The organism is Plantactinospora sp. A48 (assembly GCF_055793945.1).
This window is the reverse complement of sequence record NZ_JBTIXF010000017.1, coordinates 1-57671: the sequence shown is the minus strand read 5'-3', so window position 1 is coordinate 57671 and position 57671 is coordinate 1. Positions and strand designations below refer to the sequence as shown.

The following is a 57671-nucleotide window of genomic DNA, read 5'->3' as shown; positions in this document are numbered from 1 at the left end:
GAAATCGGCGCGTACACCGGTAAGCGGTGGATCAATCTGGATGACGACTCGTTGACCACGCAGTTCGAGATCGAGGCCAGCGGGAAGTGGACGTTGACGGTAGGCACCATAGATCAGCTCGCCACGAAGGCTATGACCGGCAGGGCCAGCGGCCGGGGCGATGACGTGGTCGTGCTCGGCGGGACCGCCGACACGGTTCATATCACCCACTCAAAGGGTCAGGGAAACTTCGCAATCCACGCGTACAACCTGGAGACCGGCGAGGGTGGGCTGCTGGTCAACGAAATCGGCGGCTACTCGGGGACCCGCCCGTTGCCGGCCCCGGCGCTGGTGCAGGTAACGGCCGATGGGATCTGGTCGATCAAACCGGCTTGAGTTCTCCGGTGGCGAAGCCACCCGCACAAATGGCGGGTGACTTCGCCACCGGCACCACCAGGGGTGCTCGCCGTCCCCGGATCAGCCGTTGCGGCCCGATCCCGGCCGTTCGACGCCGCGATCCGAAGGGATGATCATCTGCGTCGGTTCGGCCTCGCTTCCGGTCGGTCCGGCCGGTCGAGGGATCACCATCGTGCGTTCCGCATCGGTCGCGGCCGGGGCGTCCGCGCCAGTCGGGGCGTCCGCCGGGCGGGAGAGCACGGTCGTCTCATCCGCCGACCCGCTCGGGTCCTCGTCCGCGGGCCGGGAAACCACAGCCGTCCGGTCGGCGTCCTCGGACGTCGCCTCCGGGCCGGCCGTTCCGGTCCCGGCCGCCGCCGGCTCGGCGGATGCCGCCGGCTCGGTAGATGCCGCCGGGCCAGCCGGTGCGGTCGAGCCAGCGGGTCCCGGCTCGGTCGATCCGGTGGTCTCGCTGGCCGCGCCGGAGTCCGTCCCGGCTGACCGAGGGAGCACCTGGGTGTGCTCCGCCACCGAGCCGTCAACGGCGTCGCCGACCGGTGCCTCGGAGTGGATGGTGGGTACCCACTGAGCCGGTGGCGCGGAAGCCGGCCCCGGTGTGCTGCCGGCGGACACCGTGGACGGGGCGGAGGTCGGGGCGCCGGGGAACGTGCCGGGCTGTCCGGGTGCCGGCGAGCCCGCCTGGGACCAGCCCTGCTGCGGCCAACCAGCCGCGGGCTGACCGGCCGCGGGCGCGCCGGACTGGGGGTAACCGGGCTGCGGGTAGCCGGGCGCCGGCGCCCCGGACTGCGGGTACCCGGCTCCGGGGTGGCCCGGCTGGGGGTAACCCGGACCGTACGGGGACGGCTGCGGGCGACCGTAGACGCCGGGCTCCCGCCTGGGGCGCGGGGTGTAGTAGTGGGCCCGCCAGACCCGGTACACGGCGAACGCGGCCACCGCGAAGATCGCCAGGAAGGCGATCCGGGTCAGGAACCCGGTGAAGACCCCCCGGAACACACCGTCGGCCAGGCTGCCGATCAGCCAACTGAGGAAGGCGACCACTCCGAAGAAGGCGGAGCAGGCGTACTCGACCACGGCGGCCTGCGTGATCAGCTTCGCCCGACCCACCGGCGGGGTCAGGTGGGTGGCGAGCAGCACCGCGAGCAGCGGCAACACGATCGCGGTGATGCCGACGAAGTCGAAGAATCCGCTGGCCGCCCGGCTGACGTACCGGGGGCCGTTGTCGGCCGGGATGAGCAGGTCGAGCAGGGCGACGAAGAGCAGCACGGCGTTCGCGCCCACCAGCACGAGGGCGGCGAGTTCACGCAGTGGGCTGGTCAGTTGACTGGCCGACGGTGCCGGGTGCGGCCCGGGGCCGGGCTGGCTGGTCAAGGATCCCCCCGGAGGTCGTATAGGCAGTTGGCGACGGTGAGCCTAGTCGTTGGCCGAACGTGCCGCTTCCGGTCCGGGCGCCGCTCGGGCGTGCCTGCCCTGAAAGTTTCATCAATCCGCAGGTAGGACTACTAGTACCTGGCAACGGGACCGCCGGGATCGCGACAATGGGAGCATGGATCGTCGAGCGGAGTTTTCAGACTTTCTCAAGTCCCGTCGCGCCCGCTTGCAGCCAGAACAGGCGGGTCTGCCCGCCACGCCCGGTCGTCGCCGCACTCCCGGGCTGCGGCGCGAGGAGGTGGCCCAGCTGGCGGGCGTGAGCGTGGATTACTACGTCCGGCTGGAGCAGGGTCGCAACGTGCAACCCTCTCCGGCGGTGATCGACGCCCTGGCCCGGGCCCTCCAACTGGATGAGGACGAGCGTCGCCACCTGACCGCGCTGGTTTCGCAGGATCAGACGCCGGCGCGGCGCGGCGCGGAGCGGGCCCGGCCCGGCGTGCTGCGGTTGTTGCAGATGCTCGGCCCCACACCGGCGTTCGTGCTGGGCCGCCGGATGGATGTGCTGGCGTGGAACCCGATGGCCGCGATCCTGCTCGGGGATTTCGAGCGGTTCCCGGTGTCGCGGCGCAACATGCTGTGGTTGCTGTTCATGGACGCGCACAGCCGGGCGTTGTACATGGACTGGACGAAGGTGGCCCGGGAGAGCATCGCCCACCTCCGCGCGTCGAGCGCCCGACATCCCGGGGACGCGGGCATCGCCGCGCTCGTCACGGAACTGAGCGCCAAGAGCGTGGAGTTCCGGCAGTGGTGGTCGCAGCACGACGTGCGGGAGAAGGGGCACGGCCGCAAGAACCTCAACCACCCCGAGGTCGGCCCGTTGTGCCTGGATTACGAGGCACTGCGGCTGCACGACGGCGACGACCAGGTTCTCGTCACGTACACCGCGGAGGCGGGCAGCCCGAGCCAGGCCGCGCTGGATCTGTTGGCGGTGCTGGCCAAGGCCGAGCCGTCCTCGTCCACCTCGGTGGGACACCGTCCGTGATCGGTACCGGGGGGCGCGTACCCGGCCGTACCGATCAGGGACGGCGCCCCCCGGATGTCACGCGGCGGCCGAGAGCGGGGCGCCCAGGGCCCGAAGACTGGACACGAGTCCCTCGGTGCGCTGGTTCAGGTCCTCGGCCCGCAGGACGAGCCGGTGGATCTCCCGCAGCCCGGGCATGGGCTCCAGGCCCAGCTCCTGGTCCAGGGTGTCGCGCAGGCGCTGATACACCGCCAGCGCCTGCGCCCGGCGCCCGGTGTGGTGCAGGGCCAGCATGTACTGAGCGTGCAGGGACTCGTTGAACGGGTGCTGGGCGGTCAGTGCGGCCAGTTCGCCCAGCACCTCGTAGTGACGGCCCAGCAGCAGGTCCGCGGTGATGCGCTGTTCGATGGTGGCGAGGCGCGTCATGTTGAGTTCCTCGATGTGCGCGGCGATCACCTCGCCGGCGACGACATCGGCCAGCACCGGGCCCCGCCACAGTTGCAGCGCTTGGGCGAGCAGCGTGCTGCAGACGCCGGGATCCCCGGCGGCCAGGGCTCGACTACCGCTTCTGGCCAGCCGCTGGAAGTGGGCGAGATCGAAGCACTCCGCAGCGGCCTGGAAGCGGTATCCGCCACGTTCGGTGCACAGGATCGTGCGAGCGACCTCGCGAGACGAGGTGCCGATCGCCGCCGCGATGGCCTTGCGGATGTTCAACACGTATGTCTGGATCGTCGTCGTGGCGCTGAGCGGTAACTGGTCGCCCCAGATCTCGCTGGTAAGGGTCGATACGGACACCGGTTCGGTGGCCCGTAGCAGCAGCACGGCAAGAACCTGCTTGGCCTGCTGACCGCTTGGCACGACGGAACATTGTGTCCCGAATTGTGCGACCAGCGGTCCGAGGATCCGGATGTCCATCCTACCCCCCAAAGACTCGTCGTTACTGAGTGCGTTCCTTTGCTTACCGAATTCCCGGGTAACTATTACCACCGGCGAGACTGGTCCGCACGGCGTGGTGGCCGTGTCGGGGAGTGACCCCGATCGATGACGCGGCGGCGATGCCTCAGTGACTGGCCGCCGGTTGGGTGTCCAGCCGACGCCAGCCGTGGACGGCGGCAGCGGCGAGCAGCTGCGGGTCGTCGCCCACGACGACCGCCTCGCCCACCGCCGCCAGCATCGCCGCGTCGGAGACATGATCGGCATAGGCGACGCAGTCCTGCGACCGCGCTCCGATCTCGGCCGTCACGCGGCGCACCGCCTCGGCCTTGGCCGCGCCGATCACCGGAACGTCCACCGCGCCGGTGTATCGGCCGGCCGACACGCGCGGACGGGTGCACTCGACCCGCGAGACGTCGAGATGCCGTGCGATCGGATCGAGGCAGGCCGGAAAGGATCCGGAGACGAGCACGATGACGTGTCCCGCCCGCTGGTGTCGGCGCAGGACGTCGACCACCTCGGTACGCAGAAAGGCGCCGCCCGCCAGCTCGGTGCGGAACCATTCCTCGCCCAGGCGCCGCACCAGCTCGACCGGTTCGCCCGCGTAGGCCCGGTAGTAGCTGCGGTTGGTCTCCTCGCGTGGGGTTCCCGTCGCCGCCAGCTGCCGCAGCTGGTCGGCGAACCGTTCGTACTCCCCGCCGGGGCGGCCGGTGGCCCGAAGATAGAACTCGAGAAACCGGAACATGCTCTTGACGGTGATGATCGTTTCGTCGACGTCGAAGAACGCCGCTCGCAGCGGACCCGACACCTGAATTCCCTCCGGCTGTGCGATGGATGTACTGCCCCTGGCGAGCACAGCTGGGCGGGCGGTCACGCCACCCGCCCAGCGGACGGTGCTCGGCTGCTCAGTTCTGGCCGAGTTCCCGGTCCCGGATGCCCAGGAACGTGATCACCGCGCCGACCAGGGACAGTGCCGCCACGACCAGCATCAGGATGTGCATCGCCGTGGTGAGGCCCTGCTGCGCGGTGGTGAGAACGGTCTCCCGCAACCCGGTCGGCAGCCCGGAGATGGCGTCGCCGGCCCGGCCCTGGGTCGACTGGATGGCCACCGTTCGCGCCTGCTCGTTGGACAGCCCGAGCCGGTCGCCGGTGAGGTGCGCCAGGGTGACCCCGCCGAGCAGCGCGGCGGCGCCGGCCGTGGCGATGGACTCCCCGGTGATGCGGGTGGTGTTGAACATGCCCGCGGCCATCCCGGCGTCCTCCACCGGCACGGAGCTGACCGCCGCGTTGTCCATCACCCCGAACGCGGAGCCGACGCCCAGCCCGAAGGTCAGCAGCGGGCCGATGACCTGAGCCCAGCCCTGCCCGGGTTCCAGGGTGACCAGCCACACCGACCCCGCTGCGATCAGCAGTGAGCTGATCGTCAGCACCACCCGGGGCGGGACCCCGCCGGCGAACTGACCGATGAGCATCGGCAACACGAACACCGGCACCATGAGCGGCAGCAGCATCAGGCCGGCCGCGCTCGCGGAGTATCCGTCGGCGCCCTGGAAGTACGCGGGCAGGTAGACGACCAGGATCACGAAGCCGAAGACGATGGTGAACGGCTGCGACATCACCGCGAGGAAGGTCGGACGGCGCAGCAGTTCCAGGTTGAAGACCGGTGCGGCCGAGCGGCGCTCGACGACCACGAACGCGACGAGGGCGACCAGGGCGCCCAGAAAAGAGCCGAGCGTCTGCGCACTCGCCCAGCCGGCCGTCTGCCCCTTCACGAAGCCGAGCGTGAGCAGGAACAACGCGCCGCTGAAGGTGGCCAGGCCCGGCCAGTCGACCCGGCTGCCGGCGCTACGGCTCTCCCCCAGCCGTGGGCTGAGCGCCACGACGATCGCGGCGAACGCCACGTTGATGATGAACACGGCACGCCAGCTGACCAGGTCGACCAGCAGGCCCGACACGACGGGGCCGAGGGCGAGGCCGGCACCGAAGGCGGTGCCCAGCACGCCGAAGGCCCGGGCCCGCGCCGGGCCGTCGAAGGTCGCCGCCAGAATCGCCGCACCGCTGGTCAGGATGCCGGCCGAACCGACGCCCTGAATCGCCCGTGCCACGTCGACCGTGAGGATGTTGGTGCTCAGCGCGGTGATCAGCGAGGTGACCGCGTAGATCAACGTGCCGGTGATCAGCACCCGCCGCCGGCCGACGCGGTCGGCCAGACCGCCGGTGGCCAGTAGCGAAGCCGCAAAAGTGATGTTGTACGCGTGCAGTACCCACTGCACGGACTGACCGCTGGCGGACAGATCGATACCCATCCGCGTCAGTGCTACCGCCGGGCCGGTAACGGCCAGCGGCACCATCAGGCTGGCCAAGCCGACAGCGATCAGAGTCGCCGCCGCGCTGACCGATCGTACGCGCTCTCCTTGTCGTTTCTGCAGTGCGTCCGCGGTGATTGCCATCTTCCTTGTCTCCCGACCCGACGAGCCGGACCCAGCCAGTCGCCAGCCAGTTCCGCATTTACGCCAACGAATAGGCTTCAGCGGAAGTCGACTGTCGGCCGCGCAGCTGGTCCGGCCTTGCCCGACTCTTGACGCCCACTATCCTCGATCAACGCCCGGCCTTGATCCAGGGTCGGCTTAACCTGGGTACGCCAATACCACCCTACGGTCCGCAACGGCGCCTCACGCCCCGCCCCGAGCCGACCGCCAAGTGGGGCGCCATGCGTCCACGCACCGGAAACGGCTCCCCTAGCGCCTTTGCCGGGAACCGGGTGGCCCAATTGAGTTCGCACTGAGGACGCACCGATCAGGGTCGGCAATTCTGATTCCCAGACGGACCCATTCCACGGATGTCTGCCATGTGGCGTCCGGCATCCCTCACGCAAGTAGGACCAGTACGATGACCATGATCACTGAAGGTCTGGCCATACCTCGGACCGCTACCGCGTCGGCGGCCGGGCTGCTCGGACTGACGTTCGATCGCACCGTCGACCGCAGTCTGCTGCACCGGTACGCCCTGTCGGAGGTATTCCTCACCGACAGCCGTCGCATAGACGACCGAGATTACATCGCGGCGGCCCAACTCCCCCCGTTCCACGCCCACTACACCGACCATCCCGCTGGCGGCGCCGGTATCGATCCGATGCTGCTGCTGGAGTGCGCCCGCCAGGCCGAGACCTACGGCGGGCACGTGTACTTCGGCGTACCCACCGGAACCCACTTCATCCTTCGCCGCTGGTCGATGCGGATCGACGCGCCGCACGCCCTGCGCCGGCCGGTGGCGCCGACCGAGCTGCGGCTGACCGTGCACACGCACACCGCCCGGGTGGTGGACGATCAACTGCGCGCGTTGACCTACGACGTGGGGTTGGTCCTGGCCGAGCGGCAGGTCGGCACCGTGTCGATTCAGGTCGCCTACCTGGACTCGGCGGCGTACCGACAGCTACGCGGCCGGCGGCGCGGAGACTCCATCGTGCCCACGTCGGCGGACGTGATCGCCGGACGGGTCGGTGTTCCCCGGCCGGAACGCCGACGGGTGACACCGGCCCAGGTCGGCCGGCTCAGCCCCAGCAACGTGGTGCTGCACGAACCGGTGTTCGCCGCCACGGAGGTGAACGCGGCGGTCCGGGTTCCGGTGGACAACCCCAGCATGTTCGACCACCCCCAGGATCACCTGCCGGGGATGGTGATGATGGAGGCCGCCCGGCAGCTGGCGCTGTTGGCGCTGGCCGCCGACCACCGGGTACGCCCCGAGGAAGCGCTCCTCGTCGGGCTGCGGGCCGAGTTCGCCAACTACGCCGAACTGGACCGGATCACCACGCTACGGCTGTCCCGGTCGTCCGGGCCGGTTCCGCCCAGGGGCGACACACCGACGATGGCGGTGGCATTCGAGCAGTACGGCGATGTGGTGGCCCGAGCCGAACTCGACTTCCGGGTCGAGCGCACCGGACAGTACGGGGTGCGGCGATGAGAACCGCGGGCATGCTCAGCATCGAAGCCGCCGCGACCTGGCTGCCACCGCGTACCGTGCCGCTGCGGCAGGCGGTGGCCGAGGAGCGGTTGACCGCCGATGACCTGCGAACCAGTGGCTACGAGCGGGTGCCGGTCGCCGAGGACGTGCCCGCCCCGCAACTGGCGGTGCACGCCGCGCAGCGTGCGCTCCGGACGGCCGACCGCGACGCGGACACCCTCGGTCTGCTGATACACGGTTGGACCTACCACCAGGGACACGAGTTCTGGTCCCCGGCGCACTACGTCGCCGACCGGCTGGGCGCGCGCGCCGCCATCCCGCTCGGCATCGCGCAGATGTGCAACGGCGGCGGTGCCGCCCTGGAGTTGGCCGCCACCCGCCTGCTCGCCGATCCGGGCACCAGCGCCTGTCTGGTCACCACCGCCGACTGTTTCGGCGATCCCGGCTTCGACCGGTGGCGCGGGGACTACGGGGTGATCTACGGAGACGGCGCCACCGCGGCGGTACTCACCCGTGGGGATGCCGGCCCGAGGGGTCTGGACCTGCTCGCGATCTCCAGCTTCGCCCGGGCGGACCTGGAGGTCATGCACCGGGGTGAGCAGCCGTTCTCGACGGCGCCGCGACAGTACGGCCAGGTCATCGACGTACGCGCGGCGAAGAAGGCGTACCTGGCGACCACCGGCAAGGAGGCCTTCGTCGAGGCGCTCACCCACGGCATCCGGACCGCGGTCGGCGCGGCGCTGGCCGACGCGCGACTCGCCCCCGACGATCCCCGGCTGCGCTGGGTGCTGCTGCCCCGGCTCGGGCGTACCGCCCAGGAAACCATCTACGGCCCGGCCGTCGCCGCGGTCACCTCCGCCCCCTGTGTCGACCTTGGCGAGCACACCGGGCATCTCGGCGCCGGTGACGCCCTGGCCAATCTCGCCGCCCTGACCGGCGAGCACCGCCTCGCCCCGGGTGAGGCAGCGGAGCACCGCCTCGCCCCGGGTGAGGCAGCGGTGGTGCTCAGCGCGGGCGCCGGCTTCACCTGGACCGGCATCGTCGTCGCCGCGCCGGCGACCACACCGACCCGTCCCGGCCGCACCCCGGACCGGTACCCGGGCCCCGACAAGGAAGAGGTGTCGCAGTGACCGCGACTGGATCCCACCACCCGACCGTGCTGATCGTCGGCGCCGGACCGGTCGGGCTCGCCCTCGCCGCCGACCTGACCGGCCAGGGCATCGACGTCCGCGTCGTCACCAACACGGTCCAGGAAAGCCCGCACTCCCGGGCGATCGTGATGTGGCCACGCAGCCTGGAACTCCTGCGCCGGATCTCGGTCAGCGAGGCCCTCATCGCGGCCGGGCACCGGATCGACGCCGTCCGGTTCTATGCCGACGGCCGGCACCTCGCCGCCGCCGAGATGTGCCGGCTGTCCGACACGCCCTACCCGTTCGGCCTGATGATCCCGCAGAACCGGACCGAGGCGGTGCTGCGGGCCCGGCTCACCGAGCTCGGCGTCCAGGTCGAGACCGGAGTCAGCCTGATCGGGCTGGACAACACCGGCGAACGGCCGGTGGCCGTACTGCGCCACCCGGACGGCGACCAGGAACAGGTCGAGTGCGACTGGCTGGTGGGCGCCGATGGCGCGCACAGCACCACCCGATCGCTGCTCGGCGTGGCGTTCCCGGCCGAAGGCAACGAGGTGCTCTTCGCCATCGGCGACGGCACCGTCACCGACACCGTCGGCTCCTCCGCGCTGGTCTACGCGTACGCGGCGCACGGCGCACTCGGGCTGGCGCCGCTGGGCGGCGACCGGTTCCGGATCGCGTTCGCCGTACCGCGCTGGGACCAGCCGGACGGACCGTCGGCGGGGGTGTTCCAGGAGATGATCGACCGGCTCTCCCCGGCCGGCGGGACGGTGCGGGACCTGGACTGGTCCACCGTCTTCCGGGCCCGCCGGCACACCGCGGCGCGGTTCCGGGTCGGGCGCTGCTTCCTGGCCGGGGACGCGGCCCACGTGTTCAGCGCCGCGGGCGCCCAGGGCATGAACACCGGTCTCCAGGACGCGGTCAACCTCGGTTGGAAACTCGGCGGGGTGATCCGGTCCCGGCTCGACCCGGCCGTCCTCGACAGCTACGACGCCGAACGCCGGGCCGACGTCGCCCGGGTCTCGCTGAACACCGCCCGGCAGACCGAGTGGGGTCTGCTGCGTGATCCCGGCAGGGTGCTGCTGCGCAACACCCTGGTCCGGGCGGCCGCGTACACCGGGCTCATGCAACGGCTCGGCGCTCCGCTGATGAGCCAGACCGACGTGCGGTACGGGCCGGCCGCGGGGCTGCTCGACCGCACGGGGCTACGCCGGCGGCTACGCCGGCGGCTGCGCCCCGGCATGCGGATGGCCGCGTTCGTACCCACACCCGACCCGGCCGATCCCGCCCGGGCCTTTCCCGAACTCTCCCCGGACGCCCACACCGTGCTGCTGTGGCCCGGTCCGCGCCAGGACTCCCGCTGGCGGCACGCCTGCCGGGCCATCCACGAGGCGGTGCCCGCTCCGGTCAGGGTCGACGAGATCACCTCCGGCAGCCCGCTGCGGAGCGTGCTCGGCGACCGGCCGCTGGCCGTCGTGGTACGCCCCGACGGTCACGTCGCCGCCGTCCAGCCGTACCCCCAACCGGCCAGCGTCATCGCGGCACTGCGTCAGGCCGGCGCCGTACTGCCGGCTGCCGGTGGGCGGCCGTCCGGGCCGGCACCGACATCGCACGGGTCGGCGTCCGCCACCCGGAACTCGACCCCCGTACCGGCGTCCGCCGCCCGGAACTCGACCCCCGTACCGGCGTCCGCCGCCCGGAACTCGACGCCGGTACCGGCGCTCGTCATCACGACCGGGAGGGATGACCGGTGACCGGCAGCGCCGTCGTCGCCGGGCTGGGAGCCTGGCTGCCAACCCGGCGGGTGACCAACGCCGACCTGGCTGGCCAGCTCAACACCTCCGACGAGTGGATCACTTCGCGTACCGGAATCCGCCAGCGGTACGTCGTGGAGCCCGGCACCGCCACCGTCGACCTGGCCACGGGTGCCGGCGAGCTGGCCCTGCGCTCGGCCGGACTGACCAGTACCGACGCCGTGATTCTGGCCACGGCCACCCCGGACCGCCCCTGCCCGGCCTCGGCTCCGGAGGTCGCCGCCCGGCTGGGCATGGCCGACCGCGCCGCCTTCGACGTCGCCGCCGTGTGCACCGGCTTCGTCTACGCCCTGGCCACCGCCGCCGGGTTCATCGGCGCCGGGATCGCCGACACCACCCTGGTGATCGGGGCGGACACGTTCTCCACCATCCTCGACCCGGGCGACCGAACCACCCGTGCGGTCTTCGGCGACGGCGCCGGTGCGGTCGTGGTACGCCGTGGCACCGCCGATGAGCCCGGCGCGCTGCACGGCTTCGACCTGGGCAGCGACGGGCAGAACGCAGAACTGATCATGGTGCCGGGCGGTGGGTCCCGGCAGCGCTCGGCCGGCCGGCCGCCGCAACCCGGCGACGACTACTTCACCATGCAGGGTCGAGCGGTCTTCATGCAGGCGGTGCTCCGGATGAGCGAATCGTCCCGGAACGCCGTCAAGCGCGCGGGCTGGCAGCTCGACCAGGTTGACCGCCTCGTCGCGCACCAGGCGAACCTGCGCATCCTGCACGCGGTGGCCGACCAGCTCTCACTGCGTACCGAGCAGGTCGTGACGAACATCGAGACCGTCGGCAACACCGTCGCCGCGTCGATCCCGCTCGCGCTGGCCGACGCCGCCAGCGCCGGCACACTCCAGCCCGGACACCGGGTCCTGCTGACCGCCTTCGGTGGCGGGCTGACCTGGGGCTCGGTCGTCCTGCGGTGGCCGGACATCACGGTTCACCGGTCCACCGATCAATCCCTCCGGTAACCCCTCAGCAGAAAGGCGGAACACCATGTCCACCACGCTCGAGCAGCGCCTCGCCACCATCCTGACCGACCGGTTCGGCGTCCCGACCGAGGACATCGAACCCGGCGTCACCTTCGACGAGCTGGCCGTCGACTCGTTGATCATCGTGGAACTCGTTCTGGTGCTGCGCAAGGAACTCGGCATCGCCCTCAGCGACTGGGAGCTGACCCCCGACCTCACCATCGAGCAGGCCGCCAAGGTGCTCTCGGAAAAGCTGGTGGTGACGGCGTGACCGGTACCTTTCCCGTTGCGATCACAGGTATCGGCCTGGTCACCCCCGCTGGAATCGGCGTCGCCGACAACTGGGCGATGATCGTGGCCGGCACCCCGACCGCGGCCAGCGATCCCAACCTGGCCGGGTCGGCGGTGGACTTCACCTGCCGGGTGCCGGGATTCGACGCCAACGCACTGCTCGGTCGGGGCCTGGCCTGGCGGCTGGACCGGTGCGCCCAACTCGCCGTGGTCGCCGCCCGGCAGGCCGTCGCCGACGCCGGGTTGGACCCCGCGAGTTGGGATGGCGCCCGGGTCGGTGTCGTCCTGGGCAACTCCCTCGGCGGCACCGGCACGCTGGAACGCCAGCACGAGACGTTCCGGGCCGAGGGGCCGGACGAGGTCTCCCCGCTCACGGTGCCGATGAGCATGGTGAACATGGTCAGCGGGGCGGTCTCCATCGACTGCGGCGCGGCCGGTCCGACGCTGGTCACCGCCACCGCCTGCGCCTCCGGCAGCACCGCGCTCGGCGTGGCCCGGGACCTGCTCCGCGCCGGCGCCTGCGACGTGGTGCTCGCCGGCGGCACGGAATCGGCGCTCACCCCCGCCACGGTCAACGCCCTGCACCGGATGGGGGCGTTGTCCACCCGCCGGGACGACCCCGCCGCGGCATCGCGCCCGTTCGACGTCGACCGGGACGGCTTCGTGGCCGCGGAGGGCGCCGCGGTGCTCGTCCTCGAGCGTCCCGCCGACGCCGCCGCCCGGCGAGCCCGCGTCCGCGCCCAGATCGCCGGATACGGCGCCGCCTCCGACGCCCACCACATCACCGCGCCCCATCCGGACGGGGCGGGCATGGCCCGGGCGTTGCGCGGCGCGCTCACCGACGCGCGGATCAGCGCGCGGGATGTGCAACACGTCAACGCACACGGCACCTCGACCCCCCTCAACGACGTCACCGAGGCCCGGGTGCTGCGCGACGTACTGGGAACGCACCCCGTGGTCACCTCGACAAAGGGCGTCACCGGACACACCCTCGCCGCCGCCGGGGCGATCGAGGCCGCCTACGCGGCGCTGTGCGTCGAACACGGCTGCGTACCGCCGACCGCCAATCTGAAGAACCTCGACCCGGAGGTACCGGTCGACGTGGCCGCGCAAGCGCCCCGGTGGATGCCACTGGAGGTTGTGGTGAGTACGTCGTTGGGCTTCGGCGGACACAACGCCGCGCTGGTGCTCACCGCACCCTGAGGCCAGCTGAAGGAAAGGAATTCACGTGAAACAGCGACAGTTGTGGTCGGGCGGCCCGTCGGTGAGCGCCGTCGGCCTGGGATGTATGGGGATGAGCTGGGGGTACGCCGAGTCGTCCCGGGACGACCAGGCCTCCGTCGCGGTCATCCGCCGCGCCCTGGACGAGGGGGTCACGTTCCTGGACACCGCGGATGTCTACGGGGACGGACACAACGAGCGGTTACTCGCCCAGGCCCTCAGCGGTCGGCGGGACCAGGTCGTCCTCGCCACCAAGGGCGGTCTGGTCGTCGACGATCTGCCGACCCGACGGATGCACCGCGACGGGTCCCCGGAGCACCTGAGCGCGGCCATCGACCGCAGTCTGCGTCGGCTCGGTACCGACGTGATCGACCTGTACTACCTGCACCGGGTCGATCCCGGGGTCCGTATCGAAGACAGTTGGGGGGCGCTGGCCGACGCGGTGGCCGCCGGCAAGGTCCGGGCCCTGGGCCTGTCCGAGGTCACGGTCGCCGAGGCCGAGGCAGCCCACCGGATCCATCCGGTGGCGGCGATCCAGTCCGAGCTGTCGCTGTGGACCCGGAATCCGCTCCGGCCAGCCCGGGTCGGCCAGTCCCGCGAGCCCGTACCCAGCATGCTCGACTGGTGCGCCGCACACGGCACGGCGTTCGTGGCCTTCGCGCCGCTCGGCCGGGGTTTCCTGACCGGCCGGATCACCGACCACGGACAGCTGGAACCGGGGGATTTCCGGGCCGGTAACCCCCGGTTCCAGCCCACCGCGCTGTCCATCAACCTGGAACTCGTCGACGCCGTGCGGACGGTCGCGCAACGCCGCGGAATGACCCCCGGCCAGGTGGCGATCGCGTGGACCCTGGCCCAGGGTCGGCAGGTGATCCCCATCCCCGGCACCAAGCGCGAACAGTACCTACGGGAGAACCTGACCGCCGCACGGTACGAGCTGACCGCCGAGGACCTGGCCGAGCTCGACCGGCTTCCGGCGCCCGTCGGCAGCCGGTACTGACCGACCCGGTGCCATCACCTGCCCTTGGGAGAACCCGATGATCACCACCTCCACCCGCGTCGTCGTGATCGGCCACAGCCCCGCAGCGGGGCAACTGTCACAGGTGCTGACCCGCGCCGGCCTACCCGTCGCCGTCGCGGATCCGGCCGACCCGCCCCCCGCCGACCTGGTCGTCGAGGCCACCGCCGGTGGCCTGGCCGACAAGCGATCGTTGGTCCGGCACCTCGACCGGCGGTATTCCCGGGATACGGTCATCGCCGCGACCACGTCGGTGATCCCGCTGGCCGACATCACCGCCGGCTGCGTCGCTCCGGAGCGGATCGTCGGGCTCTCCCTGGGAGGGCCGTCCGACGCGCCCGCTCTGGCCGAGCTGATCCGCGCCGCCGGGACCGACGACGGTGCCGTCAAACGCCTGCGAACAGTGATCCGGCAGGCCGGAATGGCACCGGCGCCGATCACCGACGCCGTCGGAACCCCGCTGACCCGGCTACTGTCCGGTCTGCTCAACCAGGCTGTCCGGATGGTCGAACGCGGGTACGCGAGCCCGGCCGACATCGACACCGCCATGGTGCTCGGTTGCCGCTTCAGCACGGGGCCGCTGCGAATGCTCGACGACATCGGCCCCGACCGTGTCCTCGACACCCTGGACTCGCTGTACGCGCGCACCGGCGACGAGTTCTACCGGGCCACGCCCATGCTGCGTGGTCTGGTGGACGCGAACCGGCGGGGCGGCGCGGGCGGCGCGGGCGGCGCGGGCGGCGGCCGGATCCACGACCACCGCGCCGACGGCCGGAACGACGACGCCCCGCCCACTGTCCTGCGCACCGACCGGCCAGCCGCCGGTGGCCTGCGCGGGATCGGCGTGGTGGGGTCGGGCACCATGGCCACCGGGATCGCCACCGCCCTGATCCAGGGCGGGTACGACACCACCGTGGTCGCCCGATCCGAGGCGAGCGCCCGCCGTCTCCGTGACACGCTCGGCGCCGCCGACCGGGCCGGGGGCAGCGCTGCCGGCGGCCGGGCCGGGAGCGATACCGCCGGCCGGGCCGGGAGCGATACCGCCGGTGGGGCCGGGGGCGATACCGCCGGTGGTGCCGGCGTGGCACCGGCCCCGGACGCCGCCCCCGGAACCTGGACCGTGACCACCGACCTGACCGCGCTGCGCGGCTGCGCGCTCGTCATCGAGGCGGTCGTCGAGGACCCTGCCGTCAAGCAGCCGCTGTTCGCCCAGCTTGACTGGATCTGTCCGGAACCAACCGTGTTGGCCACCACCACGTCCAGCCTCTCGGTCACCCGCTGCGCCGAGGCCACCGCGCACCCGGCCCGGGTCCTCGGGCTGCACTTCTTCAACCCCGCTCCGGTGATGCCGCTGGTCGAGGTCGTCAGCACGCCGGCCACCGCCGCCGCCGCGCTCGCCACCGTCGACGAACTCTGCCGGAAACTCGGCAAGCGGCCCGTGCAATGCGGGGACAGTCCCGGATTCATCGTCAACCGGCTGCTGTTCCCCTACCTCAACCATGCTCTCGGGCTGCTGGCCGAGGGCTGGAGCTGCACCGAGATCGACCGGTCCGCCCGGCTCGGGCTGGGCGTACCGCTGGGACCGTTCCGGCTGCTCGACGTCATCGGCACCGATGTGGCCCTGGCCGTGCAGACCGCCCTCCACCAGGAGCGGAACGAGCCCGAACTGGCGCCACATCCACTGCTGAGCCGGCTGGTCAGCGCGGGATATCTCGGCGCCAAGAACGGCCACGGTGTGCGCGACTACCCCGGTCTGGACGCGCCGCGCTAGGCCTGTGTCAAAGTCTGTGGGGCCGCCCCCCGCCGTCCGGACGCGGGTGCGTCAGGATAGTGACCATGCACATCGTGGTACTGGCGGGGGGCATCGGCGGAGCTCGGTTCCTGGCGGGCGTCCGGGCGTACGCGCGCGAGGTCGGCGCCGAGGTCACCGCCGTGGTGAACGTCGGCGACGACATCCGGCTGCACGGCCTGCGGATCTGCCCCGACCTGGACAGCGTGATGTACCACCTGGGCGGCGGCGCCGACCCCGAGCGGGGCTGGGGGCGCGTCGGCGAGACCTGGACGGTCAAGGAGGAGCTGGCGGCGTACGGCGCCGAGCCGACCTGGTTCGGCCTGGGCGACCGCGACCTGGCCACCCATCTGGTCCGGACCACCATGCTGGATGCCGGCTACCCGCTGTCGGCGGTCACCGAGGCGCTGTGTGCGCGCTGGCAGCCCGGCGTACGGCTGCTGCCGGCCACCGACGACCGGCTGGAGACGCACGTCGTGGTGGACCTCGACGACGGCCGGCGGGCCATCCACTTCCAGGAATGGTGGGTACGACACCGGGGAGCGCTGCCGACGCACCGGTTCGTCTTCGTCGGGGCCGAGTCGGCCAAGCCGGCGGCCGGCGTGCTCGACGCGCTCGACTCGGCCGACGTGATCCTGGTGGCGCCGAGCAACCCGGTGGTGAGCATCGCACCCATCCTGGCGGTCCCCGGGCTGCGCGAGGCGGTGGTCGGCGGCCGGGCACCGGTGCTGGGCGTCTCGCCGATCATCGGTGACCGTCCGGTACGCGGAATGGCCGACCGCTGTCTCGCCGCGATCGACGTGCCGTGTACCGCCGAGGCGGTGGGCCGGATGTACGGTGCCCGGCGGGACGGCGGCCTGCTCGACGGGTGGCTGGTGGACCCCGTGGACGGCGCGGCGACGGTGCCGGGGCTGACGGTCGGCGGCGCACCGCTGTGGATGACCGACGAGACGGCGACGGCCGCCATGGTGAGCGCCGCATTGGAGCTGCGGTGAAGCTGGAGATCCTGCCGGTGCTCGGTATCGGCGACGTACGCGAGGGCGACGACCTGGCCGAGCTGATCACGCACGCCGCGCCCTGGTTGCGGGACGGCGACGTCCTCGTGGTGACCAGCAAGATCGTCTCCAAGGCCGAGGGTCAGCTGGTGACCGTACCGACCGACGAACCGGACCGGTCGACGGCGCGGGACGACGTCCTCGCGGCCGAGACCGCCCGGCCGGTGGCCCGGCGTGGGCCGACCCGGATCGTGCAGACCCACCACGGGTTCGTGATGGCGTCCGCCGGCATCGACGCGTCCAACGTGGATCGCTCCCGGCTGGTGCTGCTGCCCAAGGACCCGGACGGATCGGCCCGTGCACTGCGGGCGGCGCTCCGCGAGCGGCACGGCGCCGACGTCGCCGTGATCATCTCGGACACCATGGGCCGGCCGTGGCGTACCGGGTTGACCGATGTGGCGCTGGGCGCCGCCGGCATCGACGCCCTCCGCGACCACCGGGGCTCGGTCGACCCGTACGGCAACCAGCTCAGCATCACCCAGATGGCGGTCATCGACGAGCTGGCCGGCGCCGGCGAACTCGTCAAGGGCAAGGTCGACCAGGTCCCGGTGGCCGTCGTCCGGGGCTACCTGACGGCGGCCGACCCGGGCGACGGTGCCGGCGCCGCGGCGCTGGTCCGCAACGCCGAACTCGATCTGTTCGCCCTCGGTACCGCCGAGGCCCGCGCCGAGGGCCTCCACGCGGCCGGCACGCTCGCGAACTCGACCCTCCCGGCCGGTGACGACCACCGGGCCGAACTGGCCACGGAAAGCCCGTCGGCGAGCGGGCCGGACGGGCCCTCGACGGGCCGGGAGGCCGGGCCAGGCATGACCGGGCCAGGCGGGACCGGGCCGGGCGGGGCAGGACCGGGCGGGGCTGAGCCGGGCGCGGGCCGGGAAGCCGGGCCGGGAGCGGCGGGTGCGGACCCGGCGGCGGTCCGCCGGGCGATCGCCGCGGTGGCCCCGGTGATCGCGCCGGGCACCGAGTTCGAGCCGGTCACCGACCCGGCCGTACGCGCCGCGCTGACGGCCGCCGTACCGGACTGGCCGGCCGGATCCAGCGGCGTGATCGTGGCCCGGCACCCCGGCGGGCGCGGCGCGGCGACACTGATCAGGTTCGGGGCGGACCTGCACCGGCTACGCGCCGTGCTGGCCGCCGAGGGCGTCGACTCGGCCCTGGTGCTGCCGCCGGACGGCCCGGCCATGCTGGCCATCTGAGGCAGGACCCGATCAGGTGACAGACGTCACCCCGCCCGGAGGGGTGACCAACACGATGATCGGAACCGGGGCCGCTTCCCGAGGATCGGCACCGGTCGGGGCGGCTCCCGCCGGTCGGGTCACTGCCGCAACATGGCCCGGCCCAGCGGGGTGAGCATGTGCAGCACGGTGTTGCGGTCCCGCTGGCTGACCAGCAGCCCGGCGTTACGCAGTACCGACGTGTGCTGGCTGGCGGCGGCCGGTGAGATCTGCAACCGCCGAGCCACCTCGCCGGTCGAGCAGCCGTCGTCGATCACCGCGAGGACGCTGGCCCGGGTGCGGCCGAGCAGGGCCGCCAACGCTTCCCGGCCGCCCGCTGCGCCGCCGGGCACGGTCGCACCGGGCATCCCGGCGATCCCACCCGCGCCGTCCCGGGCGACCGGCACCAGTCCGCCGAGCCGGTCGACCGGATAGACCAGCACCGGCGGCAGCGTGGGGTCGAGCAGCGCGACCGGCGCCCGGGAGCAGAAGAAGGAGGGGACCAGCAGCAGCCCCCGACCCCGCAGGTGCAACTCGCGGTCGGCCGGATAGTCGGGCACCTCCAGCATGCCCGGTTGCCAGCGCATCGCCGGACGCAGACTGTCCAACAGCGCCTCCGTACCACCGTCCAACAGGGCACGGGCCCGGCGGCCCCGGTCGGCCTCGACCGCGGCGGCCACCCGGTGCCAGTACGGGGTGATGGCCAGCGCCCGGTAGTGCTCCATCGAATCGGTCAGGTTGCGCAGCGCCTCCGGCTCACCCCGGGCCAGAGCACTGGCCGGGCTGGGCAGCCGGTTGTCCGCGGCGAACACCGTGAGGTCCCGGTGCAGCCGGGGCACCGGCGTGGACCGGACCGCGTCCAGACCCGCCTCGACACCCTGCCGGCTCTCCTGCGGGGTGAGGAAGTCCGGGAAGTAGCCGCGCGGCGGATTGAGTGCGAACAGCAGTTGGAACCGGGCCGCGGCCCGATCACGGCGCAGCCCTTCGGTGACCTCCCGCCGCCACCCGGCGACGGCGGGGTCCGGATTCCGGGCCTGTAGCAGGTGCAGGCTGAGGACCAGCTCCCAGAGCGGGTCCGCGCTGGCCGCGACCCGGGTCCGGGCCACGTCCTCGCTGGAGAAGTGGATTCTCAGCACCGAGCGCTCCTGGCGATCGTGGGCTTCCTACCCGACGGCACTTCGCACTGTACCTGGCCGCAACTTTCCGCCCGTGTTTCAGCGAGGGCTGAAAAACCTCGACGTACCGGAGCGCCAGCCGGCATGCTCGCTGTGCCGGGGCTCAGGTCGCGGCGTCTTGGAGAAGTGCGTGTCCTGGGGAGGAACGCCGTTCGGGCGGTCACCACGAGGGTCCGCGGACCCGGGTCCGTGGAGGTGGCCGCCCGTTCGGTCCACCGGGCGGCCAACGCGGTCCGGACACGCTCAGACGAGATCGTGCTGGTCCCGCTCCTTCAGGTCGTCGACCAGCCGCTTCACGTCCTGGGCCCGGTCGCGCGGGCAGATCAGCACCGCGTCGTCGGTGTCCACCACGATCAGGTCATGCACGCCCAGGGCTGCCACCAACCGGCCGGACCGGGGAACCACGATCAGCCCCGTGCTGTCCCGCAGCAACACGCCCGGCTTCTCCCCGGCGGCCTCGGCACCCAGCACCACGTTCCGGTCACCGTCGGCGGGCAGGACGTCCCCGAGCGTGTGGAAGTCACCCACATCGGTCCAGCCGAAGTCACCGGCGACCGTCGCCACCTTGCCCACCGCCGCAGCGCCCTCCATCACCGCGTAGTCGACCGAGATCTTGGGCAGGGTGGGCCAGATGGCGCCCAGCGCCTCGTCCTGGCCCGGGGTACCCCAGGCCCGGGCGATCGCGGTGACACCGTCGTGCAACACCGGCTGCTGACGGGCCAGCTCGGCGAGGAACGCGTCCACCCGCCAGACGAACATGCCGGCGTTCCACAGGTGCCGCCCGGACGCCACGTACGTCTCGGCGACCTCGACCGCCGGCTTCTCCTTGAACTCCGCCACCCGACGCAGCGGCCCGGAATCGATGAGATCGCCACACTGCAGATAGCCGTAGCCCGTCTCCGGCCGGGTCGGCGTGATGCCGACGGTCATCAACAGGCCCTGCTCCGCACCCTCCGCCGCGTACCGGATGGCGTCGGCGAACCGGTCCGGCCGGCCGACCAGATGGTCGGCGGCGAACGAGCCCATCACCGCGGACGGGTCGCGTTCGGCGATCATGGCGGCGGCCAGCGCCACCGCCGCGCAGGAGTCCCGGGGGGAGGGCTCGACCAGGATGTTCTCCGCCGGCAGGCCGGGTAGCTGCCGGGCCACGGCCGCGGCGTGGGCCGCCCCGGTGACCACCATGGTGCGTTCCGGCTTCGCCAGCGGGCCGAGCCGCTCCGCGGTCACCTGGAGAAGCGAGGACTCCGTGCCGGTCAGCGGATGGAGGAACTTCGGGTGGCCGGCGCGCGACAGCGGCCAGAGCCGGGTACCGGTCCCGCCGGCGAGGATCACTGCGTAGAGCATCCGACCATCATGCCGGACGGCCCGACACCGCCAAGTTCCGACGCCGCCTTGTAAGGAAGGGCCCCTTGTTATCGCCTTTTGTATAGGAAGGGGCCCTTCTTAACGCATCGGCCGGGCGCGGCGGACAACCCGGTCGCGCCACGGCTCCCCGCGGAGGTCAACCCCGGGCTCGGCTCCAGGCGGCCACGTGTACCTCGGCACTGGACTCCCAGGTGAACTCCTTGGCCCGGTCGAAGCCCGCCTTGGCCAGCGACAGCCGGCGAGGTTCGTCGTCGAGCAGGGCCGCCAGGTCCGTACCGATCTGCTCCGGCACCTCACTGGTGTAGGCCACCGCGTCCCCGCCGACTTCGGGCAGCGACAGCCGCGGGGTGGTCAACACCGGGGCCGCGCAGGCCATGGCCTCCAGGATCGGCAGACCGAAGCCCTCGCCGTACGACGGGTACGCGGCCACCAGCGCGCCGCCGAGGAACCCGGGCAGGTCCGCGTACCGCAGATAGCCGGGACGGAGCAGCCGCAGGTGGCCCGGCACGTCGGCGACCGCGCGGTCGATGTCGTCGTCATGTCCCTGGCCGCCGGCGATCACCAGGGCCGGCGGGTTCTCCCGGTCGGCGACGGCCAGCACCCAACCCCGGATCAGGTTCGGCACGTTCTTGCGGGGCTCCTTGGCGCCGAGGAACGCCACGTAGCTGCCGCTGCCGAGGCCGAGCCGGGCCCGTACCCTGGCCTTCTCCTCCTCGGTCGGCGCGTGGAAGGCCGCCTGGTCGACGCCGTGGTAGGCCACGTCGATGCGGGTCGGGTCCGCGTCGAGCAGCCTGATCAACTCGTCCCGGGTCGCCTTGCTCGGCACGATCACCCGATCGGCCCGGCGCAGCGACGTCTTGATCGCACTCCGGAAGAACGTCCGGCGGGACTTGTCGTAGTGCTCGGGTTCGGTGAAGAAGGTGGCGTCGTGGACCGTGACGGTCACCGGACATCCAGCGCGTAACGGACAGGTGTAGAAGGGCGAGTGCAGGACGTCGGCCCCCACCTGCTGGGCCAGCAGCGGCAGGCCGGTCTGCTCCCACGCCAGCCGGGCCGGCCGGTGCGCCACGGCGGCCGGCGCGGGCAGCACCTCCGCATCGGGCAGCATCCGCGCGTACCGCTCAGCGTCGGTTCGCAGGCCCACCACGACCAGGTCCACGGCCGACCTCGCGGTCCGGCCCAGGGCGCCCAGCAGGCCGTCGACGTATCTACCCACGCCACCCCGGTCGGCGGGGACACTCGTGGCGTCGATGAGGACACGCGGTGGGCGACCGGCGGTCACGGGGCAACTCCTCGCTTGGCGGGGTCGAGGTCACGACAGGTACGGCGAGCACCGCCCCGCCGGACGTCGACTGTGGGCAACGACACTCGGGCCAAGCCTACGCCGGCCGCCGGCCGGGGCGCCGACCGCGACCCGACACCCGGCGCGTCCGTCACCCGACGCAAATCCCGGATCACCGAGCGGTGAAAGGAAGGGCCCCTTGTTATCGCTTTCCGTATAGAAAGGGTCCCCTCCTAACGTTTCCTGGCGCTTGGCCGGACCGGTGAGATCTTCGCTACGCTGCCCCGGCGGCCGGTCAGATCCCGCGGCGATGGCCCGCGCGGGCGGCCGGTCAGATCCCGTGGCGATGGCCGGCGCGGGCGGCCGGTCCGGGCCGGCGCGGACCGGTATCGTCGCCGCGATGGCCGAGAACCTTGCCCGGATCCTCGCCGCCGCGGTCGCGGCCGATCCGACCCGACCGCTGTTGACCTGGTACGACGATGCCACCGGTGAACGCACCGAACTGTCCGGTGCGACGCTGGCCAACTGGGTGGCCAAGACCGCGAACCTGCTGGTGGACGACGCGGGCCTGACGCCCGGAGATCGCGCCGCCGTGCTGCTGCCCCCGCACTGGCAGACCGCCGCGGTGCTGTTCGGCTGCTGGTCGGCCGGACTGTCGGTGTGCGCCGGCCCGCCCGAGCCGGTGGACGTGCTGTTCGCCGCCGCCGACCGGTTGGGCGAGGCCGCCGACTGGCCCGCCGGCGACCGGTACGCCCTGGCCCTGGCCCCGCTCGCCGCGCCGATGCGGACGGTGCCGCCGGGTTTCGCGGACTACGTGATCGAGGTACGCGGCCAGGGCGATTCGTTCGCCCCGCCCCCCGGCATCGGGACGCCGGACAGTGAACTCGTCGGATCGGCCGCCCGGCGCGCCACGGAACTGGGCCTGACCTCGGGCGACCGGGTCCTGCTCGACACGGCCCGGCACGCCGACCCGGTGGACTGGCTGCTCGCCCCGCTGGCCGCCGGGGCCAGCGTGGTGCTCTGCGCCCACCTCGACCCGGCCCGGCTGGCCGACCGGATCGCCGCCGAACGGGTCACCCGCACCGTCGACTGACCGTGCCGGGTCAGGGCTGGAGCCCACCGACCACCAGCCACCGACCAGCGACCACCGACCACCGACCACCGACCACGGCGCGGGCACGCCAGGCGGCGCGTTCAGGCCGATGCGCAACGAGGGCAGGCGTTAAGAGGGGCCCCCTGCTATACGAAAAGCGATAACAAGGTGCCCTTCCTTACCCGTGTCAGCGGGTCATGCGGCGTTGGGCGAAGCGTTCGAAGGCGATCAGGGACTCGGGGTTGGCCAGCGCGCCGGTGGCGGCCGCCGAGTCCACCGGCGTACCGGTGAGGATCTTCTTCACCGGGACCTCCAGCTTCTTCGCCGACAGGGTCCGGGGGACCGCGCGTACCTGGTGGATCTCGTCGGGTACGTGCCGGGGGGACAGCGCGGTCCGCAGCTCCCGGACGATCTTCGCGCGCAGCGCGTCGCCCAGTTCCAGCCCGTCGGCCAGCACCACGAACAGCAGCAACTCCCCGGCGCCGCCCTCGGCGTCCTCCAGGTGCACGACCACCGAGTCGACGACCTCGTCCAGCCCCTCCACCACGGAGTAGAACTCGGCGGTGCCGAGCCGGACGCCGCCCCGGTTCAGCGTGGCGTCCGACCGGCCGGTGATCACACACCCGCCATGCTCGTTGATGGTGATCCAGTCACCGTGCCGCCACACCCCGGGATAGACGTCGAAGTACGCCTCGCGGTAGCGCCGCCCGTCCGGATCGTTCCAGAATCCGACCGGCATGCTGGGCATCGGCGCGGTGATCACCAGCTCACCGAGCTGGTCGATCACCGGCGTACCGTCCGCCGATCGTGCCTCCACCCTCGCGCCCAGGCATCGGCAGGTGATCTCGCCGGCCCGTACCGGCAGCAGCGGCACCCCGCCCACGAAGCCGGTACACACATCGGTGCCACCGGACAGCGACTGGAGTTGGACGGTGTCGCTGACCGCCTCGTACACCCAGGTGAAGCCCTCGGCGGGCAGTGGCGCGCCGGTCGAACCCAGCCCGCGCAGCGCCGAGGTGTCCACCAGATCCCGGGGCCGCAGCCCGGCCTTGCGACAGGCCAGCAGGAAGGGCGCGGAGGTGCCGAAGTAGCTGACCCCGGTGTCGGCGGCCATCCGCCACAGGGCGCCCAGGTCGGACTCGGCCGGTCGGCCGGGCTCCACCCGGACCCCGGGGTTGCCGTCGAACAGCACGATCGCCGTGCCGACCGCCGGCCCGGAGGCCAGGAAGTTCCACATCATCCACCCGGTGGTGGAGAACCAGAAGAACCGGTCGCCCGGGCCCAGGTCGTGGTGCAGGGCCAGCATCTTGAGGTGTTCCAGCAGGATCCCGCCGTGCCCGTGCACGATCGGCTTGGGCAGCCCGGTGGTACCCGAGGAGTAGAGCACGTACAGCGGGTGGTCGAACGGCACCGGCTCGAACCCCAGCGGCTCGTCGGTCGGCGCCGCCAGCTCCGACCACGGCACGGCACCGCCGTACGACCCGGCGCCGTGGGCCGCAACAGCGCCGTCGGCCGGCCCGGCGCCGTCGGCCGGCCCGGCGCCGTCGGATGGCCCGGCGCCGTCGGCCGGTGCGGCGCCGTCGGATGGTCGGGCCGCCGGATCGAGGTACGGCAGCAGCACGGTGTGCCGCAGCGACGGCAGCGCGGCCCGGATGGCGGCCACCTCGGCGTGCCGGTCGACCGGTTTGTCGCCGTACCGGTAGCCGTCGACCGCCACCAGCACGGTCGGCTCGATCTGCCGCCACCGGTCCGTGACGCTGCGGGTACCGAACTCGGGGGCGCAGGAGGAGAAGATCGCCCCGAGGCTCGCGGAGGCCAGCATCAGCACGTACGTCTCGGGGATGTTCGGCGCGTACGCGGCGACGCGGTCCCCGGGACGGACGCCGAGCCGGCGCAGTCCGGCCCGCACCCGGCGGACCTGGTCGCGCAGTTCGCTGGCGGTCAGCGTGACCGGCTCCCGGCTCTGGCTGTACGCGATGACCGCCGGCTCGTCGTCGGCGATGCCCGGCATCCGCAGCACGTTCTCGGCGTAGTTCAGGGTGGCGCCCGGGAACCACCGGACCCCGGGCATGGTGTCGCCGCTCAGAGTCCGCTCGGGCGGGGTGTGGGCGATGACGTCGAAGTAGTCCCAGATCGACCGCCAGAAGGCGTCAAGATCGGTGACCGACCACCGCCACAGCTCGTTGTACGAGGCGAAGACCAGCCCACGTTCGTCGCGCAGCCAGCCCAGGTAGTGGCCGATCCGGGATCGCTCGCGGATCTCCTCGGACGGCGCCCACAGCACGTCAGCCACCTGTACCACCCCTTCCACCGGGCCGGTACCACACTGTGCCGGACCCGCCGCCATCTTGCCGTACCTGCCGCGGCAGGCTCGCTGAGGTGTACGCCAGGTACCTCAACCCCGCCGGTTCAGGTACCTGGCGTACACCTCGCGGCCGGGGGCCGTCACGGCGTGGCGCGATGCCGCTGGATGGCCTGCCGCCGGGCCAGCCGGTGCGCCCGGCGGATCTCCGCCTCCCGGAACCGCCGGGCGTCCTGTTCCGTCTCCGGCAGCACCGGTCGCACCTCCCGGGGGCCGCCGGCCACGTCCACCCCGACGAACACGAGGTACGCGGTGGCCACCCGAACCGGCTTCTCCTCGGCGGTGTCCCACCGCTCCGCGACGACCCGGACGCCCACCTCCATGGAGGTACGACCGGTCCAGTTGACCTGGGCGTGCGCGTGTACCAGATCACCCACCCGGACCGGGTCGGAGAAGACGATCTCGTCGATCGCGGCGGTGACGGCGGTACCGCCGCTGTGCCGGGCCGCCGCAGCACCCGCCACGTCGTCGATGAACTTCATCAACACGCCGCCGTGCACGGTGCCGTACAGGTTGACGTCGACGGCCGTCATGATCCGGCTCAGGGTCACCCGCGAGTACGAGGTGGGCTTTCCGGTCGGAGCCGCGCCCGGCTCCGCGCCGCCATTGTGCTCAGTCACGGTCGAGACGCTACGGCGTACCGGCCGGCCCCGAACGACGCGCCGATGACCAGGTGACCTGCGCCGCTCCGCCGGCCGGAGCCACGACTGACGCGTCCGCCCGACCCGGTCCGCCCGACCCGGTCCGCCCTGGCCGGTATGCCCGGCTCGGTCCGCCCGACCCGGTCCGCCCGGCTCGGGCTGCCGGAGAATCCCGCCGGTCCGGACCGCCGGGTCGGGGGTGACCACGATGGTCGATGCTCGTGCTGGGTCGGACCGGCCCGAGACGGTACGGTGCGCGGATGCGACATCTCTGGAGCTTCCTCGCCGGCATGGTGGCCGCCCCGGTGGCCTGGATCCTGCTCGCTCTCGGCCAGCAGGGGTCGGCGTCGACCGTCGACCGGTGGACCGAGGCCGGCACCTACAACGTGGCGAACCTGATCGAGCCGACCGTTTACCTGGCCGTCGGCGGCCTGGCACTCGGCCTGCTGGCGACCCTCCGGATCTCGCCGCTCGGTCCGCTGGTGGCCGGACTGCTGCTGGTCGCCCCGTACGTGGGCCTGTTCGTCCAGCCCTTCTCGGTGCTGGACCGCATCCCCACCGGGTGGCGGATGCTCGGCGACCCGTTGCCGCTGCGCCTGCCGGTGCAGAACGGCACGGTCCTGCTGATCGGCATGCTGCTGCTGATGGCGACGTTCAGCATGCAACGCTGGCGGCGCTGGCCGGTGGCTGGGTCGAGTCTCGACGGTCGGGCGTCGGCGACCGGACCTGCCGGCGGCGCCGGACCCGCCGGGCCGACCGGAGACGCCCGGTCCACTCCGGGTGCGGCGTCCGATGAGGAGCCCACGGTGGACTGGTCGTTGCTACGCGCGCCCACTGGCGAGCCGGACACCGCGCCGATGAGCCTGGGATATCCCGGACCGGACGGCGGATCCGCGCCACCACCCCGACGGGAGTCCGGCTCACCCTGGTCCAAGCCACCCCGGTCGACCCGCCAGGACGGCGCGAGCCACTGACGGAAAGGAGGGGCACCTTCTTATCGCTTTCGGTATAGGAGGGGTCCCTTCCTAACCTTCCCGCAGGTGCTCGACCGGTCGGTGCAGGCCGACTTCCGACAACTGTTACGTCACAATCAGCCAATATGCCGATCACTGGGCGTAGTGTTTCCCCTAGGCAACTCGCGGGGGGAACCCGATGCGACATGTCAACTCGGTCCTGCTGTCCCTGATCCTCGCGCCGGCGGTGTGGCTGCTGGCCGGCTACGGCCTGGTCTCGTACGGCCGTGCCGGCGCGCAGGCCGACGGGGTGATCGGCCTCGACCGGCTGGTCGGGCTCGGCGCGCTCCTCCTGGCCGCTGTCCTGTTCGCCACACTGCTGCTGAGTCGCCTGTCCCCGCTCGGGCCCGCCCTGGCCGGCCTGGCCTACCTGTCGGCCGCCGGATGGGTGGCCGGCTACCCGGCGCTGGCCAGCCGCACCATGCACGACCTGCCGTACGGCCTCGACGCCGAGCTGATCCGGCCGGCCGAGGGGTTCGCCGTCCTCCTCGGGCTTCCGCTGCTGGCCACCGTGTTGAGCACCCGGCGATGGCGGCGCTTCGACGGCGTACCCGCGCTGTACGCGCCGCCCGACCGGGTCACCGAGGCACCCCCGGTCTCCCCCGCCGCCCCGTTCGGGTCCGGGCCGAGCGGACCCGGGCTGACCGCACCACCGTTCGGGTCGGGGCCGACCTGGTCCGGCCTGGGCACGCCGCCGGACGGCGGGCGACCGCCGGGGTTGACCTGGCCACCCTTTGGTACGCCGGCGGGTCGGCCGGCCGAGCCGAGCCGGGACGCGGACACCGCCGACCTCACCCAGGCGCTCATGCCGTTACGTCGGGTCACTCCCCCGCCCAGCTGACCATCTACCGGCGGGAGTGACCGACGATGCCGTCGGCGGTGCCGGTGACCATCCGGGCCGATTCGGCCGCTCACCCGGGGCCAGCGATGCCGCCGGCCGGGTCGGCTGTGCCAGCGGCCGGGTCCGCGATCAGGGCACCACGCCCGGCGCGCAGGACCAGCAGGGCGAGTGGGACGCCGTCCTGGCCGAGTTCCTCGCGGTACCGGTCCACGATCTCGTTCTCCCGGGCCAGCACCAGCCTTGTGCCGCCGGCCGCCAGCCGGGCCGCGCCCACCGCCCGGGAGACGGCCGCGCGTTCCCGCCAGAGCCGGATCAGCTCGCCGTCGAGGGCGTCGATGCGCTGCCGCAGCCGGTCGATGGTCGCCGGATCCGAGGGCGGGCCCGGGAGGTCGACGGGCAGGTCGGTGGAGGGGGTCTGACTCATGCGTTCTCCTGGATGGTCGACACCTTTTCGACGAGAAAGTCGACGACGGCCTGACGATCCGGCACCAGATAGAAATGGCCGCCGGGGAACATCCGCCAGTCGAACGGCCCGGTGGTGGCGGACTTCCAGGCGGTCAGGTCGGCCACGCCGACCTCCGGGTCCCGGTCCCCACCGATGGCCGAGACGGGTACGGCGACCCGCGCCGTCGGGTCCGGAACGTAGGTGTCGACCAGCCGGTAGTCCTCGCGCAGGATTCCCAGCATCATGTCCCAGAGGTCGGGGTCGGCCAGCACCGCCTCGGCCGTGCCGCCGTGCCGGCGGACCGAGGCGAGGATCTCCGCGTCGGTCCGGACGGCGCGCGGCGTCGGCGGCGCCAGTGGCGCGCGGGCCGGTCCGGGCCGACCCGAGACCACGAGCCGGGCCGGCGGCGGACCGGCGTCCTGTTCGAGCCGCCGGGCCACCTCCCAGGCCAGGAACGCGCCCATGCTGTGCCCGAACAATACGAGCGGCACCCCGGGTTCCGCGGTCGCGGCCAGCGTGGCGGCGATGGTGTCGGTGATTATCCCCAGGTCGGTCGACACCGGCTCGCTGAGTCGGGATTCCCGCCCGGGATAGTGCACGATGTCGAACCTGACCGAGGGCGGGAGCAGTGACCGCCAGCTCCGGTAGAACTGCGGTCCGCCCCCGGCGTGCGGGAAACAGACCAGCCGGTGCCGGACGGCGGCGGCGACCGGCTCGGGCGTCACGAGCCACCGGTTCATCGCGACACCTCGGCCGTGACCGTACGGACCGCCTCGATGAAGTCGGCCGCCACGGCGTCGCCGGCCAGGTGGTCGGCCGCCACGAACACATCGGGGTACGCCTCGTCGAGGAAGCGCTCCTCCCGTCCGGGCAACTGGAGTGGGACGGTCACAGCATCCATATGGCGATAACCCCGATCGTCAAGTCGGCCAGTACGTGCGTCAGATAGGGCGCGAGCATCCCGCCGGCCCGGTGTCGGATCAGCCCGAGCAGCAGGCCGTACACCGTGGCCAGCAGGACACCGAGCCAGCCGGAGGGAAAGCCGGTCAGGTGCAGCAGCCCGAAGCCCACCGCCTGGACCCCGATCGCCGCGGCGGCCGGAAGCAGGCCGGTCAGTTCCGTCTGGAACACGCCACGGAACACCGCCTCCTCCACGACCGAGTTGGCCAGGGAGAAGGCGAGGACGCCGAACAGCGCGACGATCGCCGGCCGATCGCGCAGCGCGCCCAGGTACGGCCCGGGGTCCGGATCGCTGAGCCAAGCCCAGCCGGCCAGCGCGACGGCGCTGACCGCGGCGGTGGCGAGCATCAGCAGCGCGACGTCCACGCCGAGCCGCCCGGCCCGTGGCCACTCGGGCCGGTCGGCCCGCAGGTAGCGGCCGGCGAACCACCACACCGCGACGGCGAGCAGCAGCGGGACCGGCCAGATCCCCTTGCCGAGCACGAGCACCGACGCCGGCACGGTCGTCGCGGTCAGCGCGATCCGCCAGGCCCGGTCCGAACCGGACCACCAGGCGGTCGCCAGCACGGCGACGAGCACCACCAGAAAGGCCACCAGCGGGTACGGGTGTTCCCTGAGCCACGGTGCGGGGAGCCCGGCGACCACCACGGCCGCCGCACCCGCCACCGGCTCGCGGCACTCGTGGCCGACCGGCTCGCACAGCCGTGACCGACCGGCTCGTGACCGACCGGCGCGGTCCTTGACGCGATGGACCCGGTCCCTCTGGTGTCCCGGACACTGACTCCAGAGGGACCGGACCGGACGCATCGCGGGCGTCGTCAGGCGCCGTTGGACACGTAGATGTTGTAGCTGGTGGTATCGGTGTCCGTGCCGTCCCCCTTGTGGCCGGTCACATAGAGGGTGTGCGACTCGAAGTTCTGCGCCGGGGTGTAAGTGATCGACGCCCTGCCCTGGCTGTCCGCCGGCACGTCCGTCGACGGGCCGCCGTCGACCTGCCAGGAGAAGGACACGATGCCCGCCGTGCCGCCGCTGAATTCGAAGGTGCCGGGAACGCCGCCACCGCCCGACCAGGTGCCGTTCGGATACTGGGCGCTCACGACGTAGGGCGCGGTGCCGACCGTGAAGTCGAAGTCCGTCACGGGCGAGAGTTCACCGCCCGCCGTCAGGCTCTGTACGTGCAGCGTGTTCGTGCCGTTACGGTCGAACGGCACCGCGACCCGCGTCGACGTGCCCGCGGTGCTCGCCGGCAGGATCTGCTCCGGGCCGTCGTTGACGCGGTAGTGGTACTCGGTCACCTCGCCGAAGAGCTGGGTGTTGAAGTAGAAGTATCCGGTCCAGCCGATTCCCACCCGCGACCAGTCGTAGGTGCTGTACACGTACACCTTGTTGTCCCGGACGTCGAAGGGCTCGATCCGCGGATCCGACTCGGTGCCGTCCGCACCGATGCTCGTGACCCGCACGTCGTTGTAGCCCCACGAGGTCGGCGTGTACGTCACCGTTGCGGTGCCGTCGGGACCGGCCGCGATCGTCTGCTCGTCGGCGCCGTTCAACGAGTACCGGTAGGAGGCGACATCCGGCAGCCCTGGGTGGAACGTGAACGTCGTGGTCCGGCCGACGGTGCCGCTGCCCTCGGGCGTGTGCGTGACCACGGGACCGGACCAGATGCCGAACGTGTAGGTGGTGGCGGGCGATCGCGTACCGTCCGGCAACAGCGCCTGCACGACCACCGTGTTGTCGCCGGCGTGCGTCGGCGTGACCGTGATGAGGGCGTACTGATTGCCCTCGTTGGACACGGTCTGCTCGGCGCCGCCGTCGAACCGGTAGACGAAGCCGGTCAGGTTCGGTAGCCGGCTCTCAAACTCGATCTCCAGTGGCACACCGACTCCGTCCCGGCGCGGCGAGTCGGTCAGGCCATTGGCGTAGGCGGTCGGACGCGGGTCGATGATGTTGAACTGATAGGTCGTCTCCATCGAAGTGGAGCCGTCCGAGGCCACCGACCGGACGGTCAGCACGTGCCAGCCCGGCGTTGCCGTCCAGGTCAGCACGGCGGTGTCGTCGTCCGCCGCCGGAATGGTCTTCCACTCGTCGTTGAGGTTGTACTGGTAGGCGACGACATCGTTGCTGTGCGGGGTGAACCGGAACGAGCCGGTTTTGCCGGCGACCTGGTCGGTGTCCAGGTTGAACTCCGCCGACTCCACGCCGGGGGCGTCAGTGACCCAGACCCGCAGGGTTTCCTGCCCGATCAGCTTGTTCCTGGTGTAGCTCCGGACGGCCACCTCGATCGTGCCGGTGGCGGTGAACGTGACAGGGCCGGTGGCCTTGCCGTCGACCGCCGGGAGGCGGACCTCCGGGCCGTCCTTGAGCTGGTACCCGAACGCGGTGGTCTCGGGCTTCGACGCGACGAGCGTGATCGTGCTCGGCAGGCCGACACCGTTCACGATGACACTGGCGTTCGGTGCCGTCTCGGCGACCCGGTACCGGTAGTCCTTCTCGGGCCCACGGTTGCCTGCCGCGTCGATCGACGTGACATAGAGGTCATTGCTGAAATGCAGCTTCGGGGTGTACTTCAGGATCGCCTTGCCGCCCGGGTGCTTGGCCGGAATCTTCCCGGAAGCCCCCATGGGGTCACGCCAGGCGAAGGCGACCACGTCGCGGTCGCCGGCCCCGTCGAACCGGAACGTCCCCTCGATGCCCGTGCCGCCGCCCGGGGAGTCGCCCTCGGGGTAGGTCCGCGACGAGACCATCGGCGGATTTGCCGGGGCGATCTTGTCCATCACGAGATAGCAGGTCTTGCTCCACGGACCCTGGTCGTAGTAGTCGCTGGCCTGCGCCTGCCAGGCGAGGACCGTGCCGTCGGCGTACTCGCTCAGGTCGGTGCCGTAGTAGTCGTGGAACTCGCGACGCTGATCGGGGTGATCCACCGGCCAGATCGCGTACAGCATGGTCGGATAGTCGCCCTCGTCCACGTCCTTGGCGGTGGCCGCGAACACCGTGTTCCGGGCCGCCGGCGACGGCTTGGCCAGCGTGCCACACGGGCGGTCCGGAGACGCCAGGTGGAGGTCCGTCACCGTGGGCGGATGGTTCACGGTCGCGCCGAGCTCCGGCTTCTCGAAGGTACGACCGGTGCGCGCGTCGCTCTCCTGATCGGCGGTGACCCGGAACTCCAGGGTGATGCTCTTCTCGTGCCGGCCTAGCGCCGCGTTGAGCGTGGCCACCATGTCCAGGCCCAGATAGCCCGGGCAGTAGATGGCGCCCGCGCCCCGCTTGGCGCTCAACAGCTTTTCTAGCTCTGCCGGCGGGCGCAGCCAGGTGGTGTTGTCCTTGACCGGGTGGGTCCGCCACACCTCGATGGTCGCCGGGGCGGAACAGTCCGCGACCGTCTGCTCGGTCGTCGACAGGTACGAATTGTGGACGACCGTGCCCTTCAACCCGGTCAGGTCGAAGGTGAAGTAGGAGCGGTAGGTGTGCGTCCGGCCGGCGTCGTCGCGGGACGTGCCGACCGGCGGCGCCACCGACGCGTCGACTACCTTCGTTTGTGGACTCGCCGAGTCGAGATAGGCCCAGCTCGTCAGCGGCACCTCGGACGAGGTGGCGGCCGAGGCCGGAGAGCCGGTGGTCAGCGCAGCTGCCACGACGGCGAGGACCGTCATCGGGACGGCCGCTCCAACTCTTCTCATGTGGATGTTCATCCTCCCCCGTGGCGGCGTCCCGAACGACGCCGACGGGCGTCATCGTAACGAGCGAGGCACCCTCCGTAGGGGACGGCGACGCGAGATGGCAGGAAGTCCACAACAGAAACAAAAGCGACGCAGCTGGTCCGAATCAGTCCTTGAGCAGTTGCCGGGCCATCACGATCCGCTGCACCTGGTTGGTGCCCTCGTAGATCTGGGTGATCTTGGCGTCCCGCATCATCCGTTCCAGCGGGTAGTCCCGGGTGTAGCCGTACCCGCCGAGCAACTGGACCGCGTCGGTGGTGATCTCCATGGCGGCGTCCGAGGCGAAGCACTTGGCGGTGGCGCCGAAGTACGTCAGGTCGGCGTCGCCGCGCTCGGACTTGCCCGCCGCCACGTACGTGAGCTGCCGCGCCGCCTCCAACTTCATGCCCATGTCGGCGAGCATGAACTGAATGCCCTGGAACTCGGCGACCGGCTTGCCGAACTGCTTGCGTTCCCGCACGTACCCCTTGGCGTAATCGAGCGCGCCCTGCGCGATGCCGACGGCCTGGGCGGCGATGGTGACCCGGGTGTGGTCGAGGGTCCGCATCGCGGTGCCGAAACCGGTGCCCGGCTCGCCGATCAGGCGGTCCGCCGGGATCCGGACGTTGTCGAGGTAGACCTCGCGGGTGGGCGAACCCTTGATGCCGAGCTTCTTCTCCGGCGCTCCGAAACTGACCCCCGGGTCGGACTTCTCGACCACGAAGGCCGAGATGCCGCGCGACCGCGCGGCCGGGTCGGTCACCGCGAACACGGTGTAGAACTCCGAGACCCCGGCGTTGGTGATCCACCGCTTGACCCCGTTGAGCACGTAGTGGTCGCCGTCCCGCACCGCCCGGGTGGTCATCGACGCGGCGTCGCTGCCGGCCTCCGGCTCGGACAGGCAGTACGAGAACATCGCCGCGCCGCTCGCGACCGCTGGCAGATAGCGTCGCTTGAGTTCGGCCGAACCGGCCAGCAGCAACGGCATGGTGCCCAGTTTGTTCACCGCCGGGATCAGTGAGGAGGCGGCGCAGGCGCGGGCCACCTCCTCGATCACGATCGCGGTGGCCAGCGCGTCCGCGCCGGCCCCGCCGTACTCCTCGGGGATGTGCGGGGCGTGGAAGTCGGCGGCCCGCAACGCCTCGTACGACGCCTTGGGGAATTCGCCGGTCTCGTCCGCCTCGGCGGCATTTGGCGCCACCTTCGCGTCGCACACCTCGCGCACGGCCGACCGGATCGCGTCGTGTTCCTCCGACAGCCGATATGCGTCGAACGACGGGTCTGTCGTCATCGTGGCCCTCCCCTTGGCGAATGTGGCGCGCGTCGGTATGTTCGGGTTCCTGCCGGTAGGCGTGGTGAGGATACCGGTCGGATTCTGCCGTCGCGGCCTGGCGGCGTACGCTCACCAACTATCGCCGCCAGCGGCCTGCGGTGCGGCATGAGCGAGATCACACAACCGCAGATCGCCGTACATTGAAGCTGTAATGTCCTCTTCGGTGCCGAGGCCGCGGCGCCGCAGTCAGCTGCGACGCAAGGAAGCGCCGCCAGTGCGAGCGGAGAACAGGCGTGACGATCCCCTATCCGACCACCCAACCCCTACCTCTCAGCACGGTCACCCCGCCGTCGGGCGCCAGCCGTCCGCGGCTGACCTTCCTGGGCACCGGTTACCTGGGTGCGACGTACGCGATCTGCTTCGCCGAGCTCGGCTACGAGGTGATCGGGTTCGACGTCGACGAGGACAAGATCTCCCGACTTTCCGCCGGTGAGGTGCCGTTCCACGAGCCCGGCCTGGACGAGCTGCTGCGTCGTAACCTCGCCTCCGGCCGGTTGCGGTTCAGCACGTCGTACGCGGAGACCGCCGAATTCGGCGACGTCCATTTCATCTGCGTCGGTACCCCGCAGCGCGCCGACGGAATGGGCGCCGACCTGGCCTACGTCGAGACGGCCGTGACCGGACTCGCTCAGCAACTGACCCGCAAGGCCCTGATCGTCGGCAAGTCGACCGTGCCGGTCGGTACCGCCGAGTGGATCGAGCAGCTGGTCGGCAAGCACGCCCCGGATGACCTGGGTGTCGAGGTCGCCTGGAGCCCCGAGTTCCTCCAGGAGGGCTTCGCCGTCGAGGACGTGCTCCGGCCGAACCGCATCGTCGTGGGCGTCAAGTCCGAGTGGGCCAACGCCATGCTGTACTCGGCACACAAGGGCGTCTTCGACCTCGCCGCCACCGAGGACCGGGAGGTCCCGCTGGTGGTCACCGACTTCGCGACGGCCGAACTGGTCAAGGTCGCCGCGAACGCGTTCCTGGCCACGAAGATCTCGTTCATCAACGCGATGGCCGAGGTCTGCGAGGTGGCCGGCGGCGACGTCACCCAGCTCGCCCGCGCGATCGGCTACGACCCGCGGATCGGCAACCGGTTCCTCCAGGCCGGCGTCGGTTTCGGCGGCGGCTGCCTGCCGAAGGACATCCGGGCGTTCCAGGCCCGCGCCCAGGAGCTTGGCGCGGGCGAGGCGCTGCGGTTCCTGCACGAGGTCGACCTGATCAACCTGCGGCGGCGTAACCGGGTGCTCCAGCTCGCGGCCGAGCTGCTCAACCGGCGGTACGGCCCGGCCGGTCCGGACCTGTCCGGCACCCGGATCGCCGTGCTCGGCGCCACTTTCAAGCCCAACTCCGACGATGTCCGGGACGCCCCGGCGCTGGCGGTCGCCGCCCTGCTCCGCAAGGCCGGTGCCGACGTGCGGGTGTACGACCCGCAGGGCATGGACAACGCCCGCCGGGCCCAGCCGGACCTCACGTACGAGGCGAGCATGGCCGACGCCGTCCGGGAGGCCGACCTCGTCTGCGTGCTGACCGAGTGGGCCGACTTCCGCAACGCCGACCCCGCTGCCCTCGGTGAGCTGGCCGCCGGCCGGCGGGTCGTCGACGGCCGGAACTGCCTGGACTCCGCCGCCTGGATCCAGGCGGGCTGGGAGTACCGGGGCCTGGGTCGTCCCTGACCCGCGACAGTGTGTGCTTGAGCGGTTGGTCGGGAGGGTTCGCTGGTAGCGGGCCTCTCCGACCAACCGCGAACGGCCGCGGACCCGTTCGGGTCCGCGGCCGTTTCGACTTCGCGTGATCTTCCTATCCGAGACACACCCGTTGGGGCTATTCAACGGTTGCCTGGTTTGGGCATGCTTCGGGGGTAGTCAACGGTTCCACACAGGGTCGCGCGAAGGAGGTGCCGGCATGAGCACCCATCAGTGCCCCGCGTGCGGCCGGATGATCGAGGCCGTTCCACGCTGTCCGTTCTGCGGGACCGAGCAGGTTGTCAGGGGCGACGATCTGCTCCGGATCGAACGGTCGATCGCCGAGATGAAGGCCCGCGAGGTGGCGATCGGCAACGAGCAGAAGCAGATCGCCCAGCAGCTCCAGGCGGCCATGTTCCAGCGGGACATCCTCGCGCACGCTGGCGAGGAACGGCGACGGCAGGCCGCCAAGCCGCGCCGGTTCCGCCGTGGCGGCAACCGCCGGCCGGGCCAGTCGACCGCCGTACCGACCCCGCCACCGACCGCCGCCCGGGCCGCTGCGGCGCCGACCACCGACGGGCGGCCCGCCGACCCCACCGGTACGGCCGCCCCGCACCCGCCGGCCGGGGCAGCCACCCGGTCGACCCCGAACCCTGACCCCGGTACGGCCTCCGCCGCACCACGCCCGGGGGCGACCGCCACGGCGCAGCCCCGATCCACCACGCCGGAACAGCCGGGGTCCACCACGACGGGGCGGCCAAGGTCCGCCCCGCCACAACCGGAGCAACCGGGGCGGCCGGGGCCCGGCGCGACCCGAGCCGGATCCGCGCCGCCCCGGCGGACCGTTCCCCGGGTGCCCCGGCAGGGTGCACCACCGCCGGACGACTGGGATCTGGTCCCCGATCCGTTCGAGCCGGCCGCCACCGCCGACGGGGCACCGCCGCACCAGCCGGAAGCCTCCTCGCGGGAGGTGCAGAACATCTACCTCGGCCTCGGTGGCCTGCTGCTGGGCATCGCCGCCGCGGTCTTCGCGGTGGTCGCGATCACCACGTTCGGGGACCTGAGCCGGGTCGCCATCCTGGCCGCGGCCACGGTCGGGCTGCTGGCCGTCGCGCCCCTGGTGGCCCGGCGCGGCCTCACCTCCACGGCCGAGACGCTGGCCGCCGTCGGCCTGCTGCTGGTTCCACTCACCGGGTACGCGGTGTGGACCATGGACGCGGTCCACGGTCGGCTGCCCGAGGGCGTCTTCGCGGGACTCACCTTCGCCGCCACCGCGGCGGTGGCCGCGGGTTACGCCGCCACCGGCCTGTCCGTACCCCGGTACGGCTTCGCGCTGGCCGTCCAACCCGTGCTGCCGCTGCTGGCGGCGAACTGGATCACCGGACCGGTCGGCTGGGCGCTGGTCTTCGCCGTGGTGGCCGCCCTCGACCTGTACCTGCACCGGCTGCTCACCCCGGATGGCCGGCTGACCCCGGCGGCCTGGCCGGGACGCCGCGCGGCACCACTCGCCGAGCCGGCGGAGCCCGGCCGCGACCCCTTCGGCCACGAGGCCCCCGCCCGTGACCGACTGGACCGCAGCCGCCTCGACCACGACCGCCTCGACCACGACGGACCCGACCTCGACGACCACGACGGACCCGACCTCGACGACCTCGACCGGCACCCCCGCGACCACGGCGCCCGCGACCGGGCCGGCCTCGACCTGGATGACCTGGACGACCTGGACCGGGCCGGCCCGCCCCGACCGGACGGTGTCGATCCAGCCGGGCGGGCGGCCCAGTCGGCTCGGCCGGAGACCGCCGGTGAGGAGGCCGACGCCATCGTCACCGCCGAGGCCGGGCCGACCCGCCGCCGCTCCCGGCTGCCGGTCGCAGCGGGCCCGCCGACGCCGTGGCTGCGGGAGCTGGTCTGGGCCCTGCACGCGTTCAGCGTGCTGCTCGCGCTCGGGTACGCCGTGCCCGCCCTCAGCACGGCCGCAACGGTGCCGGCAGCCGTCCGCGCCGGTGTCGTACTGCTGCTGGCCGCCGCGGTGGGGCTGGCCGGCGCGACCGGGTTGCGCTCGCCGCTGGCCCGGGACGTGGCCGCCGGCGTGTGCGTGCTCGCGGTCATGGGCGCGGTCGGCAGGGTCGCGGCGGTGGCGCTGCCCGGCCGCTCGCTCGTCCTGATCGCCGCCGTCATCGCGCTGACCGGTCTGGGCGTACGCACGCTGCCCGAATCCGTCCGGCGTGGCCCGCAGCTGGCCTCGGCGCTCGCCCTGCTGGTGGTCGGCGCCGTCGTCGCCGGCTCGGCCACGCGAGCGGCGCTGGCGCCGGTGCGGGCCTCCCTGCCGCCGTGGCGGGCGGATCTGTCCGGCTATCCGGACCAGCTCGCCGCGGCCGTCGGCTCGGCCGGTTGGCAGCTGGCGGCCGCCGCCGGGCTGCTCACCGTCGCCGCGATCATCGCCCTGCCCCGGGAGCTGCGCCGCGAGTTCGCGGTCACCGGTGCGGCGGTCACCGCGTTGGCCATGCCGGCCTCCCTGGGGCTGTCCTGGACCGCCGCGCCCTGGCCGGCCGTGGTGGCCGCGATCGGCATCGCCGTGACCGGGCTGTCCGCCGAGACCGTCCGGGCGGCCCGGGCGCACGCCCTGGCGGCCGGGGTGACGGGGCTGGGGGCCGCCGGCGCCGCCATGGCCCGGCCCGGTTCCACGGCCGCCGTGCTGGGCGTGCTCGCCGCCGCCGGCGTACTGGTGGCGCTGGCGCCCGCCACCTCGACGATCCGGGTGGGCCAGGCGGCGGGCATCGTGGCGGACTGGGCGGCCGGCGGCGCCGCGTTCGCCATCCCGGGGGCGACGGCCGGGTTCGTGGCCGCCGCCGTGCCCCTCGGGGCGACCCCGCCGCCCGACGCGGTGGCCCGGGCCAGCCTCACGGTGCTGGCGGCCAGCTTCCTCGCGGCCTGCGGAACCCTCTGCTTCGCGGCGCTGCGGCAGGTCGCCCACCGGCACCTCGGCGCACCGCTGACCATCGGCACCGCGCTGGGCGCCCTCGCCGTCTCCATCGCCGCCTTCGGCGCGCCGGGCGCCACCCTGGCGGACGCGCTGGTCGGCGGCGCGCTGCTGATCGCGGCCGTCCTGCTGGTCCTCGCCCCGTCGATCGACGCCGGCCGGCGGGCGGACCGGGTGCTCGACGGGCCCGACTTCGCGGCGGCGGCGGCGACGGCCGCCAGCGTGGGGGCGCTGGCCCGGGTCGCGGCGATCCTGGCGCCGGGCTCGACCCTGGCCGCCGGGGCCGCTCTGGTGCTGCTGCTCGCGGCCGCCGCCCGGGCCATGCCACCGCACTGGCGTCGCGGTCCCCTGCTGGGCCTGGTGGTGACCGGTGCGGTCATCGCGGCGGTGGCCGGATACGCCGCGCTGGTCGGTGGGGTACGGGTGCTCGCCACCCCCGGCCGGATCTGGTCGGCCGACCTGGACGCCTGGTCCGCCGGCGTGCCCGGTGATCTGGGTTGGCAGACCCCGATCGCGCTGATCCTGCTGGCCGGCGCCGCCGCGGTGCTGCTCCCCCGCCCACGCGGGTACGACGTGGCGGCCGTCTTCGCCGGCCTCGCCACGATCGGCACGCCGGCCGCGCTCGGTCTGCCCTGGTGGTCGCCCATGCTGGTCGGCGGGGTGGTCGCCACGGTGTACGCCGTCTCGGCGGTCGCCGCCGCCGATCCCCGGGCGGGCCTGGCCCGAGCCGTGCTGGCCGGTTGTGTCGCCCTGCACGCCGTCGGCACCAGCCTGGTCCGCCCCTGGACCACCGCGGCCGCCCTCGGGGTGCTGTGCCTGCTCGGCGTGGTGGTGGCCGCGCTGGCCCGCACGGTCGGCCGGATGACCGCCGAGCCCGACCCGCAGGACGACGCCGACGCCACCACCCGGGACGCGGCCATGCCGGTCCACCTCGCCCAGATCGGCGGCCTGGCCACCGGCGGCGCGCTGCTGGCCCTCCCCGGCGCGCTGGCCGCGCTCGCCGCGCACCTCGGCTGGCCGGCCGAGACGGTGCTCACCGCCGCCCTCGGCGGCTCCAGTCTCGGCGTCGCGGTGGTCGCGGTGGCCCGGCGGCGGATCCGGGAGTACCTTCCGTACGCCACCGTGGGAATCGCCGGCGGGGCCACGGTGACCGCCGCCGCCTCGCTCTTCACCGACCTGCCGTTCGGGGTGTTCGCCGCGGCCACCGCGCTGCTGGGCGTCCTGGCCGAGTTGCTGCGGGCCGCCACCGCACCCCCGGGCGCCACCGCGCCGTCCCGGTCCCGGTGGTCGATGCTGGCCGGCGGCGGACTGCGCGGGCTGTCGGATCCGCCGGCCAACCGGTGGTCGGTCAGCCCCACCGTCGGTGCCCTGCTGGTTTCCGCCGTACCCGCCGCGCTGGCCGTGGCGGCCGTGGCGCCGGCCCTGGTGACCGCGCTCGTCGCCCCGTACCGGGTCCTCGGCCGGATCTGGGCCGGACCGCCCCCGTCGCTGCTCACCCCGCCGCCCGACGTGGTGGATCCGACGAACGTGCTGGCGGCGCTGCTGCTGACCGCGGCCGCGGCGCTGGGTGCGACCGGCTTCTTCGGTGGCCGGCCGGCCCGAGCGGTACCGGTGGTGCTGCCCGGCGCGGCGATCACCGTGCTGATCACGCCGACCTCGCTCGGCATGGGCTGGCCGAACGCCACCATGGCGGCGCTGGCCGTCTTCACGATCGCCATGCTGGGGCTGGCGCTCACCCCGCCCCCGCCGGCGGCGGAACGGGCCCGCTCGCTGCGGGTGGCCCGGCTGCTGACCTTCGGCATCGGCCTGGCGGCCGGCGGCGCCGGACTGGCCGGCAGCCTGGCCACCCAGCAGCTCACGCTGTTCACCCTGGGCAGCGCCGTGGGAGTGGGCGCTGCCGCCGCGCTGTTCGGCCGGAGCCAGCCGGCCCGGATCCTCGGCTGGCTGTTCGCCTCGGTGATGGCCCAGCTCTTCGTGCTCACCGTCGGGCTGGTCGCCGGGCTCGCCCCGGACTGGTCGGCGTTCGGGGTGCTGGCGGTCGGCGCGGTGCTGCTGGTGGTGGCCCGGGTACTGCCCCGGCTGCGCCGCCCGGAGGCGGTCCGGGAGGCGGCCACGGTGGAGTGGAGCGGTTACGGCGCCGCGCTGATCGCGCTGGCCCTGGCGTTCCAGTCCCCCCGGCACATCGCCGCGCTGCTGGCGGCCTGGGGCGCGGTGATCGGCGTGGCGGCCAGCCGGCCGGGGCGCGGGACCGTCGAGCGGCGGGCGCTGTTCTGGTCGGCAGTGGCCTGCGAGATCAGCGCCTGGTGGTTGCTGATGTGGATCTCCGACGTGGGGTTGCCGGAGGCGTACACCCTGCCGTTCGCGGCGCTGGCGCTCCTGGTCGGCGTGTTGGAACTGCGCCACCACCCGCAGCTGAGCAGTTGGGCCGCGTACGGGCCGGCCCTGGTGGCCGCCTTCGTGCCCACCCTCGCCATCGTGCTCACCAGCGACACCAGCAGCCTGCGCCAGGTGCTGCTGCTGCTCGGCGCGGTCGGGGTGCTGATCCTCGGCTCGACCAGCCGCCAGCAGGCGCCGGTGGTGGTCGGCGCCGTGGTCACCGCGGTCGCGGCGCTGCACGCGCTCACCGTGTACGGCCCGTGGCTGGTGCTCATCCCGCTGGGCATCGTGCTGCTGGTGCTCGGCGCCGGCAACGAGCGGCGCCGACGTACCCAGGAACGCCTCCGGGGTGCCCTGCGCGGCATGCGCTGAGCTGAAAGGAAGGGCCCCCTGTTATCGCTTTTCGGATAGCAGGGGGCCCTTGTTAACGCTCCAGACCCGGTTCAGCTCAGGGAGGCGCGCAGCGCCGTCTCCTTGTCCGCCACCAACTGCTCCAGCTCGGCCTGGTACGCCGACATCCGGTCCCGCAGCGTCTCGTCGGCGGCCGCCAGGATGCGTACCGCCAGCAGGCCGGCGTTGCGGGCGTTCCCGATCGACACGGTGGCCACCGGTACGCCGGCCGGCATCTGCACGATGGACAGCAACGAGTCCATCCCGTCGAGGTGCTTCAGCGGGACCGGTACGCCGATCACCGGCAGCGGGGTCACCGAGGCGACCATGCCGGGCAGCGCGGCGGCACCGCCGGCCCCGGCGATGATCACCTTCAGCCCTCGGCCGGCGGCGTCCCGGCCGTACTCGATCATCTTGATCGGTGTCCGGTGCGCCGAGACGACCGCGACCTCGTAGCCGACGCCGAATTCCGCGAGGGCATCGGCGGCGGCCCTCATGGTCGGCCAGTCCGAGTCGCTGCCCATGATCAATCCGACGTCGGTCACGCCGATCCCTTCCTCGTTCGCCAGCGCCCGGCTCCCGGGCCCGCCCGGCGCGCTCACCGGCCGCGCCTCCGGTCCACCACCATCAGGCGCCCGGGGTCACCCACCGACGCTCTTCCGTTCGCGACCGCCGGGCGTACCGGCTCAGTCACCGACGCCCTCCTGCAGCCAACGGGCCGCCCGCGCGGCGCGGGCCCGGGTCTCGGCCAGGTCGTCGCCCAGCACCGTGACGTGCCCGATCTTGCGGCCGGGTCGCACCTGCTTGCCGTACAGGTGGACCCGGGCTCCGGGGTCCGCCGCGAACAGGTGGTGCAAGCGCTCGTCGATGGACATCCCGCCGTCCGGGCCGCCCAGCACGTTGGCCATCACCACCGCCGGCGCCGTCAGCTCGGTCTCGCCCATCGGATAGTCCAGCACCGCCCGCAGATGCTGCTCGAACTGCGACGTCCGGGCACCCTCGATCGTCCAGTGACCGGAGTTGTGCGGTCGCATCGCCAGCTCGTTGACCACCAGCCCGTCGCGGGTCTCGAACAGCTCGACCGCGAGCAGGCCGACCACGTCCAGCGCGGTGGCCAGGTCGATCGCCATCCGCTGCGCCGCGATGGACAGCTCCTCCGGCAGGTCGGGTGCCGGGGCCAGCACCTCGACGCAGATCCCGTCCCGCTGCACCGTCTCGACCACCGGGTACGCGGCGACCTGGCCGAACGGGGACCGGGCCACCTGCACCGCCAGTTCGCGTACCAGCGGAACCCGTTCCTCGACGATCAGCTCGGTGCCGCCGGCCAGCAACGTGCCGGCCCGTTCCACCGCCTGGTCGACGTCGGCCACCGGCCAGACACCGCGCCCGTCGTACCCGCCACGGGCCGCCTTGAGCACCACCGGCCAGCCCACCCGGGCGCCGAACTCGACGAGTTCGGCGGGCGTACCGACGGGCCGCCAGGCCGGCACCGGCGCCCCCAGGGCGGAGAGCCGTTCCCGCATCGCGCGCTTGTCCTGGGCGTACCGCAGGGCGGGTGCCGCCGGATAGAGCGTGACGCCCTCGGCGGAGAGTGCCTCGATGTGCTCCCCCGGTACGTGTTCGTGGTCGAACGTGACCACGTCACAGCCCTTGGCGAACATGCGTAACGCCGCCAGGTCGGTGTGGTCGCCGTACTGGACATCGGCGGCGACCAGCGCGGCGCCGTCGGACGGGGTGAGCGCCAGCACGCGCAGTGACTGGCCCAGGGCGATGGCGGCCTGGTGGGTCATCCGGGCAAGCTGACCGCCGCCCACCATGCCCACCACGGGGAGTCCGGTTCGGGAGTCCATAACACCGCTGAGCCTATCGGCCCGGCCCACCGCCGGTTCCGGGACCGTCCACCACCGGTCCCGCAGTCACCCGGCAGCGGCTCCGCAGTCACCTGCCGTCCGACACGGCGCCCGTCGCCGGCCCGGGTCGCGCCTGGGAGATGCCAGGAGATTCCGGTGCGGATCCCGGGGTACGCAAGGACAGATGCCTCTTCTGCCTCGCAACCGCGAGGGCTATCGTGTCGGCATGTCGTCGTTCCGGATCGGTGAGGCCGCCGAGCTGCTCGGGGTCAGCGCCGACACCGTGCGGCGATGGATCGACGCGGGCCGGCTGCCGGCCGTACGCGACGCGCACGGGCACCGGGTCATCGACGGGACCGACCTGGCCGCCTTCGCGCGCTCGCTGGCCGACGAGCCGGACGGGCGGGCCGAGGAGTCGTCGGCCCGCAACCGGTTGCCCGGCATCGTCACCGCGGTCGTGAAGGACACCGTGATGGCCCAGGTGGACATCCAGGCGGGCCGGTTCCGGATCGTCTCGCTGATGAGCCGCGAGGCGGTCGACGAACTGGGCCTGCGGGTCGGCTCGCGCGCCGTCGCCGTGATCAAGTCGACCACCGTACTCGTCGAGAAGCCGTCGTCGTCCGGCGGCGCGGGCAGGAGCAGGGAACCGTGATGGACCGACGTCGTCTGGTCATCGGCGCGCTCGCCGCGCTGCTGCTGGCGGGTTGTGGGACGGACGCCGCCGGGCCCGCACCCGGACCGGCCTCCCCCGGCGGTACGGCGACCGCGCCGACCGGCACCGTCACCGTCTTCGCCGCCGCCTCGCTGACCGAGGCGTTCACCCGGATCGGCCACGACCTGGAGGCGGCCCACCCCGGCCTGAAGGTCACCGTCAACTTCGCCGGTAGCTCGGCGCTGGCCACCCAGATCGTCCAGGGTGCCCCGGCGGACGTGTTCGCGTCGGCCGCTCCGGCCAGTATGAAGACCGTCACCGACGCCGGGCTGACCGCCGATCCGCCGGTCACCTTCGTCCGCAACCAGCTCGTGATCGCCACTCCCGCCGGCAATCCCGGGCACGTGGTCAGCCTGGCCGACCTGACCCGGCCGGGGGTCAAGGTGGCGCTCTGCGCGGAGCAGGTCCCGTGCGGGGCGGCGGCACGGAAGGCGCTCGACGCCGCCGGTGTCCGGCTCACTCCGGTAACGCTGGAGCAGGACGTGAAGGCCGCGCTGGCCAAGGTCAAGCTGGGCGAGGTGGACGCCGCCCTGGTCTACCGCACCGACGTCCGGGGTGCCGGCGACGTGGTCACCGGCGTGGAGTTCCCGGAATCGGCCCAGGCGGTGAACGAGTACCCGATAGCGGTCCTGCGCGACGCGCCCAACCCGGGCGGCGCGCGCGTCTTCGTCGACTACGTCCGCTCGGGGCCGGGCCACGCGGTCCTCGACGCCGCCGGCTTCCAGGCGCCGTAGCCGGATGCCCACCGAGACAACCCGGGCGGGTCGACGCCGTACGCTGCCCCCGCTCGCGCTGCTGGTGCCGGGCCTGCTCGGGTTGGCGTTCCTGGTCCTGCCGCTGTCCGGGCTGCTGATCCGCGCTCCGTGGCGCACCCTGCCGGAGCGGCTGGGCCAGCCCGGGGTGCTCGACGCGCTCCGGCTGTCGCTGCTCACCGCCAGCCTGGCCACGCTGCTCTGCCTGGTCCTCGGCGTACCGCTGGCCTGGTTGCTGGCCCGGGTCGAGTTTCCCGGCCGCCGTCTGGTCCGGGCGCTGGTCACCGTACCGCTGGTGTTGCCGCCCGTGGTGGGTGGCGTGGCGCTGCTGCTGGTCTTCGGCCGGCGCGGGCTGCTCGGTGGCTGGCTGGACGCCACCTTCGGGGTGACGTTGCCGTTCACCACCTCCGGGGTCGTGCTGGCCGAGGCGTTCGTCGCGATGCCGTTCCTGGTGATCTCGGTCGAGGGCGCGCTGCGCGGCCTGGACGTCCGGTACGAGGAGGCGGCGGCCACCCTGGGCGCGGGACGCTGGTCCGCGTTCACCCGGGTCACCCTGCCGCTGGTCGCGCCGGGCGTCACGGCCGGCGCGGTGCTCTGCTGGGCACGGGCGCTCGGTGAGTTCGGCGCCACCATCACGTTCGCCGGGAACTTCCCGGGCCGCACCAGGACCATGCCGCTGGCCGTGTACCTGGCGCTGGAAACCGACGTCCAGGCCGCGGTGGTGCTGAGCCTCGTCCTGCTGGTGGTGTCGGTGGCCATCCTGGCCGGGCTCCGCGACCGCTGGCTCAGCGCCCCGTGACCGGCCCGGAACCCAGCCCGGAACGCGGTGGCGGGGCGCTGCTCGACGCCCGGCTGGTGGTCGAGCGCGGTGGCTTCCGGTTGGACGTCCGGCTCACGGTCACGGCCGGGGAGGTGGTCGCGCTGCTCGGGCCCAACGGTGCTGGCAAGACCACCGCACTGCGGGCCCTGGCCGGGCTGACCCCGCTGGCGGCCGGTCACGTCACGCTGGCCGGCGTCGACCTGGATCGACCGGCGGCCGGGGTGTGGGTGCCGCCCGAGCACCGCCGGGTCGGTGTGGTGTTCCAGGACTACCTGCTGTTCCCGCACCTGTCGGCGCTGGACAACGTGGCCTTCGGTCCACGCCGACGCGGCACGCACCGGCGGCGGGCCCGGGCGCACGCCGCCGAGTGGCTGGCCCGGGTCGGGCTGTCCGAACACGCGCGCCGGCGCCCCGGACAACTCTCCGGGGGCCAGGCCCAGCGGGTGGCGCTGGCCCGAGCGCTCGCGGTGGATCCGGCGCTGCTCCTGCTCGACGAACCGCTCGCCGCACTGGACGCGCGTACCCGGATGGCGACCCGCGCGGAGCTGCACCACCACCTGGCCGGGCACGCCGGGGCGGCCCTGCTGATCACCCACGACCCGCTGGACGCGCTGGTGCTCGCCGACCGGCTGGTGATCGTGGAGGACGGCCGGGTGGTGCAGGACGCCGACGCGGCCACGGTCACGGCCCGACCGCGCACCGACTACGTGGCCCGGCTCGTCGGGCTCAACCTCTACCGGGGTACGGCCCGGGACCACGAGGTGACCCTCGCCGACGGGTTCGTGCTCACCACCACGGACCGGCTGACCGGGCCGGCGTTCGTGGCCTTCCCGCCGACGGCTGTCGCGCTGCATCCGACCCGGCCCGAGGGCAGCCCCCGGAACACCTGGGCGGCGACGGTGACCGGGATTCAGCGGCACGGCGACAATCTGCGGGTGCAGCTCGCCGGGCCGCTGCCGGTGGCCGCGGACGTCACCGCGGCCGCCGCGGCCGTGCTGCGGCTGGCTCCCGGTCAACCGCTCTGGGCGGCCGTCAAGGCCACCGAGACCCGCGCCTACCCGGTCACCGGCTGACGCCACCCGACCCCGTCGACCTGCCCGCCCGTTAATTAACAGGGGGCCCTTGCTATACGAAAAGCGATAACAAGGTGCCCTTCCTTACAGCGCGGCGAGCAGGTCGGCCACGGCGGTGACCGGACGGTCGCAGACGAAGCCACGGCAGACGTACGCGGTGGGCTGTCCGGCCAGCATCGGCCGGCCGGCGAGCAGCGGCACACCGGGCTGGTCGGGAGCACCGGCCACCACCACCGCACCCGGCGGGGCGTGCCGGATGGCCGCCGCCCGCAGCGGGTCGGCCGCCGGCTCCGGCGTGACGATCGCGATCTCGTACGGCCCGGACAGCAGCGCCTCGCCGACCGCCGCCGCGTAGCCGGTGAACCGGGCGTGCCGGTCGACGATCGGGGCGACCGTGCCCAGCGCCCGCTCGGCCGCCTCGCGGTACCGGGTCTCGCCGGTCAACGCCGCGTACGTCACCAGGGCCGCGCAGATCGCCGACAGCCCACTCGGGGTGGCGTTGTCGGTCGGGTCGGCAGGCCGGGCGACCAGCCGCTCGGCGTCGTCGGCCGTGTCGAAGAAGCCGCCGTTGTCCGCCGTGAAGTGCTCCAGCGCCACCTCCAGCAGGCCGGCGGCGAGTTCCAGCCAGCGTCCCTCCCCGGTGAGCTGGTGGACGGCGCAGAACGCCTCGGCGACGCAGCCGTAGTCCTCCAGTACGCCCGGCGGGTCGCCCACCCGGCCGTCCCGGGAGACCCGGCGCAGCCGGCCGGCCACGATGTGCCGCTCGGCCAGCACCTCGGCGACCGCGACGGCCGCGGCTGCCGTCACCTCGTCCCCGGTCAGCGCGGCGTGCTCGGCCAACGCGGTCACCGCCAGCCCGTTCCACGCGGCCACCACCTTGTCGTCCCGGGTCGGTTGCGGCCGGTGGTCGCGGGCCGCCCGCAACCGGCCCCGGACGTCGGTCCACCTGGCGGTGATGGCCGGATCGGCGTCGTCGATGTCCCGGGCCAGCCGCAGCACGCTCGTACCGGATTCGAAGGTCCCGGATTCGGTCACCCCGAACAGGTCCGCGGCCCACCGGCCGTCGTCGGGCCCCAGCGCCTCGACGAGTTGCGCGGGCGTCCAGACGTACGTGGCGCCCTCCACCCCCTCGGTGTCGGCGTCCAACGCCGACGCCAACCCGCCGGCGGGGGTGCCGAGATCGTCCAGCAGGAACGCCGCGGTTTCGGCGGCGATCCGACCGGCCAGGGCGTCGCCGGTCGTCCGCCACAGTTGGGTGTAGACCCGCAGCAGCAGCGCGTTGTCGTAGAGCATCTTCTCGAAGTGCGGCACCGTCCAGTGACCGTCCACCGAGTACCGGGCGAAGCCGCCGGCGAGCTGGTCGTAGATCCCGCCCCGGGCCATCGCCTCGCAGGTGTGCCGGACCATCTCCAGGTCGAGCACCACGCCGGTACGTTGATGGTGGCGCAGCAGGAACAGCAGGTTCAGGTGCGGCGGGAACTTCGGCGCGCCGCCGTACCCGCCGTTGACCGTGTCGAACTCCCGGCCGAGCTGGGTCGCGGCGCCGTCCAGCAGCTCGGCCGTGAGCGGCGCGACCGGCCCGCCGACCGCCTGTGCCCCGCCCACGGCCTCGACCACGGCGGCACCCTGCTGCACCACCGCGTCCCGCTGGTCCCGCCACGCGGTGGTCACCGACTCCAGCAGCCGGAGGAAATTGGTACGCGGGAAGTAGGTCCCGCAGAAGAACGGCGTTCCGTCCGGGGTGGCGAAGACCGTCATGGGCCAGCCGCCCTGCCCGGTCATCGCCTGCGTCGCCGTCATGTAGACGGCGTCGATGTCCGGCCGCTCCTCCCGGTCCACCTTGATCGCCACGAAGTTCCCGTTCACCGCCGCCGCGACGGATTCGTCCTCGAAGGACTCGTGCGCCATCACGTGGCACCAGTGGCAGGCCGCGTACCCGACGGAGATGAGCACGGGCACGTCCCGGCGCTTGGCCTCGGCGAACGCCTCGGGACACCACGGCCACCAGTCGACCGGATTGTCGGCGTGCTGGAGCAGGTACGGGCTGGTGGCGTCGGCCAGTCGATTCACCCGCCGACCATATCCATCATCCCGAGGCTCCGCCGGGAAAGGTGGCCCGAGCCGGCCGGCCCCGGCGTGCCGCCCAGGGAGACCTCGTCTCAGGAGGCGCCGTCGGCGCGGAGCGGGACGACCCGGGCGTGGGCCGAGTCGAGCAGGGACCGCAGCACCGCCACGATCTTGTCGGCCGGCATCGGTTTGAAGAAGTGGTAGCCCTGGGCTGCCGTGCAGCCGAGCTGGGCCAGTGCCACCCGCTGGTCCGCCGTCTCGACGCCCTCGGCCACCACCCGCAGGCCCAGCTCCCGGGCCAGGTGGACGGTGATCCGGACGATGGCGGCAGCCTCCGCCGAGTCCGCCATGCGCATCACGAACGAACGGTCGACCTTCAGCTCGTCCACCGACACCCGGGCCAGGAAGGTGAGCGACGAGAACCCGGTGCCGAAGTCGTCGACCGCGAGCTGGACGCCGAGCGCGCGCAGCGCCGCCAGCACCTCGTCGATGACCTCCAACTCGCTCATCACCACGGTCTCGGTGATCTCCAGCACCAGCCGGTGGGCGGGCACCCGGTGCCGGCGCAGCGACTCGGCGATCTCGGCCGGGAGGCGGGGGTCCAGCAGGCTACGCGCCGAGACGTTGATGGAGATCGGTACGTCGAGGCCGTGCCGGGCCCACTCGGCGGCGACGGTCAGGGCCTTGTCCACGACGTACCGGGTGAACGCCCCGAGCAGTTCGCTGCTCTCCACCGCCCGGACGAAGTCGGACGGACCCAGCATGCCCCGCCGGGGGTGGCTCCACCGGATCAGCGCCTCCACCCCGGTGGGCGCGCCGGTGTGCAGGTCCACCGCCGGTTGCAGCGCCAGCACGAGCTGGTTGGACACGTCCAGCGCCTCCCGCAGCTCGGCCAGCAGCGCGAGCTGATCGGTGTTGGCGGCGTCCCGGGCGCTGTCGTACGAGGCGACGCTGCCGCCGCCCTCCTTCGCCTGGTACATCGCGATGTCGGCCCGGCGCAGCAGCTCGGTCAGGTCGGCCGTGCCGGCGGTGGCGGACACCACCCCGACCGACGCCTCGACCGACATCCGGACCCCGGCGACCTCGGTCGGTTCGGTGAGCGTCTCGACGATCTCCCGGGCCCGCCGGATCGCGTGCGGCAACGAACCGGGGCGACCGGCCGCCGTCGGCGCGGTCAGCAGCAGCGCGAACTCGTCGCCGCCGAGCCGGCCGAGCAGCTCGCCCGGACGCTTCAGCTCGGCCAGCCGGCTCGCGGTCACCTGTAGCAACTCGTCCCCGGCGGCGTGTCCGAGCGTGTCGTTGACCTCCTTGAAGTGGTCCAGATCCAGCAGCAGCAGCGCCACCGGGTGGTCACGCTCAAGCCCGCGCAGCAGGGCGTCTCCCCTGGTCAGCATCGCCGTCCGGTTGTACAGGTCGGTGAGGGCGTCGTGCTGGGACTGGTAGCTGGACCGTTCCGCCAGCAACCGCAGCTCGTGGTGGGTGGCGGCGTCGTGCAGCGCGGCACCGAGCGCGTCGGCGAAGGCCGACAGCGCGGCCTGGTCGCGCAGCCCGGGGTCGACCGGGGCACGGAACCGTACCCGCAGCTCACCGACGTGGACGGCGCCCACCGTCAACGACCGGGTCACCTCCGGATCGCGGCGGCGAGCCTCCGGTCCGGTACCGGTCAGCCTCGCACCGCCCAGCCCGGCATCGTCCAGCCCGGCTCCGGTCAGCCCGACACCGGCCAGCCCGACTCCGGTCAACCCGACTCCGGTCAACCCGGCTCCGGTCAGCCCGGCTCCGGTCAGCTCGGCGAGGCCGCCCGGGGACCGGTCCTCCCCCCGACGGACCGCGCGCAGCTGGCGGGTCCGGTCGGTGGGCGGACGCCCGGGAATCGCCAGGTCCACCACCGGACCCTCGGCGTCACCCCGGTACCGCCACCACTGGCCATCCGGCCGCAACACGTCGATGTCGATCGACTCGGCACCGAACAGCGTCAGCGCCCCGGTCACCCCGGCCCTCGCCACGCCACCCTCGTCGAGCTGGTTGAGCGCGCTGGTGGCATCGGCGAAGGCACGCCAGACCCGCCGCTCCTCGTCGGCGCGCAGCCGGTGGCTGTACGTCTGTTGCAGCAGCCACAGCGCCGGCGGCAGCAACAGCAGCCACCTCGGTTCCTCGGCCAGCATGAGCACGACGACCAGGCCGATCAGCACGTTCCCGACGAACATCAGCAGCTTGCCGCGCAGCGTGGGCAGCAGCAGCCGGCCGATCGGCACACCCTGCCGGACAGCCATCGTGATCGAGGTCAACGCGACCGTGACCAGCAGGTACAGCGAGGCCCCGACCGCCATGGCGAGGGCGGACGAGGGGGTCGGACGCAGTCCCACCGGATCGACAAGCGCAATCGTGCCCGCCGTGCCGGCAACGGCACCGAGCGTCAGCGAGGAGCCGATCCGGAGCACGTCGACCGGTGCCCGTGGCTCGGACACCTGGGACAGGATCACCCAGGCGACCGTGGACCCGAGGAAGACGGCCAGCGGCAGCTGGCCGGCGGGGACGACGTACAGCCCGACGATGAGCGCCGCCTCGCCCCACCCGACGTTGACGGTGCCGCTGGCCAGCCGGAACCGCAGCCGGGCCAGCTGCGCGACGGCGACCGCCAGCACGGCGCCGGCCAGCCTGAGCAGTTCGGCCGGGGATTCGCCGTCCGGCCAGCCGTCGACGGCCAGCCCGCCGGCCACGGCCGCGAGCGCGGCGACAGCCAGGCACCCGATGAGGACGATCGACCGGCGAGGCAGCGCGGTCAGGCCGGCCCAGCGCAGGATCCGGTGGACTCGGGCACGGTCGTCCACCGGAGCTGGCGTCGTCATGGAACAGCCCCGGCCGGGGCGGCGACGCGGCACCGGCCACGGATCGACGCGGCCGGGAACCGGTTACCGGCCGCCGTGATGGCGTGGTCGGATACGACCACGCGGGACCGGTCGCCAGCCCTCCTACGGGGCCGGCGCCGGGCGCCGGATGGGTCAGACATCGGCGCCCCCTTTCCGCGCACGGTGCGGGAACGATCGGTCCCCCCGGCGGAAGGCTAAGCCAAACGCCGGGGGGGCAACAGGGGGCGCGACGTGGCAGATGGATGAATCATGGCGCCGAACGGGCGCTCCGTCCCAGCTCACCCGGCTCAGACGAGGGATCGGAAGATTCATCCGACGAGTTTTGAGCGGTGGCCTGATCGCCGGCCGGCTGGTCCGGGAACCGGTCCGGCAGACGCCGCAACCGGGAGTTCATGTTGCGGATCAGCAGCACCGTCGCGACGGCCAGCACCACGATCAGGAACAGGCCCATCGGACCGGCCAGACCGCCGGACCGGGTGTCCCCGAAGTTGTTCTCCGCGAGCACCTGTGTGGCGGTCAGCATGTCTGTGGTTCCCTCCGCGGTCGGGGCCGGGGCCGGCCATCCCCCTACGGTACGCCCGCGCCGGTCAGCGGGCCTGACCCGTACCGCGGATCCCGGCGAAGAGGTCGGACTCGGGCGTCGCGCTGTCGACCAGCGACCTCGCCAGTTGGAAGTCCTCGGTCGGCCAGGCCTGCCGCTGCAACTCCATCGGCACGTGGAACCAGAAGCCGTCGGGGTCGACCTGCGTGGCGTGCGCCCGCAGCGCGTCGTCGCGAACCGGGAAGTACTCGGCGCAGTCCACCCGGGTGGTGATCCGGGGGCCCTTGTCCGGCCGGTCGGCCCAGCGCTCCAGCCACTCCGCGTACGGCGACTCCAGGCCGGCCGCGAGCATCGCCTCGTGCAACGCCGTGACCTTGCCCCGGGAGAACCCGATGTCGTAGTACAGCTTCAGTGGCTGCCACGGCTCGCCGAGCTCCGGGTACCGGCTGGGATCCCCGGCCGCTTCGAAGGCGGCCACCGAGACCTTGTGGGTCATGATGTGGTCCGGGTGCGGGTAGCCGCCCTCCTCGTCGTACGTCGTGACGACGTGCGGCCGGAACTCGCGGATCAGCCGGACCAGCGGCCCCGCGGCCACCTCGACGTCCTGGAGCGCGAAGCAGCCCTCGGGCAGCGGCGGCAACGGATCGCCCTCGGGCAGCCCCGAGTCGACGAAGCCCAACCAGGCCTGCTCGACCCCGAGGATCGCCCGCGCGGCGTCCATCTCGGCCCGCCGGATCTCGGCGATGTTCGCCCAGATCTCCGGTCGGTCCAGCTTCGGGTTGAGGACGCTGCCCCGCTCCCCGCCGGTGCAGGTCGCCACGAGGACGCTGACGCCCTCGGCGACGTACTTCGCGGTGGTCGCGGCGCCCTTGCTCGACTCGTCGTCCGGGTGGGCGTGGACCGCCATCAGACGCAGTTGCTCTGCCAACTCCGGTGCTCCCTCGTCGCTTCCGGCGTACGTTGTCCGGGTCGGCTCGCGCGACCGGACCGGTCCCACCCGGCCGGCTCGCCGCCGGCAACAGGCTGAGATGATGGACCTCCGCCATTCTTGCCGATGCCACCGACGACAACCGTAGGAGATCGCCTCCGGTGAGCGAGACGCACACCACAACTCCGCCCGCCACACCGGTGTTCCCACCGGGCCGGTACGGGCGGCGACGCGCCGACCGTCACCGCCGGCCCTGGTTGGCCGGTCTGCTCGTGGCGGCGCTCGTCGCGGTGCTCGGCCTGGTCTCGGCCCAGCTCTACCGACAATACGGCGATCCGACCTATCGGGCCGAGGTGATTACCTACACGGAGATCACCGACAGCCAGGTGGTGATCGACTTCCGGGTCACCGTGCCACCGGGCGGCGCGGCCGTGTGCCTGTTGCGGGCCCGTTCCCGGGACGGCGCCGAGGTCGGCCACGAGGAGGTACGGGTCACCGCGGCGGCCGGGCAGCGGCGGCCCGAGGTACGGCACCGACTGGCCACCTCCGCCCGGCCCCTCCTCGGCGAGGTGCTGCGCTGCCGCCCGGCGGCCTGACCGGACACCCGACGGCGGAACCGACCGCCTCGACGGTGTGATCGACCATCCAGCGACGTGACCCACCGCCACGGTGGCGTGACCGACCGCGCCGGACGGTGGTCGGCCGGCCGACGGCCTGACGGACCGGGTCGGCACGTACGCGGTGCGAAAAACGTGCCCCTCCGGGGTGTGTAGCGCACTGGTAACTTGGTATTTCGTCCCTGTCCACCGTTGTCCCACCGAGGAGACCGCCTGTGTCCACGACCGATCGCGAAGGCGCTACCTGGCTGTCGCAGGACGCGCACGACCGGCTGCAGGCCGAACTCGACGAGTTGATCGCCGCCCGGCCCGCCGTCGCCGCCGAGATCAACGAGCGCCGGGAGGAGGGTGACCTGCGGGAGAACGGCGGTTACCACGCCGCCCGGGAGGAGCAGGGCAAGCAGGAGATGCGCATCCGCTACCTACAGGAGCTGCTGCGCACCGCCCGGGTGGGTGAGGCGCCGACCGCCGACTCGGTCGCGCCCGGCACGGTCGTGACGATCTACTTCGACGACGACAAGGACGACACCGAAACGTTCCTGCTCGGTTCCCGGGAGATCTCCGCGACGACCGATCTCACGGTCTACAGCCCCGAGTCCGCGCTGGGTCAGGCGATCCTCGGCAGCCGTTCGGGACAGACCGTGACCTACACGGCGCCCAGCGGGGCCGACATCAAGGTCACGGTGATCAGCTTCGAGCCCTTCTCGGGCTGATCCGACCGCCGGTCACCGGGAGCCGGCGCGCTCCCGGTCCCGGTGCCCGGTCAGGACCGTTCGCCGATGGTCACCCGGTAACCGCTGGCCCGCAGCGCCCCGACCAGCCGGTCGGAATGCTCGGCGCCACGGGTCTCCACCGACAGCGCCACCTCCACCTCACCGAGGCGCAGGTGCGGATCGTGTCGCTGGTGTTCGACGTCCACCACGTTGCCCCGGTGCTCGGCGATCTGGCTGAGCAGCGAGGCCAGCTGACCGGGCCGGTCCGAGCAGCGCACGGTCAGCCGCAGGTACCGGCCGGCAGCCGCCAGCCCGTGCTCGATGACCCGCAGCAGCAGAAGCGGATCGATGTTGCCGCCGGACAGCACCGCGACGGTCGGGGTCGCGACCTCGACGACCCCGGCCAGCAGCGCCGCGACGCCCACCGCGCCGGCCGGCTCCACCACCTGCTTGCCGCGTTCCAGCAGCATCAGCAGGGCCCGGGAGATGTCCTCGTCGGAGACGGTGACGACGTCGTCCACCAGCTTCGCCACGTGCGCGAAGGGGATCTCGCCGGGGCGGCCGACCGCGATGCCGTCGGCGATCGTCGCGAGCGACGCGAGCCGGACCGGCGCGCCGGCCCGCAGCGAGGGCGGGTACGCCGCCGCCCCCTCGGCCTGCACCCCGATGACCCGCACGTCCGGGCGGAGCGCCTTGACGGCGACCGCGATGCCGGAGACCAGCCCGCCACCACCCACCCCGGTGACGATGGTCCGCACGTCCGGGCACTGTTCGAGGATCTCCAACGCCACCGTGCCCTGACCGGCGATGACGTCCCCGTGGTCGAACGGGTGGATCAGGATCGCGCCGGTCCGGGCCGCGAACTCACCCGCCGCGACCAGCGCCTCGTCCACCGTCACGCCGGCCAGTTCAACGGTCGCGCCGTATCCCTTCGTGGCGGCGACCTTGGGCAGCGGCGCGTTGACCGGCATGAAGACCGTGGCCGCGGTGCCGACCAGCCCGGCGGCCAGCGCCACTCCCTGGGCGTGGTTCCCGGCGCTGGCGGCCACCACCCCCCGGGCCCGCTCCGCCGGGGTCAGCCGGGAGATCCGGACGTACGCGCCGCGCACCTTGTACGAACCGGCGCGTTGCAGGTGTTCGCACTTGAGCCAGACCGGGCCGCCGAGGTCCGCGCTCAACGGCCGGGAGGGCTCCAGCGGGGTACGCCGGATGACGCCCGCGAGCAGTTCCCGCGCGGCCTGGATGTCGGGCAGGCCGACCAGCTCCGTCATGCCCCGATCGTGCCACCTCGCGCAGGGTGAGCCGGTGGGGCCGGCAGCGTCACCCCGGAACCGGGATCAGCAGGTCAGCGGGGTGCCGTCACTGGGCGGCCTTGGCGGCCCCGGCCGGATGGCCGGGCGCGTGCCGGGACCACGGTTGGGTCATCTCGAACTGCCCGGCGACGGCGAGCAGCAGCAGTTCCGAGCCGGGTGGTCCGACGAGTTGCACCGCCACCGGCAGTCCCTCGGGGCGCAGCCCGACCGGCACCACCAGCGCGGGCAGGCCGGCGATGTTCCACGGGGCCGCGTACGGGGCGTACCGGATGTTGGCGGTGAGGTTGGTCCGCCAGGACCGGGCCGACCAGCGGTGCGCCGGCAGCGGCGCGGTGGCCAGCGCGGGGGTGAGCAGCAGGTCCACGTTGTTGTCGGCGAAGAAGGCCACGCAGCGTTCCCGCCAGGCGGCCCGGTCGGCCTCCCGCACCCAGCCCCGGCGCTCGGCGAAGCCGCCCAGCGCCGCGTGCCGGCGGGTCCGTGGTTGCAGGGCCGCCGGGTCGAGGCCGGCGGCGCGGGTCTCGGCGGCCGCCGCGGCCAGCCAGGTCGCCACGCCGCGCAGGCCGAGCGAGGTCGGATAGACCGGGTCGACGGAGATGGCGTCGTGCCCGGCGGTCGCCAGCAGCCGCGAGGCGGTCGCCACGGCGTCCCGGTTGGCGGCGTCCGGCCGGACGCCCTGCACGGGCGACCGCAGCGAGACGGCCACCCGCAGCCGGTCCGGGGGCACGAGCCGGTCCGGCCGGCGCCCGGCGAGCACCGCGAAGCCCAGCGCCGCGTCGGCGACGGTGGTGGCCAGGACGCCGTGCTCGGCCAGCCCGAACCAGTCGGTCGCACCGAGTTGGCTGGGCACCGCGCCACGGCCGGGCTTGAGCCCGACGAGGCCGCAGCAGGCCGCCGGGATCCGGATCGAGCCGAGACCGTCGTTGGCGTGCGCGATGGGCACCAGGCCGGCCGCCACCGCCGCCGCCGACCCGCCCGAGGAGCCGCCGGGGGTGTGGTCGGGATTCCACGGGTTACGGGTGACCCCGGTCTCGTCGTCGGTGGTGCCCCACAGGCCCAGCTCCGGCATCCGGGTGACGCCCACGATGACCGCGCCGGCCCCGCGCAACCGCCGGACCACCTCGTGGTCGAACTCGGCGACCGGGGTACGCGCGGCGGCCGAGCCGTTCCAGGTCGGTACGCCGGCGACCGGGGTGTTCTCCTTGACCGCCACGGGCACGCCGGCGAGCGGCAGGTTGGCCAGGTCGTCCTGCTCGTCGACCTTCTCCGCCTCGACGATCGCCTCACCGCCGCGGACCGTCCGGAAGGCCGACAGATCCCGGTCGGCCCGCCCGATGTGTTCGAGGTGGTCGGCCACCACCTGGGTGGCCGACACGTCGCCGCGCCGGACGCCCCGGGCGATCTGTTTCGCCGTCGCGCCCACCCAGGTCGCGTTGATGTCCTGCACCGCGCCACCCTCCCGTTCAACCTGCGTACGCCAGATCCACGCGGCCCAGGCGTGGTCCGACCGGAGCGGGGGGGGGGGGGGGGGGGGGGGGGGGGGGGGGGGGGGGGGGGGGGGAGGGGGGGGGGGGGGGGGGGGGGGGGAGGGGGGGGGGGTGGGTGGGGAGGGGGGGGGGTGGTGTTGT

At 72.9% G+C, this 57671-nt stretch carries 46 protein-coding genes (1 of these 46 running past the window's edge); 23 read left to right on the top strand and 23 right to left on the bottom strand.

Translation table 11 applies throughout. The features are described from left to right. A protein-coding gene (locus tag ACXN5W_RS12105; protein ID WP_473158317.1) for a hypothetical protein crosses the window boundary here: on the top strand, positions 1-375 show its end. Its footprint begins 519 nt before the window's first position; only the last 375 of its 894 coding nucleotides appear in the window; its start codon lies off the left edge, out of view; its stop codon occupies positions 373-375. A gap of 81 nt (positions 376-456) precedes the next feature. Here ACXN5W_RS12105 and ACXN5W_RS12100 read toward each other — a convergent pair whose 3' ends face one another. After that, on the bottom strand, positions 457-1764 hold the full coding sequence (locus ACXN5W_RS12100; RefSeq protein WP_473158316.1) for a hypothetical protein: 1308 nt from the start codon (positions 1762-1764) through the stop codon (positions 457-459). A gap of 175 nt (positions 1765-1939) precedes the next feature. Between ACXN5W_RS12100 and ACXN5W_RS12095 the strand changes: the two genes are divergently transcribed. Continuing rightward, positions 1940-2806: a helix-turn-helix transcriptional regulator gene (locus tag ACXN5W_RS12095; protein WP_473158315.1), complete on the top strand. Its 867-nt coding sequence runs from the start codon at positions 1940-1942 to the stop codon at positions 2804-2806. A 57-nt stretch (positions 2807-2863) separates the two neighbouring features. On the opposite strand, the gene ACXN5W_RS12090 is transcribed toward ACXN5W_RS12095, so the two are convergent. The 3 genes from ACXN5W_RS12090 to ACXN5W_RS12080 all read right to left on the bottom strand — a co-directional run bounded on the left by ACXN5W_RS12090 (position 2864) and on the right by ACXN5W_RS12080 (position 6069). Beyond that, entirely contained in the window at positions 2864-3643 is a 780-nt protein-coding gene (locus ACXN5W_RS12090) for an AfsR/SARP family transcriptional regulator (RefSeq protein WP_473158314.1), read from the bottom strand. A 202-nt stretch (positions 3644-3845) separates the two neighbouring features. Then, positions 3846-4526 (bottom strand): HAD family hydrolase, encoded by a 681-nt coding sequence (locus ACXN5W_RS12085; RefSeq protein ID WP_473158313.1) that lies wholly within the window; start codon positions 4524-4526, stop codon positions 3846-3848. 97 nt (positions 4527-4623) lie between these two features. Beyond that, positions 4624-6069 carry an MFS transporter gene (locus ACXN5W_RS12080; RefSeq protein ID WP_473158354.1) on the bottom strand — a complete coding sequence of 482 codons (1446 nt, stop codon included), beginning with the start codon at positions 6067-6069 and terminating at the stop codon, positions 4624-4626. A 544-nt stretch (positions 6070-6613) separates the two neighbouring features. Here ACXN5W_RS12080 and ACXN5W_RS12075 point away from each other — a divergent pair. From ACXN5W_RS12075 to ACXN5W_RS12030, 10 genes are all read left to right on the top strand, one after another. Then, the gene (locus ACXN5W_RS12075) at positions 6614-7678 is read left to right on the top strand and encodes a ScbA/BarX family gamma-butyrolactone biosynthesis protein (RefSeq protein ID WP_473158312.1); all 1065 of its coding nucleotides are present in this window, start codon (positions 6614-6616) and stop codon (positions 7676-7678) included. Then, positions 7675-8808: a ketoacyl-ACP synthase III family protein gene (locus tag ACXN5W_RS12070; RefSeq protein WP_473158311.1), complete on the top strand. Its 1134-nt coding sequence runs from the start codon at positions 7675-7677 to the stop codon at positions 8806-8808. Before ACXN5W_RS12075 ends, ACXN5W_RS12070 begins: the two co-directional genes overlap by 4 nt. Continuing rightward, a complete protein-coding gene (locus ACXN5W_RS12065; protein ID WP_473158310.1) occupies positions 8805-10562 on the top strand; it encodes an FAD-dependent monooxygenase in 1758 nt (585 codons plus the stop codon). Before ACXN5W_RS12070 ends, ACXN5W_RS12065 begins: the two co-directional genes overlap by 4 nt. Further along, complete coding sequence (locus ACXN5W_RS12060; RefSeq protein ID WP_473158309.1) at positions 10559-11584, top strand: beta-ketoacyl-ACP synthase III; 1026 nt, start codon at positions 10559-10561, stop codon at positions 11582-11584. Before ACXN5W_RS12065 ends, ACXN5W_RS12060 begins: the two co-directional genes overlap by 4 nt. A gap of 25 nt (positions 11585-11609) precedes the next feature. After that, positions 11610-11855 carry an acyl carrier protein gene (locus tag ACXN5W_RS12055; RefSeq protein WP_473158308.1) on the top strand — a complete coding sequence of 82 codons (246 nt, stop codon included), beginning with the start codon at positions 11610-11612 and terminating at the stop codon, positions 11853-11855. Then, the gene (locus ACXN5W_RS12050) at positions 11852-13078 is read left to right on the top strand and encodes a beta-ketoacyl-[acyl-carrier-protein] synthase family protein (RefSeq protein ID WP_473158307.1); all 1227 of its coding nucleotides are present in this window, start codon (positions 11852-11854) and stop codon (positions 13076-13078) included. Before ACXN5W_RS12055 ends, ACXN5W_RS12050 begins: the two co-directional genes overlap by 4 nt. A gap of 25 nt (positions 13079-13103) precedes the next feature. Next, complete coding sequence (locus ACXN5W_RS12045; protein WP_473158306.1) at positions 13104-14096, top strand: aldo/keto reductase; 993 nt, start codon at positions 13104-13106, stop codon at positions 14094-14096. Between the two features lie 37 nt (positions 14097-14133). Next, positions 14134-15885: a 3-hydroxyacyl-CoA dehydrogenase family protein gene (locus ACXN5W_RS12040; protein WP_473158305.1), complete on the top strand. Its 1752-nt coding sequence runs from the start codon at positions 14134-14136 to the stop codon at positions 15883-15885. A gap of 65 nt (positions 15886-15950) precedes the next feature. Beyond that, complete coding sequence (gene cofD, locus ACXN5W_RS12035; protein WP_473158304.1) at positions 15951-16898, top strand: 2-phospho-L-lactate transferase; 948 nt, start codon at positions 15951-15953, stop codon at positions 16896-16898. Then, complete coding sequence (locus ACXN5W_RS12030; RefSeq protein WP_473158303.1) at positions 16895-18154, top strand: coenzyme F420-0:L-glutamate ligase; 1260 nt, start codon at positions 16895-16897, stop codon at positions 18152-18154. Before cofD ends, ACXN5W_RS12030 begins: the two co-directional genes overlap by 4 nt. 119 nt (positions 18155-18273) lie before the next feature. Here ACXN5W_RS12030 and ACXN5W_RS12025 read toward each other — a convergent pair whose 3' ends face one another. From ACXN5W_RS12025 to ACXN5W_RS12015, 3 genes are all read right to left on the bottom strand, one after another. Continuing rightward, on the bottom strand, positions 18274-19308 hold the full coding sequence (locus ACXN5W_RS12025; protein WP_473158302.1) for a winged helix-turn-helix domain-containing protein: 1035 nt from the start codon (positions 19306-19308) through the stop codon (positions 18274-18276). A gap of 282 nt (positions 19309-19590) precedes the next feature. Further along, positions 19591-20691, bottom strand: coding sequence for a mannose-1-phosphate guanylyltransferase (locus ACXN5W_RS12020; protein ID WP_473158301.1), 1101 nt, complete (start codon positions 20689-20691; stop codon positions 19591-19593). A gap of 157 nt (positions 20692-20848) precedes the next feature. After that, positions 20849-21994 carry a glycosyltransferase family 4 protein gene (locus tag ACXN5W_RS12015; RefSeq protein WP_473158300.1) on the bottom strand — a complete coding sequence of 382 codons (1146 nt, stop codon included), beginning with the start codon at positions 21992-21994 and terminating at the stop codon, positions 20849-20851. Positions 21995-22394: 400 nt separating this feature from the next. On the opposite strand from ACXN5W_RS12015, the gene ACXN5W_RS12010 reads away from it, so the two are divergent. Continuing rightward, on the top strand, positions 22395-23087 hold the full coding sequence (locus ACXN5W_RS12010; protein ID WP_473158299.1) for a TIGR03089 family protein: 693 nt from the start codon (positions 22395-22397) through the stop codon (positions 23085-23087). A gap of 187 nt (positions 23088-23274) precedes the next feature. Here the strand turns inward: ACXN5W_RS12010 and ACXN5W_RS12005 are convergent, their stop codons facing one another. Both ACXN5W_RS12005 and ACXN5W_RS12000 read right to left on the bottom strand, forming a co-directional pair. Next, positions 23275-25380: an acetoacetate--CoA ligase gene (locus tag ACXN5W_RS12005; protein WP_473158298.1), complete on the bottom strand. Its 2106-nt coding sequence runs from the start codon at positions 25378-25380 to the stop codon at positions 23275-23277. A 152-nt stretch (positions 25381-25532) separates the two neighbouring features. Then, a complete protein-coding gene (locus ACXN5W_RS12000; RefSeq protein WP_473158297.1) occupies positions 25533-26069 on the bottom strand; it encodes an acyl-CoA thioesterase in 537 nt (178 codons plus the stop codon). 281 nt (positions 26070-26350) lie between these two features. Here ACXN5W_RS12000 and ACXN5W_RS11995 point away from each other — a divergent pair, with 281 nt between their 5' ends. Both ACXN5W_RS11995 and ACXN5W_RS11990 read left to right on the top strand, forming a co-directional pair. Continuing rightward, entirely contained in the window at positions 26351-27064 is a 714-nt protein-coding gene (locus ACXN5W_RS11995; RefSeq protein ID WP_473158296.1) for a hypothetical protein, read from the top strand. A gap of 178 nt (positions 27065-27242) precedes the next feature. Continuing rightward, the gene (locus ACXN5W_RS11990; protein WP_473158295.1) at positions 27243-27944 is read left to right on the top strand and encodes a hypothetical protein; all 702 of its coding nucleotides are present in this window, start codon (positions 27243-27245) and stop codon (positions 27942-27944) included. A 70-nt stretch (positions 27945-28014) separates the two neighbouring features. Here the strand turns inward: ACXN5W_RS11990 and ACXN5W_RS11985 are convergent, their stop codons facing one another. From ACXN5W_RS11985 to ACXN5W_RS11960, 6 genes are all read right to left on the bottom strand, one after another. Next, positions 28015-28368, bottom strand: a complete 354-nt coding sequence (locus ACXN5W_RS11985) for a chorismate mutase (protein WP_473158294.1) — start codon at positions 28366-28368, stop codon at positions 28015-28017. Continuing rightward, the gene (locus ACXN5W_RS11980) at positions 28365-29129 is read right to left on the bottom strand and encodes a thioesterase II family protein (RefSeq protein ID WP_473158293.1); all 765 of its coding nucleotides are present in this window, start codon (positions 29127-29129) and stop codon (positions 28365-28367) included. The genes ACXN5W_RS11985 and ACXN5W_RS11980 overlap by 4 nt, the downstream gene beginning before the upstream one ends. Continuing rightward, positions 29126-29281, bottom strand: a complete 156-nt coding sequence (locus ACXN5W_RS11975; protein ID WP_473158292.1) for a hypothetical protein — start codon at positions 29279-29281, stop codon at positions 29126-29128. The genes ACXN5W_RS11980 and ACXN5W_RS11975 overlap by 4 nt, the downstream gene beginning before the upstream one ends. Beyond that, a complete protein-coding gene (locus tag ACXN5W_RS11970; RefSeq protein ID WP_473158291.1) occupies positions 29278-30015 on the bottom strand; it encodes a lysostaphin resistance A-like protein in 738 nt (245 codons plus the stop codon). The genes ACXN5W_RS11975 and ACXN5W_RS11970 overlap by 4 nt, the downstream gene beginning before the upstream one ends. 152 nt (positions 30016-30167) lie before the next feature. Beyond that, entirely contained in the window at positions 30168-33026 is a 2859-nt protein-coding gene (locus tag ACXN5W_RS11965) for a hypothetical protein (protein WP_473158290.1), read from the bottom strand. A gap of 145 nt (positions 33027-33171) precedes the next feature. Continuing rightward, positions 33172-34335: an acyl-CoA dehydrogenase family protein gene (locus ACXN5W_RS11960; RefSeq protein ID WP_473158289.1), complete on the bottom strand. Its 1164-nt coding sequence runs from the start codon at positions 34333-34335 to the stop codon at positions 33172-33174. A 275-nt stretch (positions 34336-34610) separates the two neighbouring features. On the opposite strand from ACXN5W_RS11960, the gene ACXN5W_RS11955 reads away from it, so the two are divergent. After that, positions 34611-36035, top strand: a complete 1425-nt coding sequence (locus tag ACXN5W_RS11955) for a UDP-glucose dehydrogenase family protein (protein ID WP_473158288.1) — start codon at positions 34611-34613, stop codon at positions 36033-36035. 229 nt (positions 36036-36264) lie between these two features. Then, on the top strand, positions 36265-41772 hold the full coding sequence (locus ACXN5W_RS11950; protein WP_473158287.1) for an SCO7613 C-terminal domain-containing membrane protein: 5508 nt from the start codon (positions 36265-36267) through the stop codon (positions 41770-41772). 71 nt (positions 41773-41843) lie between these two features. On the opposite strand, the gene purE is transcribed toward ACXN5W_RS11950, so the two are convergent. Beyond that, on the bottom strand, positions 41844-42335 hold the full coding sequence (gene purE, locus ACXN5W_RS11945) for a 5-(carboxyamino)imidazole ribonucleotide mutase (protein ID WP_473158286.1): 492 nt from the start codon (positions 42333-42335) through the stop codon (positions 41844-41846). 141 nt (positions 42336-42476) lie between these two features. Beyond that, entirely contained in the window at positions 42477-43640 is a 1164-nt protein-coding gene (locus tag ACXN5W_RS11940) for a 5-(carboxyamino)imidazole ribonucleotide synthase (RefSeq protein ID WP_473158285.1), read from the bottom strand. A 226-nt stretch (positions 43641-43866) separates the two neighbouring features. On the opposite strand from ACXN5W_RS11940, the gene ACXN5W_RS11935 reads away from it, so the two are divergent. The 4 genes from ACXN5W_RS11935 to ACXN5W_RS11920 are packed head-to-tail and all read left to right on the top strand — an operon-like array spanning position 43867 to position 46997. Continuing rightward, positions 43867-44292 (top strand): TOBE domain-containing protein, encoded by a 426-nt coding sequence (locus tag ACXN5W_RS11935; protein ID WP_473158353.1) that lies wholly within the window; start codon positions 43867-43869, stop codon positions 44290-44292. After that, positions 44292-45086, top strand: a complete 795-nt coding sequence (modA, locus tag ACXN5W_RS11930; protein WP_473158284.1) for a molybdate ABC transporter substrate-binding protein — start codon at positions 44292-44294, stop codon at positions 45084-45086. Before ACXN5W_RS11935 ends, modA begins: the two co-directional genes overlap by 1 nt. Before the next feature lie 4 nt (positions 45087-45090). Then, positions 45091-45903, top strand: a complete 813-nt coding sequence (locus ACXN5W_RS11925) for an ABC transporter permease (protein ID WP_473158283.1) — start codon at positions 45091-45093, stop codon at positions 45901-45903. Then, positions 45900-46997, top strand: a complete 1098-nt coding sequence (locus tag ACXN5W_RS11920; RefSeq protein ID WP_473158282.1) for an ABC transporter ATP-binding protein — start codon at positions 45900-45902, stop codon at positions 46995-46997. Before ACXN5W_RS11925 ends, ACXN5W_RS11920 begins: the two co-directional genes overlap by 4 nt. Positions 46998-47081: 84 nt before the next feature. Here ACXN5W_RS11920 and ACXN5W_RS11915 read toward each other — a convergent pair whose 3' ends face one another. The 4 genes from ACXN5W_RS11915 to mca all read right to left on the bottom strand — a co-directional run bounded on the left by ACXN5W_RS11915 (position 47082) and on the right by mca (position 53403). Continuing rightward, entirely contained in the window at positions 47082-49067 is a 1986-nt protein-coding gene (locus ACXN5W_RS11915) for a thioredoxin domain-containing protein (RefSeq protein ID WP_473158281.1), read from the bottom strand. An 89-nt stretch (positions 49068-49156) separates the two neighbouring features. Further along, the gene (locus ACXN5W_RS11910) at positions 49157-51913 is read right to left on the bottom strand and encodes a putative bifunctional diguanylate cyclase/phosphodiesterase (protein WP_473158280.1); all 2757 of its coding nucleotides are present in this window, start codon (positions 51911-51913) and stop codon (positions 49157-49159) included. A gap of 268 nt (positions 51914-52181) precedes the next feature. Further along, positions 52182-52457 carry a hypothetical protein gene (locus ACXN5W_RS11905; protein ID WP_473158279.1) on the bottom strand — a complete coding sequence of 92 codons (276 nt, stop codon included), beginning with the start codon at positions 52455-52457 and terminating at the stop codon, positions 52182-52184. Between the two features lie 64 nt (positions 52458-52521). Further along, on the bottom strand, positions 52522-53403 hold the full coding sequence (gene mca / locus ACXN5W_RS11900) for a mycothiol conjugate amidase Mca (protein WP_473158278.1): 882 nt from the start codon (positions 53401-53403) through the stop codon (positions 52522-52524). Between the two features lie 161 nt (positions 53404-53564). Here mca and ACXN5W_RS11895 point away from each other — a divergent pair, with 161 nt between their 5' ends. Beyond that, positions 53565-53999, top strand: a complete 435-nt coding sequence (locus ACXN5W_RS11895; RefSeq protein ID WP_473158277.1) for a DUF4307 domain-containing protein — start codon at positions 53565-53567, stop codon at positions 53997-53999. Positions 54000-54235: 236 nt separating this feature from the next. Next, positions 54236-54733 carry a transcription elongation factor GreA gene (gene greA / locus ACXN5W_RS11890; protein WP_473158276.1) on the top strand — a complete coding sequence of 166 codons (498 nt, stop codon included), beginning with the start codon at positions 54236-54238 and terminating at the stop codon, positions 54731-54733. A 50-nt stretch (positions 54734-54783) separates the two neighbouring features. Here the strand turns inward: greA and ilvA are convergent, their stop codons facing one another. Then, complete coding sequence (gene ilvA, locus ACXN5W_RS11885; protein WP_473158275.1) at positions 54784-56004, bottom strand: threonine ammonia-lyase; 1221 nt, start codon at positions 56002-56004, stop codon at positions 54784-54786. Positions 56005-56092: 88 nt separating this feature from the next. Then, the gene (locus tag ACXN5W_RS11880; RefSeq protein ID WP_473158274.1) at positions 56093-57490 is read right to left on the bottom strand and encodes an amidase; all 1398 of its coding nucleotides are present in this window, start codon (positions 57488-57490) and stop codon (positions 56093-56095) included. Positions 57491-57671 lie beyond the last annotated feature (181 nt).

Bases quoted from the DNA above. Each gene is read 5' to 3' on its own strand.
- ACXN5W_RS11965 (WP_473158290.1), bottom strand. From the start codon at position 33,026: ATGAGAAGAGTTGGAGCGGCCGTCCCGATGACGGTCCTCGCCGTCGTG.
- cofD (WP_473158304.1), top strand. From the start codon at position 15,951: ATGCACATCGTGGTACTGGCGGGGGGCATCGGCGGAGCTCGGTTCCTG.
- ACXN5W_RS12020 (WP_473158301.1), bottom strand. From the start codon at position 20,691: ATGCTCTACGCAGTGATCCTCGCCGGCGGGACCGGTACCCGGCTCTGG.
- ACXN5W_RS12070 (WP_473158311.1), top strand. From the start codon at position 7,675: ATGAGAACCGCGGGCATGCTCAGCATCGAAGCCGCCGCGACCTGGCTG.
- ACXN5W_RS12080 (WP_473158354.1), bottom strand. From the start codon at position 6,069: ATGGTGCCGCTGGCCGTTACCGGCCCGGCGGTAGCACTGACGCGGATG.
- ACXN5W_RS11925 (WP_473158283.1), top strand. From the start codon at position 45,091: ATGCCCACCGAGACAACCCGGGCGGGTCGACGCCGTACGCTGCCCCCG.
- ACXN5W_RS11980 (WP_473158293.1), bottom strand. From the start codon at position 29,129: ATGAACCGGTGGCTCGTGACGCCCGAGCCGGTCGCCGCCGCCGTCCGG.
- ACXN5W_RS11935 (WP_473158353.1), top strand. From the start codon at position 43,867: ATGTCGTCGTTCCGGATCGGTGAGGCCGCCGAGCTGCTCGGGGTCAGC.
- ACXN5W_RS11995 (WP_473158296.1), top strand. From the start codon at position 26,351: ATGCGACATCTCTGGAGCTTCCTCGCCGGCATGGTGGCCGCCCCGGTG.
- ilvA (WP_473158275.1), bottom strand. From the start codon at position 56,004: ATGACGGAGCTGGTCGGCCTGCCCGACATCCAGGCCGCGCGGGAACTG.
- ACXN5W_RS12055 (WP_473158308.1), top strand. From the start codon at position 11,610: ATGTCCACCACGCTCGAGCAGCGCCTCGCCACCATCCTGACCGACCGG.
- ACXN5W_RS12040 (WP_473158305.1), top strand. From the start codon at position 14,134: ATGATCACCACCTCCACCCGCGTCGTCGTGATCGGCCACAGCCCCGCA.
- ACXN5W_RS11910 (WP_473158280.1), bottom strand. From the start codon at position 51,913: ATGACGACGCCAGCTCCGGTGGACGACCGTGCCCGAGTCCACCGGATC.
- ACXN5W_RS11950 (WP_473158287.1), top strand. From the start codon at position 36,265: ATGAGCACCCATCAGTGCCCCGCGTGCGGCCGGATGATCGAGGCCGTT.
- ACXN5W_RS11960 (WP_473158289.1), bottom strand. From the start codon at position 34,335: ATGACGACAGACCCGTCGTTCGACGCATATCGGCTGTCGGAGGAACAC.
- ACXN5W_RS12095 (WP_473158315.1), top strand. From the start codon at position 1,940: ATGGATCGTCGAGCGGAGTTTTCAGACTTTCTCAAGTCCCGTCGCGCC.
- ACXN5W_RS12075 (WP_473158312.1), top strand. From the start codon at position 6,614: ATGATCACTGAAGGTCTGGCCATACCTCGGACCGCTACCGCGTCGGCG.
- ACXN5W_RS11990 (WP_473158295.1), top strand. From the start codon at position 27,243: ATGCGACATGTCAACTCGGTCCTGCTGTCCCTGATCCTCGCGCCGGCG.
- ACXN5W_RS12010 (WP_473158299.1), top strand. From the start codon at position 22,395: ATGGCCGAGAACCTTGCCCGGATCCTCGCCGCCGCGGTCGCGGCCGAT.
- modA (WP_473158284.1), top strand. From the start codon at position 44,292: ATGGACCGACGTCGTCTGGTCATCGGCGCGCTCGCCGCGCTGCTGCTG.
- ACXN5W_RS11940 (WP_473158285.1), bottom strand. From the start codon at position 43,640: ATGGACTCCCGAACCGGACTCCCCGTGGTGGGCATGGTGGGCGGCGGT.
- ACXN5W_RS11905 (WP_473158279.1), bottom strand. From the start codon at position 52,457: ATGCTGACCGCCACACAGGTGCTCGCGGAGAACAACTTCGGGGACACC.
- ACXN5W_RS11985 (WP_473158294.1), bottom strand. From the start codon at position 28,368: ATGAGTCAGACCCCCTCCACCGACCTGCCCGTCGACCTCCCGGGCCCG.